This is a genomic window from Streptomyces sp. NPDC027962 (assembly GCF_055566095.1).
Window position 1 is genome coordinate 1 of the sequence record NZ_JBVHTA010000016.1, and the last position, 56,629, is coordinate 56,629.

52 protein-coding genes and 1 pseudogene are annotated in these 56,629 nt (G+C 69.9%); 35 read left to right on the forward strand and 18 right to left on the reverse strand.

The genetic code is table 11. From position 1 onward, the window contains the following. Positions 1–88: 88 nt before the first annotated feature. Complete coding sequence (locus ACZ4SA_RS16910) at positions 89–703, reverse strand: rhomboid family intramembrane serine protease (RefSeq protein WP_468274892.1); 615 nt, start codon at positions 701–703, stop codon at positions 89–91. Between the two features lie 109 nt (positions 704–812). On the opposite strand from ACZ4SA_RS16910, the gene ACZ4SA_RS16915 reads away from it, so the two are divergent. After that, complete coding sequence (locus ACZ4SA_RS16915) at positions 813–1,475, forward strand: UbiX family flavin prenyltransferase (RefSeq protein WP_468275122.1); 663 nt, start codon at positions 813–815, stop codon at positions 1,473–1,475. On the opposite strand, the gene ACZ4SA_RS16920 is transcribed toward ACZ4SA_RS16915, so the two are convergent. Beyond that, positions 1,472–1,606, reverse strand: coding sequence for a hypothetical protein (locus ACZ4SA_RS16920; protein ID WP_403856450.1), 135 nt, complete (start codon positions 1,604–1,606; stop codon positions 1,472–1,474). The two genes, ACZ4SA_RS16915 and ACZ4SA_RS16920, sit on opposite strands and share 4 nt — an antisense overlap. A 142-nt stretch (positions 1,607–1,748) precedes the next feature. On the opposite strand from ACZ4SA_RS16920, the gene ACZ4SA_RS16925 reads away from it, so the two are divergent. The 6 genes from ACZ4SA_RS16925 (at position 1,749) to ACZ4SA_RS16950 (ending at position 7,064) form a co-directional block, all read left to right on the forward strand. Next, a complete protein-coding gene (locus tag ACZ4SA_RS16925; protein ID WP_356638607.1) occupies positions 1,749–2,204 on the forward strand; it encodes an Lrp/AsnC family transcriptional regulator in 456 nt (151 codons plus the stop codon). A gap of 49 nt (positions 2,205–2,253) precedes the next feature. Continuing rightward, positions 2,254–3,417, forward strand: coding sequence for an aminofutalosine synthase MqnE (gene mqnE / locus ACZ4SA_RS16930; protein WP_468274894.1), 1,164 nt, complete (start codon positions 2,254–2,256; stop codon positions 3,415–3,417). 76 nt (positions 3,418–3,493) lie between these two features. After that, positions 3,494–4,018, forward strand: coding sequence for a GNAT family N-acetyltransferase (locus tag ACZ4SA_RS16935; protein WP_468274896.1), 525 nt, complete (start codon positions 3,494–3,496; stop codon positions 4,016–4,018). A 14-nt stretch (positions 4,019–4,032) separates the two neighbouring features. Then, positions 4,033–4,377, forward strand: coding sequence for a DUF4229 domain-containing protein (locus ACZ4SA_RS16940; RefSeq protein ID WP_468274898.1), 345 nt, complete (start codon positions 4,033–4,035; stop codon positions 4,375–4,377). Between the two features lie 362 nt (positions 4,378–4,739). Then, a complete protein-coding gene (locus ACZ4SA_RS16945) occupies positions 4,740–6,122 on the forward strand; it encodes a dicarboxylate/amino acid:cation symporter (RefSeq protein WP_468274901.1) in 1,383 nt (460 codons plus the stop codon). A gap of 264 nt (positions 6,123–6,386) precedes the next feature. After that, complete coding sequence (locus ACZ4SA_RS16950) at positions 6,387–7,064, forward strand: TetR/AcrR family transcriptional regulator (RefSeq protein WP_468274904.1); 678 nt, start codon at positions 6,387–6,389, stop codon at positions 7,062–7,064. A gap of 172 nt (positions 7,065–7,236) precedes the next feature. On the opposite strand, the gene ACZ4SA_RS16955 is transcribed toward ACZ4SA_RS16950, so the two are convergent. After that, a complete protein-coding gene (locus ACZ4SA_RS16955) occupies positions 7,237–7,440 on the reverse strand; it encodes a cold-shock protein (protein ID WP_003967102.1) in 204 nt (67 codons plus the stop codon). Between the two features lie 295 nt (positions 7,441–7,735). Here ACZ4SA_RS16955 and ACZ4SA_RS16960 point away from each other — a divergent pair, with 295 nt between their 5' ends. From ACZ4SA_RS16960 to ACZ4SA_RS16975, 4 genes are all read left to right on the forward strand, one after another. Next, complete coding sequence (locus ACZ4SA_RS16960) at positions 7,736–8,629, forward strand: menaquinone biosynthetic enzyme MqnA/MqnD family protein (RefSeq protein ID WP_468274907.1); 894 nt, start codon at positions 7,736–7,738, stop codon at positions 8,627–8,629. Positions 8,630–8,655: 26 nt separating this feature from the next. Next, positions 8,656–10,353: a serine/threonine-protein kinase gene (locus ACZ4SA_RS16965; RefSeq protein ID WP_468274910.1), complete on the forward strand. Its 1,698-nt coding sequence runs from the start codon at positions 8,656–8,658 to the stop codon at positions 10,351–10,353. Positions 10,354–10,428: 75 nt separating this feature from the next. After that, complete coding sequence (gene mqnC / locus ACZ4SA_RS16970; RefSeq protein ID WP_468274911.1) at positions 10,429–11,628, forward strand: cyclic dehypoxanthinyl futalosine synthase; 1,200 nt, start codon at positions 10,429–10,431, stop codon at positions 11,626–11,628. A 7-nt stretch (positions 11,629–11,635) separates the two neighbouring features. Continuing rightward, positions 11,636–12,235, forward strand: coding sequence for an imidazolonepropionase-like domain-containing protein (locus ACZ4SA_RS16975; RefSeq protein WP_468274915.1), 600 nt, complete (start codon positions 11,636–11,638; stop codon positions 12,233–12,235). Between the two features lie 28 nt (positions 12,236–12,263). Here ACZ4SA_RS16975 and ACZ4SA_RS16980 read toward each other — a convergent pair whose 3' ends face one another. Together ACZ4SA_RS16980 and ACZ4SA_RS16985 are read right to left on the reverse strand one after the other, a co-directional pair. Then, positions 12,264–13,115: a hypothetical protein gene (locus ACZ4SA_RS16980; RefSeq protein WP_468274917.1), complete on the reverse strand. Its 852-nt coding sequence runs from the start codon at positions 13,113–13,115 to the stop codon at positions 12,264–12,266. An 8-nt stretch (positions 13,116–13,123) separates the two neighbouring features. Continuing rightward, on the reverse strand, positions 13,124–13,624 hold the full coding sequence (locus ACZ4SA_RS16985) for a SigE family RNA polymerase sigma factor (RefSeq protein WP_468275125.1): 501 nt from the start codon (positions 13,622–13,624) through the stop codon (positions 13,124–13,126). 238 nt (positions 13,625–13,862) lie between these two features. Here ACZ4SA_RS16985 and ACZ4SA_RS16990 point away from each other — a divergent pair, with 238 nt between their 5' ends. From ACZ4SA_RS16990 to ACZ4SA_RS17005, 4 genes and pseudogenes are all read left to right on the forward strand, one after another. Further along, on the forward strand, positions 13,863–14,558 hold the full coding sequence (locus ACZ4SA_RS16990) for a demethylmenaquinone methyltransferase (RefSeq protein ID WP_468274920.1): 696 nt from the start codon (positions 13,863–13,865) through the stop codon (positions 14,556–14,558). A 7-nt stretch (positions 14,559–14,565) separates the two neighbouring features. Continuing rightward, on the forward strand, positions 14,566–15,498 hold the full coding sequence (locus ACZ4SA_RS16995; RefSeq protein WP_468274922.1) for a glutaminase: 933 nt from the start codon (positions 14,566–14,568) through the stop codon (positions 15,496–15,498). 154 nt (positions 15,499–15,652) lie between these two features. Further along, positions 15,653–15,721: pseudogene (locus tag ACZ4SA_RS17000) on the forward strand (zinc-ribbon domain-containing protein); the annotation flags it as partial. Between the two features lie 90 nt (positions 15,722–15,811). Next, entirely contained in the window at positions 15,812–18,211 is a 2,400-nt protein-coding gene (locus tag ACZ4SA_RS17005; protein ID WP_468275147.1) for a hypothetical protein, read from the forward strand. Here the strand turns inward: ACZ4SA_RS17005 and ACZ4SA_RS17010 are convergent. Beyond that, a complete protein-coding gene (locus ACZ4SA_RS17010; protein ID WP_468274925.1) occupies positions 18,198–18,725 on the reverse strand; it encodes a GNAT family N-acetyltransferase in 528 nt (175 codons plus the stop codon). The genes ACZ4SA_RS17005 and ACZ4SA_RS17010 overlap by 14 nt on opposite strands. 116 nt (positions 18,726–18,841) lie before the next feature. On the opposite strand from ACZ4SA_RS17010, the gene ACZ4SA_RS17015 reads away from it, so the two are divergent. Further along, positions 18,842–20,128: a geranylgeranyl reductase family protein gene (locus ACZ4SA_RS17015; RefSeq protein ID WP_468274928.1), complete on the forward strand. Its 1,287-nt coding sequence runs from the start codon at positions 18,842–18,844 to the stop codon at positions 20,126–20,128. A gap of 35 nt (positions 20,129–20,163) precedes the next feature. Further along, complete coding sequence (locus ACZ4SA_RS17020) at positions 20,164–20,694, forward strand: GNAT family N-acetyltransferase (RefSeq protein ID WP_468274930.1); 531 nt, start codon at positions 20,164–20,166, stop codon at positions 20,692–20,694. A 21-nt stretch (positions 20,695–20,715) separates the two neighbouring features. Here the strand turns inward: ACZ4SA_RS17020 and ACZ4SA_RS17025 are convergent, their stop codons facing one another. Both ACZ4SA_RS17025 and ACZ4SA_RS17030 read right to left on the reverse strand, forming a co-directional pair. Beyond that, positions 20,716–21,507 (reverse strand): class I SAM-dependent methyltransferase, encoded by a 792-nt coding sequence (locus ACZ4SA_RS17025; RefSeq protein WP_468275128.1) that lies wholly within the window; start codon positions 21,505–21,507, stop codon positions 20,716–20,718. A gap of 189 nt (positions 21,508–21,696) precedes the next feature. Then, positions 21,697–22,515, reverse strand: a complete 819-nt coding sequence (locus ACZ4SA_RS17030; RefSeq protein ID WP_468274932.1) for a C40 family peptidase — start codon at positions 22,513–22,515, stop codon at positions 21,697–21,699. Positions 22,516–23,236: 721 nt separating this feature from the next. Here ACZ4SA_RS17030 and ACZ4SA_RS17035 point away from each other — a divergent pair. The 14 genes from ACZ4SA_RS17035 (at position 23,237) to nuoN (ending at position 39,434) form a co-directional block, all read left to right on the forward strand. Further along, positions 23,237–23,596, forward strand: a complete 360-nt coding sequence (locus ACZ4SA_RS17035) for an NADH-quinone oxidoreductase subunit A (protein WP_003974383.1) — start codon at positions 23,237–23,239, stop codon at positions 23,594–23,596. Between the two features lie 18 nt (positions 23,597–23,614). Further along, positions 23,615–24,169, forward strand: a complete 555-nt coding sequence (locus tag ACZ4SA_RS17040) for a NuoB/complex I 20 kDa subunit family protein (RefSeq protein ID WP_468274935.1) — start codon at positions 23,615–23,617, stop codon at positions 24,167–24,169. Then, entirely contained in the window at positions 24,166–24,894 is a 729-nt protein-coding gene (locus tag ACZ4SA_RS17045) for an NADH-quinone oxidoreductase subunit C (RefSeq protein ID WP_468274937.1), read from the forward strand. The genes ACZ4SA_RS17040 and ACZ4SA_RS17045 overlap by 4 nt, the downstream gene beginning before the upstream one ends. A 65-nt stretch (positions 24,895–24,959) precedes the next feature. Next, positions 24,960–26,270: an NADH-quinone oxidoreductase subunit D gene (locus tag ACZ4SA_RS17050; protein ID WP_468275131.1), complete on the forward strand. Its 1,311-nt coding sequence runs from the start codon at positions 24,960–24,962 to the stop codon at positions 26,268–26,270. Positions 26,271–26,287: 17 nt separating this feature from the next. Further along, the gene (gene nuoE / locus ACZ4SA_RS17055) at positions 26,288–27,100 is read left to right on the forward strand and encodes an NADH-quinone oxidoreductase subunit NuoE (protein ID WP_468275133.1); all 813 of its coding nucleotides are present in this window, start codon (positions 26,288–26,290) and stop codon (positions 27,098–27,100) included. Further along, positions 27,100–28,476, forward strand: a complete 1,377-nt coding sequence (nuoF, locus tag ACZ4SA_RS17060) for an NADH-quinone oxidoreductase subunit NuoF (RefSeq protein ID WP_468274940.1) — start codon at positions 27,100–27,102, stop codon at positions 28,474–28,476. The genes nuoE and nuoF overlap by 1 nt, the downstream gene beginning before the upstream one ends. Beyond that, positions 28,473–30,971 carry an NADH-quinone oxidoreductase subunit G gene (locus ACZ4SA_RS17065; protein WP_468274942.1) on the forward strand — a complete coding sequence of 833 codons (2,499 nt, stop codon included), beginning with the start codon at positions 28,473–28,475 and terminating at the stop codon, positions 30,969–30,971. Before nuoF ends, ACZ4SA_RS17065 begins: the two co-directional genes overlap by 4 nt. 124 nt (positions 30,972–31,095) lie before the next feature. Continuing rightward, a complete protein-coding gene (gene nuoH / locus ACZ4SA_RS17070; protein ID WP_468274943.1) occupies positions 31,096–32,493 on the forward strand; it encodes an NADH-quinone oxidoreductase subunit NuoH in 1,398 nt (465 codons plus the stop codon). After that, positions 32,456–33,118, forward strand: a complete 663-nt coding sequence (gene nuoI, locus ACZ4SA_RS17075; RefSeq protein WP_468274945.1) for an NADH-quinone oxidoreductase subunit NuoI — start codon at positions 32,456–32,458, stop codon at positions 33,116–33,118. Before nuoH ends, nuoI begins: the two co-directional genes overlap by 38 nt. Further along, a complete protein-coding gene (locus tag ACZ4SA_RS17080; RefSeq protein ID WP_468274947.1) occupies positions 33,115–33,954 on the forward strand; it encodes an NADH-quinone oxidoreductase subunit J in 840 nt (279 codons plus the stop codon). Before nuoI ends, ACZ4SA_RS17080 begins: the two co-directional genes overlap by 4 nt. Beyond that, positions 33,951–34,250 (forward strand): NADH-quinone oxidoreductase subunit NuoK, encoded by a 300-nt coding sequence (gene nuoK / locus ACZ4SA_RS17085; protein WP_468274949.1) that lies wholly within the window; start codon positions 33,951–33,953, stop codon positions 34,248–34,250. The genes ACZ4SA_RS17080 and nuoK overlap by 4 nt, the downstream gene beginning before the upstream one ends. A gap of 15 nt (positions 34,251–34,265) precedes the next feature. After that, a complete protein-coding gene (gene nuoL, locus ACZ4SA_RS17090; RefSeq protein WP_468274950.1) occupies positions 34,266–36,209 on the forward strand; it encodes an NADH-quinone oxidoreductase subunit L in 1,944 nt (647 codons plus the stop codon). A 1-nt stretch (position 36,210) separates the two neighbouring features. After that, entirely contained in the window at positions 36,211–37,782 is a 1,572-nt protein-coding gene (locus ACZ4SA_RS17095; RefSeq protein ID WP_468274952.1) for an NADH-quinone oxidoreductase subunit M, read from the forward strand. Further along, positions 37,779–39,434, forward strand: a complete 1,656-nt coding sequence (gene nuoN, locus ACZ4SA_RS17100) for an NADH-quinone oxidoreductase subunit NuoN (protein ID WP_468274954.1) — start codon at positions 37,779–37,781, stop codon at positions 39,432–39,434. Before ACZ4SA_RS17095 ends, nuoN begins: the two co-directional genes overlap by 4 nt. Before the next feature lie 65 nt (positions 39,435–39,499). On the opposite strand, the gene ACZ4SA_RS17105 is transcribed toward nuoN, so the two are convergent. The 3 genes from ACZ4SA_RS17105 to ACZ4SA_RS17115 form a co-directional block, all read right to left on the reverse strand. Continuing rightward, positions 39,500–40,276: a DUF4190 domain-containing protein gene (locus tag ACZ4SA_RS17105; protein WP_468274957.1), complete on the reverse strand. Its 777-nt coding sequence runs from the start codon at positions 40,274–40,276 to the stop codon at positions 39,500–39,502. A gap of 367 nt (positions 40,277–40,643) precedes the next feature. After that, complete coding sequence (gene fahA / locus ACZ4SA_RS17110) at positions 40,644–41,870, reverse strand: fumarylacetoacetase (protein ID WP_468274960.1); 1,227 nt, start codon at positions 41,868–41,870, stop codon at positions 40,644–40,646. A 144-nt stretch (positions 41,871–42,014) separates the two neighbouring features. Then, entirely contained in the window at positions 42,015–44,030 is a 2,016-nt protein-coding gene (locus ACZ4SA_RS17115; RefSeq protein ID WP_468274962.1) for a CocE/NonD family hydrolase, read from the reverse strand. Positions 44,031–44,308: 278 nt separating this feature from the next. Between ACZ4SA_RS17115 and ACZ4SA_RS17120 the strand changes: the two genes are divergently transcribed. After that, positions 44,309–45,319 (forward strand): polyprenyl synthetase family protein, encoded by a 1,011-nt coding sequence (locus ACZ4SA_RS17120; RefSeq protein WP_468274965.1) that lies wholly within the window; start codon positions 44,309–44,311, stop codon positions 45,317–45,319. Positions 45,320–45,482: 163 nt separating this feature from the next. Beyond that, a complete protein-coding gene (locus tag ACZ4SA_RS17125) occupies positions 45,483–46,721 on the forward strand; it encodes a LolA family protein (protein ID WP_468274967.1) in 1,239 nt (412 codons plus the stop codon). A gap of 189 nt (positions 46,722–46,910) precedes the next feature. Here ACZ4SA_RS17125 and ACZ4SA_RS17130 read toward each other — a convergent pair whose 3' ends face one another. After that, on the reverse strand, positions 46,911–48,227 hold the full coding sequence (locus ACZ4SA_RS17130) for a M28 family metallopeptidase (protein ID WP_468274969.1): 1,317 nt from the start codon (positions 48,225–48,227) through the stop codon (positions 46,911–46,913). A gap of 361 nt (positions 48,228–48,588) precedes the next feature. Beyond that, positions 48,589–49,038: a VOC family protein gene (locus tag ACZ4SA_RS17135; RefSeq protein ID WP_468274971.1), complete on the reverse strand. Its 450-nt coding sequence runs from the start codon at positions 49,036–49,038 to the stop codon at positions 48,589–48,591. Positions 49,039–49,090: 52 nt separating this feature from the next. On the opposite strand from ACZ4SA_RS17135, the gene ACZ4SA_RS17140 reads away from it, so the two are divergent. After that, positions 49,091–49,687 carry a CGNR zinc finger domain-containing protein gene (locus tag ACZ4SA_RS17140; protein WP_468275136.1) on the forward strand — a complete coding sequence of 199 codons (597 nt, stop codon included), beginning with the start codon at positions 49,091–49,093 and terminating at the stop codon, positions 49,685–49,687. A 112-nt stretch (positions 49,688–49,799) separates the two neighbouring features. Further along, the gene (locus ACZ4SA_RS17145) at positions 49,800–49,973 is read left to right on the forward strand and encodes a DUF6401 family natural product biosynthesis protein (protein ID WP_468275139.1); all 174 of its coding nucleotides are present in this window, start codon (positions 49,800–49,802) and stop codon (positions 49,971–49,973) included. 109 nt (positions 49,974–50,082) lie between these two features. Here the strand turns inward: ACZ4SA_RS17145 and ACZ4SA_RS17150 are convergent, their stop codons facing one another. The 5 genes from ACZ4SA_RS17150 to ACZ4SA_RS17170 all read right to left on the reverse strand — a co-directional run bounded on the left by ACZ4SA_RS17150 (position 50,083) and on the right by ACZ4SA_RS17170 (position 56,529). Next, a complete protein-coding gene (locus tag ACZ4SA_RS17150; protein WP_468274973.1) occupies positions 50,083–50,991 on the reverse strand; it encodes a mechanosensitive ion channel family protein in 909 nt (302 codons plus the stop codon). Positions 50,992–51,185: 194 nt separating this feature from the next. Next, positions 51,186–52,295, reverse strand: coding sequence for an EamA family transporter RarD (rarD, locus tag ACZ4SA_RS17155; RefSeq protein ID WP_468274975.1), 1,110 nt, complete (start codon positions 52,293–52,295; stop codon positions 51,186–51,188). Between the two features lie 178 nt (positions 52,296–52,473). Then, a complete protein-coding gene (locus tag ACZ4SA_RS17160; RefSeq protein WP_468274978.1) occupies positions 52,474–53,553 on the reverse strand; it encodes a 2-oxoacid:ferredoxin oxidoreductase subunit beta in 1,080 nt (359 codons plus the stop codon). Next, entirely contained in the window at positions 53,546–55,492 is a 1,947-nt protein-coding gene (locus ACZ4SA_RS17165; protein WP_468274981.1) for a 2-oxoacid:acceptor oxidoreductase subunit alpha, read from the reverse strand. The genes ACZ4SA_RS17160 and ACZ4SA_RS17165 overlap by 8 nt, the downstream gene beginning before the upstream one ends. 377 nt (positions 55,493–55,869) lie before the next feature. Beyond that, on the reverse strand, positions 55,870–56,529 hold the full coding sequence (locus tag ACZ4SA_RS17170; RefSeq protein ID WP_468275141.1) for a LuxR C-terminal-related transcriptional regulator: 660 nt from the start codon (positions 56,527–56,529) through the stop codon (positions 55,870–55,872). Positions 56,530–56,629: the final 100 nt, after the last annotated feature.

Here is a 56,629-nt window from a genome sequence, read left to right on the forward strand (position 1 = left end):
TCGTACTGGACGTACCTGGATGACTCCGACAACGCAGCGAGTGTGCGTGCCAGGCGTCGTGGGCCAGGCGGGACTTTCGAAACACGCCCTAGCCCGGGGTTCTCCAGCCTGAACCGGCAGGAGTGCGCCGGCGGAAGAGGAATGCCGCCGTGACCCCCGCCAGCAGGCCGAAGAGGTGGCCCTGCCAGCTCACGCCGGTGTCGGTCGGGGCTATGCCGAACCCGATCGAGCTGCCCCAGATCGCGCCGACCGCCAGGCCGACGGCAATCTGCCACGCGTTGCGCTCCACGAATCCGCGCACCACGAGGTAGCCGAAGAGGCCGAAGACGAGACCGGACGCGCCGGCCGTGTTGGCACCGGACGGCGAGAACAGCCACACGCCCAGGCCGGACACCAGGATGATCATCAGTGACACGGCGAGGAAGCGGCGGATGCCGCCGAGGGCGGCGAGGAAGCCGAAGATCAGCAGCGGAACGCTGTTGGCGGCGATGTGGGCGAAGCCGAAGTGAATGAACGCGGCAGGGACCACGTCGGCCAGCTCACCGGGCTCGCGGGCCACGATGCCGTAGGCGTCGAGGGAGTGGCCCAGGGCCACGTCGATCCCTTCCAGCGCCCACAGCAGCGCCACCCAGGCCAGCATGAGCAGGGCCGCGGCCTTTGCCCGGCCGGATCCGGTCCACTGGGTGGATTCCGTGTGCGCCATCGCTGCCCCCTGCGCCGTGTGTACGCCTTGCTCCCAGAACGTGCCGCCCACCTTGCTCAGTTCCGGGTCCGCGGCGCCGGATAGGCTCAACGGTGTGGAGCAGAACCAAGTGAACAGTCGTCGGCCCTGGGTCGTGGGGGTGTCCGGCGCTTCCGGTACGCCGTACGCGGCCGCCGTGCTGCGCGGGCTGCTGGCCGCCGGCGAGAGCGTGGACCTGGTGGTCAGCAGGGCCTCGCGGCTGACACTGCTCGACGAGACCGGTATCGCCTTCAGGGACGCGCACTGGCAGGACGACCTGCGGCAGTGGCTGTCCCGGGGAGCCGACGGGAAGCCGGACAGCTTCGACGTCGATGTGACGGACGTGCGGCACTGGGCGGCCGGCGATCTCGCCGCCGGGCCGTCGTCGGGGTCGTACCCGGTCAAGGGGATGTTGATCGTGCCGGCGTCCACCGCCTGTGTGGCGGGGGTGGCACTCGGGCTCTCGAAGGATCTGCTGCAGCGTGCGGCGAGCGTGACGCTCAAGGAGCGGCGCGCTCTGGTGGTCGCCGTACGGGAGACGCCGTTGAACGGGCAGACACTGAGGCACCTGGTGACGCTGGACGAGGCGGGCGCCGTGGTGCTGCCCGCCTCTCCGGCGTTCTACGCGGGGGCGACGCACATCCAGGATCTGGTGGACTTCGTCGCGGGGCGGGCGCTCGATGCGGCAGGGGTGCCGCATCGGCTGTACCGCCGTTGGGAGGGGGAGCTGGGTGGTGGCTCCGGAGGCGATTAGCGCTTCTTGCCGGTGCGCGGCGCGCGGGTCCGGTCGACCTTGCGGGCGGCAGAAGGCTGGTGGGCACGCGAGCGGTTGGCCAGCTCCTGCAGCTGTCGCATGTGGGCGTAGGCCATCTCGATCGTGTACACGGTGAGTGTCAACTCCTGTATGGATCGTGATCCTGTGGGATCAACTGTGATCGTTTGAATGAATCGCAGGGTGTCGTCCCTGCGTGCCTTAGATTCTACACGTAAACTTGCGGCATCGCTGAATAATGGAAGGCTTGAGTCTATGGACGCCGTGGATAGGCAGCTCATCCAGGCCCTGCGCGAGAACGGCAGGGCTTCGTACGCCGAGCTCGGTCGGCTCGTGGGGCTTTCCGGCCCCTCCGTGACGGACCGCATCAACCGTCTCGAGGCGGCCGGCGTCATCACCGGCTACCGCGCCACCGTCGACGCCGCCTCCCTCGGGCTCGGCGTCACGGCCCTGATCGGCATCTCCCTCTCCGACGCCGCCGACCACGAGGACGTCGCGCGCAGACTCAAGGACCTGGCGGAGATCGAGGACTGCTGGTTCATCGCGGGCGACGACTCGTACATGCTCAAGGTGCGTGCGAGCGACGTGGACGGCCTGGAGAAGACGATCCGCAGGCTCTCGGGGACGCGTGGTGTCTCCCGTACCCGCACCACGATCGTGCTCTCCACCAAGTGGGAGAACCGGGTCGGCGACCTGCCGGAAGAAGCCTAGGGATACCGTTGGCGGAGCCCGATTGGCAGACGTATGGGAGGCGGCCCCAGTGGACGCAGGACTCAAGCGGGAGCTCGAGGAGAAGGTCCGGGCCGGTGAGCGGCTGACCCGTGAGGACGGCATCGCCCTCTACGGGTCGGACGACCTGGCATGGCTCGGCGGCCTCGCGCACGAGGTGCGCACCCGCAAGAACGGCGACGTCGTCCACTTCAACGTCAACCGCCATCTCAACATGACGAACGTGTGCACCGCGTCGTGCGCCTACTGCTCGTTCCAGCGCAAGCCGGGCGAGAAGGACGCGTACACCATGCGCATCGAGGAGGCCGTCCGCCTCGCCAAGGCGATGGAGGGCGAGAACCTCACCGAGCTGCACATCGTCAACGGGCTCCACCCCAACCTCCCCTGGCGCTACTACCCGCGCTCCCTCTCGGAGCTCAAGAAGGCGCTGCCCAACGTCTCGCTGAAGGCCTTCACCGCCACCGAGATCCACCACTTCGAGACGATCTCCGGGATGTCGGCGTCCGACATCCTCGACGAGCTGATCGAAGCCGGCCTGGAGTCGCTGACCGGCGGCGGCGCCGAGATCTTCGACTGGGAGGTCCGGCAGCACATCGTCGACCACCGCACCCACTGGGAGGACTGGTCGCGCATCCACCGCCTCGCGCACGAGAAGGGCCTCAAGACCCCGTCCACGATGCTGTACGGGCACATCGAGGAGCCGAGGCACCGCGTCGACCACGTGCTGAGGCTGCGTGAACTGCAGGACGAGACCGGCGGCTTCCAGGTCTTCATCCCGCTGCGCTACCAGCACGACTTCGTGGACATGCAGGACGGCAAGGTCCGCAACAAGCTCCAGGCCCGCACCACGATGGCGACCGGCGCGGAAGCGCTCAAGACGTTTGCCGTCTCACGGCTGCTCTTCGACAACGTCCCGCACGTCAAGGTCTTCTGGGTGATGCACGGAGTGCAGACCGCCCAGCTCGCCCTCCAGCACGGCGCCGACGACATGGACGGCTCGGTCGTCGAGTACAAGATCACGCACGACGCGGACAACTACGGCACGCCGAACAAGCTGACCCGCGACGATCTGCTCGACCTGATCCGCGACGCTGGCTTCCGCCCCGTGGAGCGCAACACCCGCTACGAGATCATCCGCGAGTACCCGGGCCCCGACGCCGACCGCCGCGAGTCGCCGCAGCCCATGCGCGTCTGAGGAGGCGGGGGTCCGCCCCGTCCCGAACTGCGAAACCCCGGCTCGAGCCCGGGTTCTCGTCTTCTACCCTGCCTCCATGGCCCTCACCTTCGAACTCGACCCGCCCGGCGGAAACAACCTGCGCGACGGCGTCATCGCCCTCTGGACGGACGTCAGCAACGCAGGTGGGGCGGTCGGCTTCGTCCCGCCGGTGACGGCCGAGCAGATCCGGCCGGAGTGGCGCAAGCACCTCACGGCCATCGCGGAAGGCCGGATGCGGTTGCTCGTCGGCCGTGACGAGCGCGGCGACATCGCGGCCACCGCGTTCCTCGCGCACAACACCCACCGGCTGATGACGCACTGGGTCTGGCTCTACACGGTGATGGTCCACCCCAGGCACCAGGGCAAGGGCTACGGGCGCGACCTGATGGCCGCCGTGGCAGAGGCCGCCGGCGGCCTCGACGGCATCGAGGCGATACGGCTCACCTGCCGCGGCGGCACGGGCGCCGACCGCTTCTACGCCGCCTGCGGCTACAAGGAAGTCGGACGGGTGCCCGGCGCGATCAGGGTCGCGGACGGCGACGACCGCGACGACATCATCATGCTGCTGCCCCTCGGCTGACCGGTTTGCGCGGCATGCTTCACTGGACGGGCATCCAAGCCGCAGAAGGAAGAAGGCCCGCCGTGCCCGCTGCAAGGACGAGTGCCGTGATCCGGTACACCGCACTGCGACTGACGATCTTCGTCGGCTGCTTCGTCGCCGTCCTCGGACTCGTGCAGGTCGGCATCCTGCCCAAGGGTCTCGGCGACTCCAACTTCGTGTGGGTCGTCCTGCTCGCCCTCGTGATGTCCGCGCCGCTCAGCTTCGTCCTGCTGCGCAAGCAGCGCGACGCGATGTCCGAGCAGATCGCGCCCAAGGTGGACCGGGTCAAGGCCCGCCTGGACGCGAACCGCACCCAGGAGGACGGCGCGACCCGGTAGGTCCGCGCGCCGGCATCAAGCCGGCTCGGGCCGGGGCAGACGCCACGGTGGCGCCGCCCGCCGGCGCCGTTCCGGATCGCGTCCGGACAGGGGAAGGCTGGAGCCCAAAGGGCAGCTTTGAGGTTCCATAAGTTGAAGTGTTAACGTGTTCCGCATGACGACAGCAGTGCGCCCCTCCGACGCCGCGAGCACCCCGCTCGTGGCGCGCCTGCATGTCGACCTGTGCCGCTGTATGTCCGCGGTCTGTTGCCGGTAGTCCTCCGCGCAACCCGGCATCACACTGCGGCACCGCGCCTTCGCGCGCCCGGGCGCCGCACCCCCGTCCCCTGTTCTTCCCCACACGCCATCACTGGAGTGCGTCCGTGTCCGCGACCACCGCGTCCGCCCCTGCCGCCGGCCAGCAGCCCGGTTCCGGTTCCCGAATACCCAAGGTTCCCTTCTGGGCCCAGATCGTCGCCGGTCTGGCCCTCGGTGTCCTGCTCGGCTGGCTAGCCCGCAGCCAGGACATCGGCTGGCTGAAGACCACCCTGGACCAGATCGGCTCGATCTTCGTCCAGCTGCTCAAGCTGGCCGTCGCGCCGCTCGTCTTCTTCGCGATCCTGGTGTCGATCACCAATCTGCGGAAGGTCAACAACGCCGCCCGGCTGGCCACGCGGACACTGCTGTGGTTCATGATCACCTCGCTGATCGCGGTCGCGATCGGCCTGGCGCTGGGCCTGCTCACCAACCCCGGCGCGGGCACCGGACTGACGCCCCAGGACGGTCAGAAGCCGGAGAACTCCGGCAGCTGGATCGACTTCCTCACCGGCATCGTCCCGACGGACATCATCACGCCGTTCACCGAACTGGAAGTGCTCCAGATCGTCTTCATGGCCGCCGTCGCCGGTGTCGCGGCCCTGGGACTCGGTGACCGCGCCAAGCCGATCCTCGCCCTCAGCGAGTCGGTGCTCCAACTGCTCCAGAAGGCCCTGTGGTGGGTCATCCGCCTTGCGCCCATGGGCACCGTCGGCCTCATCGGCTTCGCCATCGCCGACTACGGCTGGGAACTGATCGGCAAGTACGCCACGTTCACCGCAGACGTCTACATCGGCTGCGCCCTGGTGCTGTTCGGCGTCTACCCGCTGCTGCTGGCGACCGTCGCCAAGGTCAACCCGATCCAGTTCTTCAGGGGCGCCTGGCCCGCCATCCAGCTGGCGTTCGTCTCCCGCTCCTCGGTCGGCACCATGCCGGTCACCCAGAGGGTCACCGAGCGCCTCGGCGTGCCGAAGGACTACACGAGCTTCGCGGTCCCGTTCGGGGCCACCACCAAGATGGACGGCTGCGCCGCCGTCTACCCGGCACTCGCCGCGATCTTCATCGCGCAGATCTTCGACGTCCAGCTCGGCATCCAGGACTACCTGCTCATCGCGTTCGTGTCCGTCGTCGGCTCCGCCGCTACGGCCGGCCTGACCGGCGCGACCGTCATGCTGACCCTGACCCTCTCCACGCTGGGCCTGCCGCTGGAGGGCGTGGGTCTGCTGATGGCGATCGACCCGATCCTGGACATGATGCGCACCGCCACGAACGTCGCGGGCCAGGCGCTGGTTCCGGTCATCGTCGCGGCCCGCGAACAGATCCTCGACCGCGACGCGTACAACGCCGCCACGTCGTCGCCGATCGACAGCGCCGAGGTCGACGCCGACCCGGCCGCCGACTCCGCCGCCGTGGGCGCGGAGCCGAAGGTCGCGGTGCCTGTCTCCGCGTAGCCGGTCCGCCGCGACAGCGGCCGGCGCACAGGACCGTGGGCCCCTCCCCTTTCGCGGGGAGGGGCCCACGGCATGCGGGCAGGACACCTGTCCGCAGCCGTGCTCGCCGCCCCGAGCCGATCCGGCCGAGACCCGTCGTTGCCGGTTGACCCCGCCCCGCGGGCTGCACCTTAATGCGGGCCATGAACGCCGCCATGACGCAGTCATCTGCCAGGGTCGTACGCTTACTGCCGAGTAAGGGCGTGGGGCGGGAGGAACACTGACATGAGTGCTGTGAAGGGCGTGAGGGCCAAGCGCATGCCGCGCGCCGTGCGCGAGCAGCAGATGATGGACGCCGCCGTGCACACCTTCGGGCAACGCGGCTACCGCGCGGCCTCGATGGACGAGATCGCGGAGCTCGCCGGCGTCTCCAAGCCCCTGGTGTACCTGTACCTGAACTCCAAGGAGGAGCTGTTCACCGCGTGCATCAGGCGTGAGGCGCAGCGGCTCACCGAGGCCGTGCAGGCAGCGATCCAGCCGGGGCTGACGGCGGACCAGCAGCTGTGGGCGGGGCTGGAGGCGTTCTTCCGGCACACCCAGGAGAATCCCGACGGCTGGTCCGTGCTGCACCGCCAGGCGCGTACGCACGGGGAGCCGTTCGCCGCGGAGGTCTCGAAGATGCGGGAGGAGATCGCCGCGTTCGTGACCGTCCTGATCGGCGCGGCGGCCCGTCAGGGGGCGCTCCCCGCGCCGAGGGCGGCGGGTTCGCACCGCAGCGGCGAGCTGGCCGACCGTGACATCGAGGGGCTGGCGCAGGCTCTCGTGGGGGCTGCCGAGTCGCTCGCCGGGTGGTCGAACGACTCGGGTGGGATGTCGGCGAAGGAGGCTGCGGGCCTGCTGATGAACTTCGCGTGGACCGGCCTCGGCGGCCTCATGGACGGGGAGCGCTGGTCCTCCCGCTGAGGCGGCCCGGCTGCCGGCCACCGAGGCGGAGATCGAGTCCCTCTGCGACGGCCGTCGCAGAGGGACTCGCCGTCGAGCCGGAAAAGGCAGGAGCCCCGCCCCGTACGAGACCGTACGGGGCGGGGCTCCTTGGGTACTGCTGAGTCGTGCGCGATCGCCGACCCGCGGCTGACTAGGCCGGGGTGACGTTCTCCGCCTGCGGGCCCTTCGGACCCTGGGTGACGTCGAAGTTCACGACCTGGTTCTCCTCGAGGGAGCGGAACCCGGACGCGTTGATCGCGGAGTAGTGGACGAAGACATCCGGGCCGCCGCCGTCCTGGGCGATGAAGCCGAAGCCCTTTTCAGCGTTGAACCACTTGACGGTTCCGGTAGCCATAAGCCCTCCTATGGGCCAAAGGGTTGCCCTGCTCCAGAACCTGCAAGAAGTCTGAAAACTACAAAAGCCTGCGGGTTACATGCTCCGCAGGCTCTGTACTGCAAGGGAAACCAAACTGCAACTTGCGGCGAGCCTAGCACGCACCGTCTGCGCAGCGGTAGAGGGAAAGATCACGTCACCCGGACGTTTGACAGCACCCGTTCAGCTGATCGAAGGCCCAGCTCGGGCGGGGGGCGCCGAGGTTGCCGGAGCCCCCGGCGGGGGAGAGCCCGGCGGGCAGGTCTAGCCTCACGATGTGGACAGCCTTGGAGAAAGCACAGCAACCGACCTCCGTCCCAGCCGGCCGCGCGTCGGTCACATCCAGTTCCTCAACTGTCTCCCCCTTTACTGGGGCCTTGCGAGGACCGGCACTCTCCTCGATCTCGAACTGACAAAGGACACCCCGGAAAAGCTCAGCGAGCGGCTGGTGCGGGGCGAACTCGACATCGCGCCCGTCACGCTCGTGGAATTCCTGCGCAACGCCGACGATCTCGTCGCCTTCCCAGACCTGGCCGTCGGCTGCGACGGCCCGGTGATGTCCTGCGTGATCGTGTCGAAGCTGCCGCTGGACCAGCTCGACAGGGCCCGGGTGGCGCTCGGCTCGACCTCCCGCACCTCGGTGCGCCTCGCCGAGCTGTTGCTGGCCGAGCAGTACAAGGTCGCTCCCGTCTACTACACGTGCCCGCCCGACCTCGGCGTGATGATGCAGGAGGCCGAAGCGGCCGTCCTCATCGGCGACGCCGCGCTGCGGGCGTCGCTGCACGACGCTCCCCGCCTCGGGCTGCAGGTCCACGACCTCGGCCGGATGTGGAAGGAGTGGACCGGGCTGCCGTTCGTCTTCGCCGTGTGGGCGGCGCGCAAGGACTACCTGGCCCGCGAGCCCGTCGTGGTGCGCAAGGTGCACGAGGCCTTCCTCGCCTCGCGGGACGTGTCCCTGGAAGAGGTCGGCAAGGTCGCGGAGCAGGCGGCCCGCTGGGAGGCCTTCGACGCGGAACTGCTGGAGCGGTACTTCACGACGCTCGACTTCCGCTTCGGGCCGGACCAGCTCGCCGGTGTGCGGGAGTTCGCCCGCCGGACCGGACCGACGACCGGCTTCCCCGCGGACGTGACAGTCGAGCTTCTTGGTCACAACGCCCCTTCGTGGTCCTAGTCTTGGGGCCGAACGGGGGAGGGTGGATGCAGCCGCTGGATCCGGGAGAGCCGCGCAGCATCGGCGCGTACCGGTTGCTGGGCAGGCTCGGCGCGGGCGGGATGGGACGTGTCTACCTGGGCCGCAGCGCCGGTGGGCGCACCGTGGCCGTCAAGGTCGTCCATCCGCATTTCGCGCTCGACAGCGAGTTCCGGGCCAGGTTCCGGCGCGAGGTGGAGGCGGCGCGGCGGGTCGGTGTGGAATGGACCGCACCCGTCCTGGACGCCGAACCGGACGCGCCCGTGCCGTGGGTCGCGACCGGCTACGTCGCGGGCCCCGCCCTCTCCCAGGCGGTTGTCGAACACGGGCCGCTGCCCGCCGCGTCGGTCCGCGTGCTCGGCTTCGGCCTGGCGAGGGCGCTCACCGCGGTGCACGCGCTGGGGCTCGTGCACCGGGACGTGAAGCCGTCCAACGTGCTGCTGACCCTCGAGGGCCCACGGCTGATCGACTTCGGGATCGCCCGCGCCACGGACGGCGCCGCATCCCTCACCTCCACCGGTGTGTCCGTCGGATCGCCGGGCTACATGTCTCCCGAGCAGATCCTCGGCAAGGGCGTCACCGGCGCCGCCGATGTCTTCTCGCTCGGCGCGGTCCTCGCGTACGCGGCGACCGGCACCGCTCCCTTCGCCGGTGACTCCTCCGCCGCGCTGCTCTACAAGGTGGTGCACGAGGAACCCGAACTCGGATCGATCGAGGGCAAGCTGCGCGAGTTGGCCGCCGCGTGTCTGGCCAAGGACCCGGCCGCCCGGCCCGCCCCGGACGAGGTGGCGGACCGGCTGGCGGCCGGACCGGCGGGGTCGGCCGGGTGGCTGCCGGGGCCACTGGTCGAGGAGATCAGCCGCGCGGCCGTGGAACTGCTGCACCTGGACTCCTCGCCGTCGCCACTGCCGACCGGGCCCGAGCCGGATCCCGCTGCGGCCGCCGAGCCGGACGCGTCGGGGCCCGTGGCGTTCAGCAGCCCCGCCGTCGGCGTCTTCGGACCGCCGGTCGACCCGGGTACGCCGGCGGAGGCCCCTGCAGCATGGGGGCCGCAGCCCGGCGGCGCGGCGGGCACCCCGCCGCAGCCGGGTCCGGCACAGCCGTCCGGAGGCGGCCTCTCGTTCTCCGCGGGTGGTGGCCGGAGGATCAGCTGCACCCTCGCGCTCACCGTCGCGGGCGCCCTCGCCGCCGTCACCGTCGGCGCCGGGGTCCTCCTCGACACCTGGCGGAACGGCGGCGCCGACGCGGACAAGGGCGACGTCGGGGCCCAGCCCCCGCCCTCCGCGACGGCCTCCAAGTCACCGCCGGCCGCCGGCGGTGCCGAGCCGGTCGACGAGGTGCCCAAGGGGTTCGTCGGCACCTGGAGCGGCCCGGCGTTCGAGCGGACCGGCCTGCCGCACGGCACGCTCACGGTCACGGTCACCGAGGGGAAGAAGGGCGAGGACGTCGTCCGTACGACCAACTCGCTCTCCGTGCCGAGGGTGACCGTGGAGTGCCACGGCGTCGGCAGGCTTGCCGCCGGCAGTACCGCCCGCAAGCTGCGGATCGAGGAACGCACGGACACCGAACGGGCCTCGCGGGGCCCGTGCACCGGCGGCGACGCGCTCCTGGACCTCACGCTCGCCGGTGACGGGACGCTGCGCTACCAGTCGCACGAGGACGCCGCGGGCCGCCCGACCGCGACGCTCACGAAGAAGACCGGCTGACGGCCCGGCCCGGGCGGTGGCGTAGCCTGGCTCGGTCCGTGGAACCAGCAGAAAACCGCCGAAGGGTGACGCCCGGTGACCGAGAAGGCCGATCTTCAGCCCGTCCTGGACCGTGCCGCCGAAGGCGGCCGGATCACCCCGGAGGAGGCGCTCGAGCTCTACCGCTCCGCCCCTCTGCACGCCTTGGGCGCGGCGGCCGACGCCGTCCGCAAGCGCCGTTACGCCGGTACGGAGCACATCGCGACGTACATCATCGAGCGCAACATCAACTACACCAACGTGTGTGTCACGGCGTGCAAGTTCTGTGCCTTCTACGCCCCGCCGAAGGACACGGCGAAGGGCTGGACCCGCGACCTCGACGACATCCTGCGCCGCTGCGCGGAGACCGTCGAGCTCGGCGGCACGCAGATCATGTTCCAGGGCGGCCACCACCCGGACTACGGCGTCGAGTACTACGAGGAGCACTTCGCCGCCATCAAGAAGGCGTTCCCGCAGCTGGTGATCCACTCGCTCGGCGCGTCCGAGGTCGAGCACATGGCCCGGATCTCCAAGGTGTCCGTCGAGGAGGCGATCTCGCGCATCCACGCCGCCGGGCTCGACTCCTTCGCGGGCGCCGGCGCCGAGCTGCTGCCCGAGCGGCCGCGGAAGGCGATCGCACCGCTCAAGGAATCCGGCGAGCGGTGGCTGGAGATCATGGAGATCGCGCACGGCCTGGGCGTGGAGTCCACCTCCACCATGCTGATGGGCACGGGCGAGACCAACGCCGAGCGCATCGAGCACATGCGGATGATCCGCGACGTACAGGACCGGACCGGCGGATTCCGGGCGTTCATCCCGTACACGTACCAGCCGGAGAACAACCACCTCAAGGGCCGCACCCAGGCCACGATCTTCGAGTACCTGCGGATGATCGCGATCGCCCGGCTCTTCTTCGACAACGTCGCCCACATCCAGGGCTCGTGGCTGACCACGGGCAAGGAGATCGGCCAGCTGTCGCTGCACTACGGCGCGGACGACCTCGGCTCGATCATGCTGGAGGAGAACGTCGTCTCCTCGGCGGGCGCCAAGCACCGCTCCAACCGCCAGGAGATCATCGACCTGATCCGCACGTCGGGCCGCGTCCCGGCGCAGCGGACGACGACGTACGAGCACATCGTCGTGCACGACGACCCGGCCGACGACCCGGTCGACGAGCGCGTCGTCTCCCATCTCTCGTCCACCGCGATCGAGGGCGGAACGGCCCACCCCGAGCTGAAGCTGCTCCCCGCGAACTGACGCGACCGTGCTGACGATCCACGTCGCCGAGGCCTCGCCCGAACTCGCCGTTCTGGTCGACGGCGCGCACATCGCCGCCGTCGGCCCGTACCGCGAACTGTCCGCCGCGCACCCGCAGGCGCGGGTGCGCCGGTGGCCCGGCATCCTCACCCCCGGGCTGCTCAACCCGTACGGGCCCGAGCTGCTCGAAGGCACCTACCACCCGGACCCGCGCGAGGCCGACGCGTTCGGCACCGGGCCGATCACCGGGGAGCGTGCGCAGGCCATCTTCCGCGCCGACAGTGCACGGCGGGGCGCCAGCGCGCGCCGCGGTGTCCAGCAGCTGCTGGCGCACGGAACGGTCGCCATCGCGGGTGAGCTGCGCGGACGGCCCGCCCTGGACGCCGTGCGCCGGGCCGGGCTCGCCGTCGGCCGGCGCCCGGCGGTCCTGCCGGGGCCGCCGTCCTTCTCGCCGGTGCCGCTCGTCCTGCTGCCGGGCCTGGTCGCGGGCGGTCCCGCCCGCTTCGCCGTCTTCGACGTGCCGGACCGGGCCGAGCTGGTGCGGCGCGGGGCCTCGACCTGTGTGGCCACCGTCCTCGGCGGCCGTCTGGTCCACCGACGCAGGTAGCCGCGCCGAGCGTCCTCGCTCCGGGACGTCAGCCGCCCGGGATCGACGTCTGCTTCTCCTCCATCGGCCGTTCGTCCGCGACCCGGATGAGGTCGAGGAAGGCGGGGTCGGCGGCGACGGCCAGCAACTGGTCGTTGGTGACCGGGGCAGAGGTGTTCGACGCGTCGTGCGGGTTCAGCCACAGTGACACGTCGCTGCTGCCGTAGTGGAAGCTCACCCAGGTCCCGGTGACCTCGCCGGAGTTCATGGGCGCGGTGGTCGCCTCGGCCTCGATCCCGCCCGGCAGCGTCGCCTTCTTGCACACCATGTCCTTGACGGCGTCGAGGCACGGCTTCTGCGAGCGGCTCGGATCACCGGGGCGGACCGAGAAGATCAGAACGAACTCCTTCTCGCCCTTCGTCACCTGGTACCGCGTCACGTCGAGGTCCGTCCGCTGCACGGTGCCGATGCCCTCGGGCAGGAGCTCCTGCAGGACGCCGACGGCCTGCTGCTGGAAACCCTCCTGACGTGCCCGCTCCGCCTCCGGCAGATCCGCCATCGACTTCTCCCCCGGGGAGGGCTCGATGTGGATCGGCGGGAACGACGGGGCGGGCGAGACGGTCGAGGGGTGCGGCGGGGACGGCGAGACCGTGGCGGCCGGCGCCGCCGGTGCCGTATGCCCGCCTCCGGGCAGGCCCGCCACGGCCCCGGCCGTGCCGATCGCCGCGACGGTGAGCAAACCGGAGGCGATCGCCAGCCGCGTGCGGAACCTGCGGCGACGCCCCTCGGTGAGGGCGGGGCCGACGAGGTCGGGCAGCGGGGGGAGGTCGTCGGACGCACGGTCCATGGCGTCCCGGACCAGCAGGACGGTCCGGTCCTCTGTGTGTTCCTGGTCGTGCATGGCGTTCCTCACCTCTCCGATGTGTAGATCTCTGCCTCGCCCAGCTCACTGCGGAGCCGCGAGAGCGCGCGTGAACACTGGCTCTTGACCGTGCCTTCGCTGCACCGCATCAAGGTGGCGACCGCCTCCACGCTCAGGTCCTCCCAGTAGCGCAGGACGACCATGGCCCGGCTGCGCGGCGGCAGCGTGGACAGCGCGGTCAGCAGCGTCACCCGCAGCTCGGTGCGGCGGGGCGGGGGCGGTGTGTCGACGTGTCTGTGGGCCATCAGGTCCCGCAGGCTGCGGCGCCGCTCGGAGAGGAAGGTCCGTGTCAGTACGGTCTTCGCGTACGCGTGGGGGTGATCGGCGGCGGCCACCCGCCGCCAGTGCTGGAACAGCTTGGCGAGGGTCGTCTGGGTGAGATCGCGTGCCGCTTCGGCGTTGCCGCTCAGCAGATACGCGGTCCGGTAGAGCCTGTGCTGGCTCGCCCGGGCGAATGCCTCGAAGTCGTGCTCGCTGTCGGGTGGCATCGGCGCCCGCCCCTCCGTGGTGATGATCATCCGTTCCCCGCTGTCAACCGTTCCTTGAGCGTCGCCGGGCGGAAAAGGTTGCGTGCGCGTTCATGGCAACAGGCACAGCGACCGGCGTGACGATCTGCCTGGCGACCGGCATGGCGACCGGTCTGGCACACGGCATGGAACGCGGTTCCAGCGCGGCGGGGCCGCACCCTGGTCCGTCCGGGAGCGGGCCGGGTTGCACAATGGGTCCGTGACCCGAGCCTCCCTGGAAAAGCAGCCGCACGAAGTCGCCTCCATGTTCGACGACGTGGCGGCGAAGTACGACCTCACCAACGATGTGATCTCGCTCGGCCAGGCCCGGCTGTGGCGCAAGGAGGTCGCGAAGGCGGTGGACGCCCGCCCGGCGGAGAAGGTCCTCGACCTCGCCGCGGGCACCGGCACCTCCTCGCTGCCCTTCACGGCCACCGGCGCGTACGTCGTGCCCTGCGACTTCTCGCTCGGGATGCTGCGCGAGGGCAAGAAGCGCAACCCCTGGCTGCCGCTCACCGCGGGCGACGCGACGAAGCTGCCCTTCGCCGACGACGTCTTCGACGCCGTGACCATCTCCTTCGGCCTGCGCAACGTGCAGGACACGGACGCGGCGCTGCGCGAGCTGTACCGGGTGACCAAGCCCGGCGGCCGCGTGGTGATCTGCGAGTTCTCGCACCCCACCTGGGGGCCGTTCCGGACCGTGTACGAGGAGTACCTGATGCGCGCGCTGCCGCCGGTGGCCCGCGCCGTCTCGTCCAACCCCGACGCGTACGTCTACCTCGCCGAGTCGATCCAGGGCTGGCCCGACCAGTCGGCGCTGGCGGGCCGGCTCCAGCAGGCCGGCTGGTCCAAGGTCGCCTGGCGCAACCTGACAGGCGGCATCGTGGCACTGCACCGCGGTACCAAGCCGCGGTAGGAGCCCCGTGGAACACGCAGGAATCGCCGTCGACTACCAGGCGGTCCTCGAGCAGATCGCCGACGACGTCGCCCCGCTGGTCGGCAGCGGCACCCCCGCCGAGTACATCCCGGCCCTCGCCGGTGTCGACCCGGGGTGCTTCGGCATGGCCGTCGCCGACGTCAGCGGCAAGGTGTATGGAGTGGGGGACTGGCAACACCCCTTCTCCGTGCAGTCGATCACCAAGGTCTTCACCCTCGCGCTCGTGCTGGCCGCCGACGACGCCAGCGTGTGGGAACGCGTCGGCCGCGAACCCTCCGGCAACCCGTTCAACTCGCTGGTGCAGCTGGAGTACGAGAACGGGATCCCGCGCAACCCGTTCATCAACGCGGGCGCGCTCGTCGTCACCGACCGGCTCCAGACCCTCACCGGCGACGCGAGCAGCGAGCTGCTGGAATTCCTGCGGCAGGAGAGTGGCAACCCGGGGCTGGCCTTCGACCCGGAGGTCGCCGAATCGGAGTCCGCGCACGGCGACCGCAATGCCGCCCTCGCCCACTTCATGGCCTCATACGGCAACATCGGCAATCCCGTGCCGATGCTGCTCGACCACTATTTCTGGCAGTGCTCGATCGAGATGAGCTGCGCCGATCTCACGCTGGCGGCCCGCTTCCTGGCTCGGCACGGGCTGCGCGCCGACGGCTCCCGGCTGCTGACCCGCAGCGAGGCCAAGCAGATCAACGCCGTGATGCTCACCTGCGGCACCTACGACGCGGCCGGCGACTTCGCCTACCGAGTCGGTCTGCCCGGCAAGAGCGGAGTCGGCGGCGGGATCGTGGCGGTCGTGCCGGGGCGCTGCACGCTGTGCGTATGGAGCCCCGGGCTGGACGCGCGCGGCAACTCGGTGGCGGGCGTGGCGGCGCTGGACCGCTTCACGACGCTGACGGGTCTTTCCGTGTTCTGAGGTCCGCGCCACTGCCCGGGCGGGGAGGGCGAGTTGACGGGAACCGGCCGGTGGTGAAGATGTGTCAGTTGTCTACGACATCTTCCCGTGTCCACGAGCATCTTCCTTGTTCACGACCAGCTCCCCGTCCTGCCTGCCGTTTCGGAGTCACCCCATGGCGTCGTACTGCCAGCACTGCGGCACCCCATCCCCGGATGAGGCGCGCTTCTGCATGAGATGCGGGAAGGAGCGGCTGCCGGAAGGGCCGGTGGTGCCGGAAGAGCCTCCTCCTCCTCCTCCTTTGGTGGCGCCGGAAGAGCCTCCTGCTCCTGCGATGCCGCCCCCTCCGGCCTACGGGCCCGGCCTCGTGCAGCCCTCGCCCGTCGGGGCCTTCCTCGGCCGCGTCTTCCGGGGCGACTGGCTGTCGTCCGCCAAGGCCGCGCTCTGGCCCACCGGACTGCTGCTCGTGCTCGCGACGGCGCTGGCCGTCCCCTCGTACGGGCAGGGTGACGAGGTCGTCGTCGGCTGGAGCGACCGGCTGCGCATAGCGCTCGCCATGCTGTTGCAGGGCTTCGGCGGCGGCTTCGAACTGTCGGCGGCAGGGCCTTCGCAAATCGGCCCCGGCGACCCGGACTTCGGGTCCGGCTACGGCTCCGGTTCCGGCTACTGGTCCGGCTACGGCTTCGGCTCCGGTTACGGTTCCGGTGCGGAGGACTTCGCACAGGGAGCGGCATCGCTCTCGCTCGTACCGCTGACGGTGACCGTGCTGTGGATCGCGGCGCTCTGGCTGGGCGCGCGGACGCTGCGCGCCCGGGGCGAGGGCCTGGAGGCCGCCGTGCGCCTCTCCGTACTGGTGACGGGCGTGGTGCTGGTTCTCGGCCTGTTCGCGCAGCCCGAGATCGTGGGTGTGGAGGTCTCCTCCTCGCCCGTGCTCGCCGCGCTCGGAGCCCTCGCCCTTTCGCTGGCCGTCAGCGCAGGGGTGCTCCAGCGCGACGCCCTTGCGGGACGCCTCGCGCAGCACCCCGCCGCCCTGTCGACGGTCCGCGCCCTGGGCACGGCGGTCCGCGCACTGTGCCTGGTGGTCGCCCTGTGCTCCCTCGTCGGCTTCGCCGTGTACGCCAACACCGACGACGTCGACGGCACGGCGCTGCTGATCGCCCTGCCGGTCCTGCCCAACATCGGATTCGCGGTGCTCGGGCTGAGTTGGGGCGCACCCGTCGAGTACAACTTCAGGGGCAGTGTCGGTTCGCTCGGCTCCGGCACCGAGAGCGGCAGCGTCGGGCTCGGGGAGATCTCCGACGAGTGGGGCGGCAGCGCGGTGGCCGGTGTCCTGGTGCTGGGTGTCGTGTGCGCGCTGATCTTCGGCCTGGCAGCGGCGCGCCGCTCCGCCGAGCGCCGCGAGCAGGCGCTGACGGGTACCTTCGCGCTGGGACTCGTCCTGCTGTTCACCGGGTTGAGCGGGGTCTCCTTCGAACTGGCGGGCGGCCTGGGCGACTTCGGAGGCAGGGGCACGACAGCGGCTGCCCCGAGCATCCCGGACATGCTGCTGTTCGGTCTGCTGTGGCTGGGCGCCGCGGTGCTGCTCGGGCCGCTGCTGCTGCGCCTGGTGGGCGCCGGGTCCGCGCCCGGCGTCGCGCCCCCGCCGGGGTGGTCCGCCCCTGGACTGCCGCCGACCGGCAGCGCCGGCCCCCACCCGTACGCGCCCGCAGCCCCGGGCACGCCTGTCGAGGCCGGTTCACCCGCCGGCCCGGCCTTCGGTCCGGGTGCCGCCGCAGGTTCCGGTGCGCCTGCCGGTCCGGGTTCGCACGCCGTGCCCGGCCCGGGTTCGGCCGGGTCTGTCCCCGCGCCGGAGGGCACCCCTGCGGAACCCGTGCCCGTCGCCACGCCCACCGCCGTCGACGGGGCCGCCGCCCCCTACGCTCCCGGACCGTACGTGCCACAGCCCCAGCCGCACCCGCCGCTGGCCGTCGGCGCCTACAACGAGTCACCCGCCCCCGACGGTGGCCGGCGCCGCGCCGTCGTATGGGCCGTCACCCTCACCGCCGCGTTTGTCGTCGGCGGCGGTGCGACGGCCGGTGTGCTGGTGCTCCAGGACAAGAACGACGAGCAGGCATCCCCGTCGCTCGAGATCGTCGAGACGCCCGGCGGGTCCCCTGCAGCCGACCCGGAGGTGTCCTTCTCGCCCTCCCCCACCCAGCCGCCGGCCTCCACGGCCTCCGCCAGCTCGGCCCCCTCCGAGGGCGCGGCGGGCCCGTCGGCCGGCCCCGGAGGCGGCACCGGGCTCCCGGCCGGCTTCGCGCTGCGGCAGGACCCGGCCGGTTTCACGGTCGCGGTGATGGAGGGATGGTCACGCCGGCAGGCCGGCAGCCAGGTCTTCTACGAGGCCCCGACCGGAGGCGAGTACCTCCAGATCGGGATCGTCGAGAACACCCCGATGAGCTCGTACGAGAACTTCGCCGGCCTGGAGAAGAAGCACCTCGCGAACACCGGGAGCGATTACAGGCGGGTGCGGATGGAGGAGAACACCTACCAGGGACGGCCCGGGGCTGTCTGGGAGTTCACCCACATTCCCGAGCCCGACGAGAGCGACAGCAGGCGCCACATCATCGACCAGGCCTTCGTCGCCGCCGACGGCACCGAGTACGCGATTCTCGCCGCCGGCCGCGCCGACAACTGGGACGCGGCGAAGGACCAGGTGTTCTCCACCGCCCTCAGCACGTTCAGGGCAGGCTGATCGCGCCCAGCTCGAGACGGAAGCAGTACGCCTCCTGCCGGGAGGCGGTGACGAAGGTCTCGGCGTGGTCCATGCCGAGCCGCCGAGTCACGGCGATGGAGCGCTCGTTGCGCGAGTTCACCATCGCCACCACCCGTGCCACACCGGCCGCCCGTACCCGCTCCAGCGTGGTGCGGGCGGCGGCGGTCGCGTAGCCCCTGCCCCACGCGGGCCGGGCCAGCCGCCAGCCGATCTCGATCTCGCCGACGGGACCGAAGTCGTCGTGCGGCCAGGGCTGGGCACCGGTGAAGCCGATGACCTCGCCGTCCTCGTCGAGCATCGTCCAGAGGCAGAAGCCGTGCTCGGCGTCGTGCTTGCGCTGCCGCGCGGTGAGCTCTTCGTACACCGACAGTTCGGCCGACCTGCCGCCGTGGAACTCCATGACCTCCGGGTCGTCGAAGACCCGGTGCCAGGCCAGGGCGTCCTCGTCGGTGGGGACGCGCAGCTGTATGACGGGAAGCGGCCTGCTGGTCATAGACGGAGCCCTTCGGTCGGTTGATCGGTACGTCACCATAGACTGCACACGTCCTGTGCCGTTCGGTACGCAATATCGCAGCGCAACATCGAATCGAATCCTCGGGAGAAGCCGCCGTGACCGAAGCCCTCACCGAGCACACTGCCGATGTGATCGTCGTCGGGGCAGGCCCGGCCGGCTCCACCACCGCGTACTACCTGGCCAAGGCCGGCTTGGACGTACTGCTGCTGGAGAAGACCGCCTTTCCGCGAGAGAAGGTCTGTGGCGACGGACTCACCCCGCGCGCCACCAAGCAGCTGGTCTCCATGGGGATCGACATCTCGGAAGAGGCCGGCTGGCTGCGCAACAAGGGCCTGCGGATCATCGGGGGCGGTGTGCGGCTCCAGCTCGACTGGCCGGATCTCGCCTCGTACCCGGACTACGGCCTGGTACGCAAGCGCGACGACTTCGACGAGCAGTTGGCGCGGCAGGCGCAGAAGGCGGGTGCCCGGCTGCACGAGAGGTGCAACGTGGGCGCGCCCGTCATCGACGACCGCACCGGCCGGATCACCGGCGTGCACGCCAAGCTCGGCGAGGAGAAGACCCCGGTCACCTTCCACGCCCCGCTCGTCGTCGCGGCGGACGGCAACTCCTCCCGTATCTCCCTCGCCATGGGCCTGCACCGGCGCGAGGACCGTCCCATGGGCGTCGCGGTCCGTACGTACTTCACCTCCCCGCGCCACGACGACGACTACCTGGAGTCGTGGCTGGAGCTGTGGGACCGGCGTGGTCCGGGCGAGGACCGGTTGCTGCCCGGCTACGGCTGGATCTTCGGCATGGGCGACGGCACGTCCAACGTCGGCCTCGGCGTGCTCAACACCTCCGCCTCCTTCAAGGAGCTGGACTGGCGCGAGGTCCTCAAGGCATGGTGCGCGTCGATGCCGGAGGACTGGGGCTACACCGACGAGAACATGACCGGCCCGATCCGCGGGGCAGCCCTGCCCATGGCGTTCAACCGCCAGCCCCACTACACCAAGGGCCTGCTACTCGTCGGCGACGCGGGCGGACTGGTCAACCCGTTCAACGGCGAGGGCATCGCCTACGCCATGGAGTCCGGCCAGATCGCCGCCGACGTCATCGTGCAGGCGCACGCCCGCCGGACCCCCGCCCAGCGCGAACTGGCCCTGCACCACTACCCGAAGGTCCTCAAGGACACCTACGGCGGCTACTACACACTCGGCCGCGCCTTCGTGAAGCTGATCGGCAACCCGAAGGTCATGAAGATCGCCACGCAGCGCGGTCTGACCCACCCGATGCTGATGAAGTTCACGCTGAAGATGCTGGCGAACCTGACCGACCCGTCGGGCGGTGACGCGATGGACCGCATCATCAACGGGCTCTCGAAGGCGGCCCCGAAGGCGTGAAGCCCGATCGGCTCACCTCCGGGCTCCCTGGCGGTGTGGTGCTTCGCATCGCGTCACCCGGCGACGCAGAGGCGCTGTGCGCGGCATACGCGGCGAACCGGGAACACCTGGCACCCTGGGAGCCCCGCCGCGACGGCGACTTCTTCACCGTCGAGGGCCAGGCCCACCGCCTCGGCGAACGGCTGCGCGAGTACGAGGACGGCCGTCTGGTCCCCTGGCTGCTCGAGGCCGACGACGGGCGCGTCGTGGGGACGATCACGCTCAGCGGCATCGTCCTGGGCCCGTTCTGCGGTGCCCACCTCGGCTACTGGACGGCCGCCGGACACCAGGGCCGCGGTCTGGCGACCGCGGCCGTGCGGCAGGTGTGCGGCATGGCAACGGAGGCGCTGGGCCTGCACCGCGTCGAAGCCGGCACACTGCCGGAGAACGTCCGCTCGCAGCGGGTGCTCGAACGGTGCGGCTTCGAGCTCATCGGCACGGCACCGCGCTACCTGCACATCGACGGCGAGTGGCGCGATCACCGCCTGTTCCAGCGGATCCTGCACGACGGCCCCCCGCGCCCCTGACCATGCCGATGCCCCCGCGGATCAGACGGCGTGGGTGACGCGGAGTTTCGACTGTCCGTGCGGCAGAAGCTCCCAGTCGTCCATGAAGCGGGCCACGAGACCATGCCGCGCGGCCAGCCGGGTTAGGGTCTCGGTGCGGTAGTAGAAGTCCTCGCCCAGTACCTGGTGCTCGCGCGTCTCCGTGCGGTCGTAGGTGAAATCGAAGAAGCCGCCGGGCGCCAGCACGCGTCCGACGTGTCCGAGGCATTCGTCGATGACCTCCAGTGGCGAGTGCGAGAAGACGCTGTGCGCGTGCACGACCGTGAACGACGCGTCGGGCAGGAAGTCCAGCGTCAGGTTCTCCACGGGTGTCAGATACGGCAGCTTGTGCTGGAGGCCGTAGCGGACGAGGGTCTTCTTGGCCTCGATGAGGATGTCCGGCGAGATGTCGACCCCGTAGTAGTGGCCGGGCTCCAGGTGGTCGATGAACCGCCATCCGGCCCGGAGGTTGCCGCAGCCGATCTCCAGCATCCGGTCCTGCGGCCGCAGCCCGTGCTCCCTCAGGTAGTCGAACTGCATCCGGCCGATGGCGAGCCAGCGGTCGTGCGACGGCCCGCCACCCACCGCGGCCTCCGGGCTTTTCGCGGTGTCCGACGCCATCACCGCCCGGTAGTAGGCGACGTGCCCGCCGCGGTGGCGCAGCCGCAGCCAGCAGTCCCGCCCCGCGCGCCGCAGATAGGGCAGTACGCGACGGGGGTGCCGCAGCGCGTACCCCACCTTGTGGCCCAGCCGTGAGCGGTTCGTCGACAGGCGGGATGCGGGTGTGTGCTGCATGACGGCCTCCGTGTCGTCCGTGGGCTGCCCCTCTCGGATGCTAACCACGGACGGCACGGTCCGCCTGGGCTCCGCACCTCGGCGGCCGGCCCGGCAGGGCCCGGAGCCGTCGGCGCATCGCGCCGGAAACGGCGAAGGGCCGTCGCTTCCCCCGAGGGAGCGACGGCCCTTCCAGGCACTGAGGGGACGTCAGAGGACGCGCACGGCGCCGCTCGCCGGGTAACCGGAGAGATCCTGGATGACGACGCCCTTGCTGGGGTTGGCGGCGTCCAGGTACTGACCGTTACCGATGTAGACACCCGTGTGGTACGCGGAGCCGGCGCCGCCCCAGTACAGGATGTCGCCGACCTGAAGGTTGGACGTGCCGACCTGGGTACCGGCCAGGGACTGGTCCTGCGAGACCCGCGGGAGGTCGATGCCGACGGTGCGGTAGGCGGCCTGGACCAGGCTGGAGCAGTCCCAGGCGTTGGGGCCGGTGGCGCCCATGATGTACGCGTCGCCGAGCTGGGCCTTGAGGAAGGCGACGACGGCCCCGGCAGAGCCGCTCGCGGAGGTGCTGGTGGAGGTGCTGGTGGAGCTGTAGGCGGAGAGCGAGGTGCGCTCGGAGTCGCGGGAGGCGCGCTCCTTGGCGGCAGCCTCGGCGCGCTTCTTCGCCTCTTCCTTCTCCTTGGCCTCCGCCTCGCGGTCCGCCTCGGCCTTGGCCTTCTTGGCGGCCTTCGCGGCCTTGGCCGCGGCGGCGTCCTGCTGGGCCCGGAGCTGCGCCTGGGCCTCGAGGTCGAGGGCGACCTGCTGGGTGGCCTCGGCGGACTGCGCGACCGCGCCCCCGGCGTCGGCGGTGAGAAGGGGCATCTCGATGGTCTCGGTCACCGGCTCGGCGTTCGCCGGCCCGGCGGCACCGGCCACCGCGATGGTGCTGAGGAAGCCACCGGCAACTCCGGCGCGTATCGCCATTTTCGAGGCGCTGCGGCGGGGCTTCCGGTGGCTGGGTATGTGAGCGGTGTGGGACATGAGTACAACCGCTATCAGGGCTTCACGGTTCCCTTCAAGAAACGTGTGTTGCGCCACAGTTGCGGCCGGAAGCTGTGAATCCGCTCTGGATGGACCCTTATTGACGCCGTAACGGGCAAAGCGGACAGTCATGATCAGGGCTGTGATCATAGGCTTTCCGTAAAAGGTCCGAATTGCCGGAGGCTTACCACCCCCTTACGTCGTTGGCCAAGCCCGCTTTTGTTGAACTCTTGAGTGAGTGGTGCAGGTCACAGAATGGTCAACGTCCCGCCGCCCGGGAGCTCGTGAATACGCGCACGCGTCCATCGTGATCCGCCCGATCCCCCTGTCGAGTGACCCGCCGTCCAATATCACCCGATGCGGTCCATCTCCAATTTGCCTGCATGCGTCACGGCTTGGTAGAGCGCAGTGGCTCCGACCAGCGGTAACGGCTCCGGATGTCACGTCTGGTGACCACTCGGGAGCTTCGCGTATGAAGATCACCGCTCATCCGGCTTCATGATCCTTCGTCGGGTGGTGGAGATCACAAACTCGATCATCGACCCCGTGTCGCAGATCACAGACCGACAGGCATAGGATGCGCAGCAGTCGGGCTTGTGAACTGCCTCACATGTGCACGATCTTCGAGCGTGATCTTCGGGGTCGGGCACCGCCTTCGAGGCGGCGAGACGGTTGCCCGGTGCGGTCCAACGGTCAAGGACGACTGGAAGGAGCGAGGAGGGTGAATGCTTACGCGCCCATCCTTGTGCTCGGCGCCCTCGGGGCAGGGTTTGCGATCTTCTCCGTGGTCATGGCCACGCTTATCGGCCCCAAGCGGTACAACCGGGCAAAGCTCGAAGCGTACGAGTGCGGCATCGAGCCCACTCCGACGCCCGCCGGAGGCGGTCGCTTCCCGATCAAGTACTACCTGACGGCGATGCTCTTCATCATTTTCGACATCGAGATCGTCTTCCTCTATCCCTGGGCCGTCACCTTCGACGCCCTGGGGATCTTCGGGCTCGTGGAGATGCTGCTCTTCGTGCTCACCGTCTTCGTCGCCTACGCGTATGTATGGCGGCGCGGCGGCCTGGAATGGGACTGAGGGGCTGAGGGGCACACCATGGGACTCGAAGAGAAGCTGCCGAGCGGTTTCCTGCTGACCACCGTCGAACAGGCCTCGGGGTGGGTGCGCAAGTCATCCGTCTTCCCTGCGACCTTCGGCCTGGCCTGCTGCGCCATCGAGATGATGACGACCGGCGCCGGCCGGTACGACCTGGCCCGCTTCGGCATGGAGGTCTTCCGCGGCTCACCGCGCCAGGCCGATCTGATGATCGTGGCCGGGCGGGTGAGCCAGAAGATGGCGCCCGTCCTGCGCCAGGTCTACGACCAGATGCCCAACCCCAAGTGGGTCATTTCCATGGGGGTTTGCGCGTCATCGGGTGGAATGTTCAACAATTACGCAATTGTGCAGGGCGTTGATCACGTCGTCCCCGTCGACATCTATCTGCCGGGCTGCCCGCCGCGCCCCGAGATGCTGTTGGACGCGATTCTCAAGCTCCATCAGAAGATCCAGAGCTCCAAGCTCGGCGTGAACGCGGAGGAAGCGGCCCGCGAGGCGGAGGAGGCGGCCCTCAAGGCGCTCCCGACGATCGAGATGAAGGGGCTGCTGCGATGACGGACCAGCCGAACCCGGAGAAGGAACTCTCCGAGCAGAATCTCCCCGGACAGCGCGGTGAGCACGGCGAGGAGATCCGCGTCCAGCGCGGCATGTTCGGCGCCAACAACGGAGGGGATACGTCCGGTTACGGTGGGCTCGTACGCTCCGTACGCCTGCCGGGCCCCTCGTCCCGCCCCTACGGCGGATACTTCGACGAGGTCGCCGACGAGCTCGAGGGCGCACTGGAGGAGCAGGGACTCCTCCCGGAGAACGCCATCGAGAAGACGGTCGTCGACCGCGGGGAGCTGACCTTCCACATCGCGCGCGAGCACCTGCTGCAGGTCGCCAGGACCCTCCGCGACGACCCGGCGCTGCGCTTCGAGCTGTGCACCGGGGTCAGCGGAGTGCACTACCCCGAGGACAAAGGCCGCGAGCTGCACGCCGTCTACCACCTGCGCTCGCTCACCCACGGCCGGCTGATCCGGCTCGAGGTCTCCGCCCCGGACCGCGATCCGCACATCCCGTCCCTGGTCGCGGTCTATCCGACCAACGACTGGCACGAGCGCGAGACCTACGACTTCTTCGGGCTCGTCTTCGACGGCCACCCCGCCCTCACCCGGATCATGATGCCGGACGACTGGCAGGGCTTCCCGCAGCGCAAGGACGTTTCCCTCGGCGGTATCGCCGTCGAGTACAAGGGCGCCCAGATCCCGGCTCCGGACCAGCGGAGGTCGTACTCGTGACCACCCCACCTGCAAGCTCCCGCCCGTCTCCCGATGACCGCCCCTCATCGGGTCCCTCCGGGACGCTGAGTTCCCCGCGAGAGACCACCGAGGGGACCGTCTACACGGTCACCGGCGGCGACTGGGACGAGGTCGTCCAGTCCGCGGCCAAGGCCGACGACCAGCGCATCGTCGTCAACATGGGTCCGCAGCACCCCTCCACGCACGGCGTGCTCCGCCTGATCCTCGAGATCGACGGCGAGACCGTCACCGAGGCCCGCTGCGGCATCGGCTACCTCCACACGGGCATCGAGAAGAACCTCGAATACCGGACCTGGACGCAGGGCACCACCTTCGTCACGCGCATGGATTACCTGACGCCGTTCTTCAACGAGACGGCGTACTGCCTGGGCGTGGAGCGGCTGCTCGGCATCGAGGACCAGATCCCGGACCGGGCGACGATCATCCGTGTCCTGCTGATGGAGCTCAACCGGCTCTCGTCGCACCTCGTGTGCATCGCCACCGGCGGCATGGAGCTCGGCGCCACGACGATCATGATCTACGGGTTCCGTGATCGTGAACTGATTCTCGACATCTACGAGCTGATCACCGGCCTGCGCATGAACCACGCGTACATCAGGCCCGGCGGCCTCGCCCAGGACCTGCCGCCCGGCACGATGGACCAGCTCCGCGAGTTCGTGAAGACCATGAGGAAGAACCTGCCGGAGTACGACAAGCTCGCCACCGGCAACCCGATCTTCAAGGCCCGTATGCAGGACGTCGGGTACCTGGACCTGAGCGGCTGCATGGCGCTCGGCGCGACCGGACCGATCCTGCGCTCCACGGGCCTCGCCCACGACCTGCGCAAGACCGACCCGTACTGCGGCTACGAGACGTACGACTTCGACGTCCCGACCACCGACACCTGCGACTCCTACGGCAGGTTCCTCGTCCGCCTCGAGGAGATGCGCCAGTCGCTGCGGATCGTCGAGCAGTGCCTGGACCGGCTCGAGCCGGGACCGGTGATGGTCGCCGACAAGAAGATCGCCTGGCCCGCTCAGCTCGCCCTCGGTGCCGACGGTCTCGGCAACTCCCTGGACCACATCAAGAAGATCATGGGCACCTCCATGGAGGCTCTGATCCACCACTTCAAGCTGGTCACCGAGGGCTTCCGGGTGCCGGCCGGGCAGACCTACGCCGCGGTCGAGTCACCCAAGGGCGAACTCGGCGTCCACGTCGTCTCCGACGGCGGCACCCGCCCCTTCCGGGTCCACTTCCGCGACCCGTCGTTCACCAACCTGCAGTCCATGGCGGCGATGTGCGAGGGCGGCCAGGTCGCCGACGTCATCGTCGCCGTCGCGTCCATCGACCCCGTGATGGGAGGCGTCGACCGATGACCGACGTCAGCTTGGGGATGCCTCAGCTTCCCGCACCCGACTATCCGGCCGAGGTGCGCGCCGGGCTCGAGGCGGACGCCAAGGAGATCATCGCCCGCTACCCCGACAGCCGGTCCGCCCTGCTGCCGCTGCTGCACCTCGTGCAGTCGCAGGAGGGCTACGTCTCCCGTACGGGCATGCGGTTCTGCGCGGACATGCTCGGCCTCACCACGGCCGAGGTCACCGCCGTCACCACCTTCTACACGATGTACCGGCGCAAGCCGTCCGGTGAGTACCAGGTCGGTGTCTGCACCAACACGCTGTGCGCGGTCATGGGCGGCGACGCGATCTTCGAGGAGCTCAAGGAGCACCTCGGCGTCGGCAACAACGAGACCACCGAGGACGGCAAGGTCACGCTCGAGCACATCGAGTGCAACGCGGCCTGCGACTTCGCGCCCGTGGTGATGGTCAACTGGGAGTTCTTCGACAACCAGACGCCCGAGTCGGCGAAGCAGCTCGTCGACGACCTGCGGGCCGGGCAACAGGTTGCTCCCACCCGCGGCGCACCGCTGTGCTCGTACAAGGAGACGGCCCGCATCCTGGCCGGCTTCCCCGACGAGCGTGCCGGTGCCGTCGAGGCCACCGGCGGCGCCGGCCCCGCCTCGCTGATCGGACTCAGGCTCGCCAAGGGCGAGGCCGCCCCCGCGCGCGTGGTCCATCCGCGCGGCGAGGCTCCCGAGGACCGTCCCCAGCCCGGCGCCGAGCACCTCAGCTCGCACGACGCACCGCAGAAGACTTCGGCGTCCGACCCGGAGAACCCGGCCGGACCTGTGGCCGAGGAGGGGGAGTGATGACCTTGTCCACCGAGTACGGCGGCGGCTCCCGGCCGGAGGCCGGGGGAGGGACGGGCCCGGAGAAGCTGCTCGCTCCCGTACTCTCCGCCTTCTGGGACGAACCGGAGTCGTGGACGCTCGCGACCTACCGCAGGCACGACGGCTACGAGGGTCTGCGCAAGGCGCTCGCCATGTCGCCCGACGATCTGATCGCCTATGTGAAGGACTCGGGCCTGCGCGGCCGCGGCGGCGCGGGCTTCCCCACCGGGATGAAGTGGCAGTTCATCCCGCAGGGCGACGGCAAGCCCCACTACCTCGTGGTCAACGCCGACGAGTCGGAGCCCGGGACCTGCAAGGACATCCCGCTCCTCTTCGCGAACCCGCACTCCCTCATCGAGGGCATCGTGATCGCCTGCTACGCGATCCGCTCCAACCACGCCTTCATCTACCTGCGCGGTGAAGTCGTCCCCGTGCTGCGGCGCCTGCACGAGGCCGTGCGCGAAGCCTACGAAGCGGGCTTCCTCGGCAAGGACATCCTCGGCAGCGGACTCGACCTCGACGTCACCGTGCACGCGGGCGCGGGCGCGTACATCTGCGGTGAGGAGACCGCACTGCTGGACTCCTTGGAGGGACGCCGCGGTCAGCCCCGGCTCAGGCCCCCCTTCCCCGCGGTCGCCGGTCTGTACGCGTGCCCCACTGTGGTGAACAACGTCGAGTCCATCGCCTCCGTTCCCGCGATCCTGAACAAGGGCAAGGGCTGGTTCAAGTCGATGGGTAGCGAGAAGTCCCCGGGCTTCACGCTCTACTCGCTCTCCGGCCATGTCGCGAGCCCCGGCCAGTACGAGGCGCCGCTCGGCATCACGCTGCGCCAGCTGCTCGACATGAGCGGCGGCATGCGGCCGGGCCACCGGCTCAAGTTCTGGACACCGGGCGGCTCCTCGACCCCGATGTTCACCGACGAGCACCTCGACGTCCCGCTGGACTACGAAGGCGTGGGCGCGGCCGGGTCGATGCTCGGCACCAAGGCGCTGCAGTGCTTCGACGAGACCACCTGCGTGGTGCGGGCCGTCACCCGCTGGACCGAGTTCTACGCGCACGAGTCCTGCGGCAAGTGCACACCGTGCCGCGAAGGCACGTACTGGCTCGTCCAGTTGCTCCGCGACATCGAGGAGGGCAAGGGGCTCATGTCCGACCTCGACAAGCTGAACGACATCGCCGACAACATCAACGGCAAGTCCTTCTGCGCCCTCGGCGACGGTGCCGCATCGCCGATCTTCTCCTCGCTCACATACTTCCGCGACGAGTACGAACAGCACATCACCGGCGGCGGCTGCCCCTTCGACCCGGCCAGGTCGACGGCCTGGGCGGACAAGCACATGGAGGTGAACGCATGACGGTCACCACTGGCGCTCCCTCCGGGAGCGGGGCGGCCGCCCAGCCGCCCGAGGACCTCGTCTCGCTGACGATCGACGGCGTCGGGATCTCCGTCCCCAAGGGGACGCTGGTCATCCGGGCCGCCGAGCAGCTCGGCATCGAGATCCCGCGCTTCTGCGACCATCCGCTCCTCGACCCCGCCGGCGCCTGCCGCCAGTGCATCGTCGAGGTCGAGGGGCAGCGCAAGCCGATGGCGTCCTGCACCATCACCTGCACCGACGGCATGGTCGTCAGGTCGCAACTCACCTCGCCCGTCGCCGAGAAGGCGCAGAAGGGCGTGATGGAGCTGCTGCTGATCAACCATCCGCTGGACTGCCCCGTCTGCGACAAGGGCGGCGAGTGCCCGCTGCAGAACCAGGCCGTCTCGCACGGTCAGGCCGACTCACGCTTCGAGGGGAAGAAGCGCACCTTCGAGAAGCCGGTGCCGATCTCGACGCAGGTGCTGCTCGACCGTGAACGCTGCGTGCTGTGCGCACGCTGCACCCGGTTCTCCAACCAGGTCGCGGGCGACCCGATGATCGAGCTGCTGGAGCGCGGTGCGCTGCAGCAGGTCGGCACCGGCGAGGGCGACCCCTTCGAGTCGTACTTCTCCGGCAACACCATCCAGATCTGCCCGGTCGGCGCGCTCACCTCGGCCGCGTACCGCTTCCGTTCCCGCCCGTTCGACCTGGTCTCCTCGCCGAGCGTGTGCGAGCACTGCGCGGGCGGCTGCGCCACCCGCACAGACCACCGCCGCGGCAAGGTCATGCGGCGGCTGGCCGCCGAGGACCCCGAGGTCAACGAGGAGTGGATCTGCGACAAGGGACGCTTCGGCTTCCGCTACGCCCAGCAGCGCGACCGCCTCACGACACCGCTGGTCCGCAGTGAGCAGGGTGTGCTCGAGCCGGCGAGCTGGCCGGAGGCGCTGGAGGCCGCGGCCCGCGGTCTGGTCAGGAGCCGCACCGGTGTCCTGACCGGCGGCCGGCTGACCGTCGAGGACGCCTACGCGTACGCCAAGTTCGCCCGGGTCGCCCTCGACACCAACGACATCGACTTCCGTGCCCGCGTGCACTCCGCGGAGGAAGCCGACTTCCTGGCCGCCCGGGTCGCAGGCCGGGGCAAGGACCTGTCCGGCACCGGAGTCACGTACACCGCGCTGGAGAAGGCTCCCGCGGTGCTGCTCGCCGGCTTCGAGTCGGAGGAGGAGGCCCCCGGCGTCTTCCTGCGGCTGCGCAAGGCCCACCGCAAGCACGGGCAGCGCACCTTCTCCCTCGCCACACACGCCACCCGCGGCCTCGAGAAGGCGGGCGGCACCCTGCTGCCCGCCGCGCCCGGCACCGAGACCGAGTGGCTGGACGCACTCGCCTCCCGCACCGGCCTCGACGGCGACGGCGCGGCCGCGGCCGAGGGGCTGCGCGCGGAGGGCGCGGTGATCGTGATCGGCGAGCGGCTCGCGGCCGTGCCCGGCGGTCTCACCGCCGCCGTACGCACCGCGACCGCGACCGGTGCGCAGCTGGTGTGGATTCCGCGCCGTGCCGGTGAGCGCGGCGCCGTGGAGGCGGGCGCGCTGCCCTCGCTGCTGCCCGGTGGCCGGCCGGCCACCGACCCGCGGGCACGTGAGGAGACCGCGGAGGTCTGGCGGGTACGCGAACTCCCGCACCGCTACGGCCGCGACACCGGCCAGATCGTCGAGGCCGCGGCCACCGGTGAACTGGGTGCGCTGCTCGTCGCGGGCGTCGAGGTCGCCGACCTGCCGGACCCGGCGCGAGCACGTGAGGCGCTCGACGCCGTCGGCTTCCTGGTCTCGCTCGAACTGCGGCCCAGCGAGGTCACCGAACGCGCGGACGTCGTCTTCCCGGTCGCGGCCGTCGCGGAGAAGCCCGGCACCTTCCTCAACTGGGAGGGCCGGGTCCGGATGTTCGGGGCGGCGCTGAAGCCCGAGCACATGACCCGCCGCCTCGCACCGGCGGACGCGCGGGTGCTGCACATGCTCGCCGACACGCTCGACGTGCCGTTCGGCCTGCCGGACCTCAAGTCCGTACGCGCCGAGATGGACCGGCTCGGCAGCTGGGACGGCCCCCGGGCCACCGAGCCGCTGGAGAGCGCGAAGCCGCTGCCCCGGCCCGGCGCGGGCGAGGCGGTCCTTGCAGGCCACCGGCTGCTGCTCGACCAGGGCCTGCTGCAGCAGGGCGACGAGGCACTGGCCGGCACGCGGCACGCCGCCGTGGCGCGGCTCTCCGCGGCCACCGCGGCGGAGACGGGCGTCAAGGACGGCGACGAGCTGGAGATCGCCGGACCGTCCGGAACCGTCCGGTTGCCGCTCCAGGTGAGCGAGATGGCCGACCGGGTGGTCTGGCTGCCGATGAACTCCGTGGGCGGCGGCGTGACCTCCGACACGGGCGCCCGCCCGGGCGAGCTCGTCCGTATCGCGGCCGTGACCGAGGCCGCTCCGGCGGCACCGGAGGTGCGGTCATGACCGCCCGCGACACCCGCCGGCCGGCAGCCGCCCGCACGCGCGGCGCCGCGCGGCCGAGCGGGTCCCCGACCCTTGCCGGCCTGCCGGGCGCAGCCCCGGCCACCCCCGCATCGGAGGTGCGCGCATGACCACCCTGGCTCATGTCGCCGAAGCACAGCGCAGCGTCCTCGCGCTGGAGGACCTGTCGATGTTCGGACGCGACCCGTGGTGGCTCGTCGTCATCAAGGCCGTGTTCTGCTTCGCGTTCCTGATGGTGACCGTGCTGTTCTCCATCGTGTGGGAGCGCAAGGTCGTCGCCTGGATGCAGCTGCGCATCGGCCCCAACCGGCACGGCCCGTGGGGTCTGCTGCAGTCGCTCGCCGACGGCATCAAGCTGATGCTGAAGGAAGACGTGATCGTCAAGCGGGCGGACAAGGTCGTCTACGTCCTCGCGCCGATCGTCGCGGCGATCCCGGCCTTCATGGCGATCGCCGTCATCCCGTTCGGCCCGGCCGGGAACGAGATCTCGATCTTCGGTCAGCGCACCACGATGCAGCTGACCGACCTGCCGATCGCGATGCTCTACATCCTCGCGGTCGCCTCGGTCGGCATCTACGGCATCGTGCTCGCGGGCTGGTCGTCCGGGTCCACGTATCCGCTGCTCGGCGGATTGCGCGCCTGCGCGCAGATGATCTCCTACGAGATCGCGATGGGCGCCGCGTTCGCCTCCGTCTTCCTCTACGCCGGATCGATGTCGACATCGGCGATCGTGGACGCGCAGGCGGACCGCTGGTTCGTCGTCCTGCTGCCGGTCTCCTTCATCATCTACGTCGTCACGATGGTCGGTGAGACCAACCGGGCGCCGCTCGACATGCCGGAGTCCGAGGGCGACCTCGTCGGCGGGTTCAACACCGAGTACAGCTCCATCAAGTTCGCGATGTTCATGCTGGCCGAGTACGTCAACATGGTCACCGTCGCCGCCGTCTCGGTCACCCTCTTCCTGGGCGGCTGGCGGGTGCCGTACCCGGTCTCCACCTTGTGGGAGGGCGCGAACCACGGCTGGTGGCCGATGCTCTGGTTCGTCCTCAAGGTCCAGTTGCTGCTGTTCTTCTTCATCTGGCTGCGCGGCACGCTGCCCCGCGTGCGCTACGACCAGCTGATGAAGCTCGGCTGGAAGGTCCTGATCCCGGTCTCCGTCGTCTGGCTGATGCTGGTGGCGACCGTGCGCGCGCTGCGGAACGAGAACTACGACTTCCAGCAGATCGTGCTGTACGTGGGCGGCGCGGTGATCGCGGTGCTGCTGCTCTCCTTCGTGGCGGACACCTTCCGGGGCAGGAAGGAGAAGGCCGAGCGGGCCGCCCAACCGCCGCCCACCGCCTTCGATCCGATGGCGGGCGGCTTCCCCGTACCGCCGCTGCCCGGACAGGAGTTGCCGCCGGTGCCGCGCAGGCCCTCTCGCCAGGAGCGCGAACTGATTGTCAGTGGTGGGCCCAATACTGACAGTGATGGTCCTCGGGACGGAAAGGAGGCTGACGGTGTCTGAGGAATCCGAGAGCAAGTTCCTGAATCCGGTTGCCGGCTTCGGCGTGACCTTCAAGGCCATGTTCAAGAAGCGGCTGACCGAGCAGTATCCGGAGCAGCAGAAGGTCACGGCGCCGCGCTTCCACGGCCGGCACCAGCTCAACCGCCATCCGGACGGGCTCGAGAAGTGCGTCGGGTGCGAGCTGTGCGCCTGGGCCTGCCCGGCGGACGCGATCTATGTGGAGGGCGCGGACAACACCGACGAGGAGCGCTACTCCCCGGGCGAGCGCTACGGCCGCGTCTACCAGATCAACTACGCCCGCTGCATCTTCTGCGGACTGTGCATCGAGGCGTGCCCGACCCGCGCGCTCACCATGACCAACGAGTTCGAGCTCGCCGACACCAGCCGGGCCAACCTCATCTTCACCAAGGAGCAGCTGCTCGCCGGTCTGGAAGAGGGCATGGTCGACTCGCCGCACGCGATCTACCCCGGAATGGACGAGCAGGACTACTACCGGGGCCTGGTCACGGAGGCCGCGCCCGGCACCGTCCAGCAGGCGGCCGCCTCCAAGGACCAGGAGGCCCAGGAGGGGGAGTCGACCTTCGGTGAGGACGAGCCCGCGTCGAAGAAGGTGATCGGCGCATGAGCACGCTCGCAGCCACCGTCACCTCCACCGGCGAGGCCGTCCAGTTCTGGGTACTCGGCACCGTCGCGGTCATCGGGGCGCTGGGCACGATCCTGATGAAGCGGGCCGTGCACAGCGCGCTGTGCCTGGCCGGGACCATGATCACCCTCGCGGTGTTCTACCTGGCCAACGGCGCGTACTTCCTCGGTGTGGTCCAGATCGTCGTCTACACCGGCGCGATCATGATGCTGTTCCTCTTCGTCGTGATGCTGGTCGGTGTCACGGCCGCCGACTCCCTCAAGGAGACATTGAAGGGCCAGCGCTGGCTGGCGGCGGCATGCGGACTCGGCTTCGGCATCCTGATGATCGCCGGCATCGGCAACGCCTCGTTGAAGAACTTCAACGGACTGGGCGCCGCCAACTCCGCCCATGGCGGGAACGTCGAAGGCCTCGCCGCACTCATCTTCACCAAGTACGTCTTCGCCTTCGAGATCACCGGCGCGCTGCTGATCACCGCTGCCGTCGGTGCGATGGTGCTCACCCACCGGGAGCGCACCGAGCGCGCCAGGACCCAGCGCGAACTATCGGAGCAGCGCGTACGGGAGGGGAAGCACCTGCCGCCGCTGCCCGCGCCCGGTGTCTACGCCCGGCACAACGCCGTGGACATCGCCGGTCTGCTGCCCGACGGCACCCCGTCCCAGCTGACCGTCAGCAAGACACTGCGGGACCGCGGTCAGATCCGCGATGTGTCGACCGATGCGCTGAACGACCTCAAGGCGCTGGAGCAGCGCTCCGAGGAGCGCCTCGGCCGTGACAAGGACGAGCACGACCGGGACGGACAGGAGGCCAAGCGGTGAATCCGGTCAACTACCTGTATCTCGCCGCCCTGTTGTTCTCCATCGGCGCGGTGGGCGTGCTGATCCGGCGGAACGCGATCGTGGTCTTCATGTGCGTCGAGCTGATGCTCAACGCCTGCAACCTCGTGCTTGTCGCCTTCTCCCGGATGCACGGCAATCTCGATGGCCAGATCATCGCGTTCTTCACGATGGTCGTCGCCGCCGCCGAGGTCGTGGTCGGGCTCGCGATCATCGTGTCGCTGTTCCGTTCCCGCCACTCGGCCTCGGTCGACGACGCCAGCCTGATGAAGCTGTAAGGGGTCGGAAGAATCGTGGAGAACCTGATTGCGCTGCTCGTCGCGGCGCCTCTGCTCGGAGCGGCGGTCCTGCTGTGCGGCGGACGCCGCCTCGACCGGACCGGTCACTGGCTGGGCACCCTGCTCGCGGCCGCTTCCTTCGTCGTCGGCGTCGTGCTGTTCACGAACATGCTCGGCAAGGGTGCAGAGGACCGCGCCCTGGACCAGAAGCTGTTCAGCTGGATCCCCGTCGAAGGGTTCCAGGCGGACGTAGCCTTCCAGCTCGACCAGCTGTCGATGACCTTCGTCCTGCTGATCACCGGTGTGGGCACGCTGATCCACATCTACTCGATCGGCTACATGGAGCACGACGAGCGGCGCCGCCGCTTCTTCGGCTACCTCAACCTCTTCCTCGCGGCGATGCTCCTGCTGGTCCTCGCCGACAACTACCTGCTGCTGTACGTCGGGTGGGAAGGCGTCGGTCTCGCCTCGTACCTGCTCATCGGCTTCTGGCAGCACAAGCCCAGCGCGGCGACGGCGGCGAAGAAGGCGTTCCTCGTCAACCGCGTCGGCGACATGGGTCTGTCGATCGCGATCATGCTGATGTTCACCACGTTCGGGACCTTCGCCTTCGGGCCGGTGCTGGAGTCGACCGGCGAGACGTCCGAGGGCATGCTGACGGCGATCGGCCTGATGCTGCTGCTCGCCGCGTGCGGCAAGTCGGCCCAGGTGCCGCTGCAGTCCTGGCTCGGTGACGCGATGGAGGGTCCGACCCCGGTCTCCGCCCTCATCCACGCGGCCACCATGGTGACCGCGGGCGTCTATCTGATCGTCCGTTCCGGCGCGATCTTCAACGCCGCTCCGGACGCACAGCTCGCGGTGGTCATCGTCGGCGCGGTCACGCTCCTCTTCGGTGCGATCGTCGGTTGCGCGAAGGACGACATCAAGAAGGCACTGGCCGGTTCGACGATGTCGCAGATCGGCTACATGATCCTCGCGGCCGGTCTCGGCCCGATCGGATACGCCTTCGCGATCATGCACCTGGTGACGCACGGCTTCTTCAAGGCCGGGCTCTTCCTCGGCGCCGGTTCGGTCATGCACGGCATGAACGACGAGGTCGACATGAGGAAGTACGGGGGTCTGCGGAAGTACATGCCGATCACCTTCGTCACCTTCGGCCTCGGCTATCTGGCGATCATCGGCTTCCCGGGCCTGTCCGGCTTCTGGTCCAAGGACAAGATCATCGAGGCGGCGTTCGCCTACGACGACGGCATCCGCGGCTGGATCTTCGGCGGCGTTGCGCTGCTCGGTGCGGGCATCACCGCCTTCTACATGACGCGCGTGATGATCCTGACCTTCTTCGGCGACAAGCGCTGGCAGCCGGCGCCCGACCCGGACAAGGACGGGGATGTCGAACCGGGCGTCGAGGTGACCCCCGGCGCGATGCCGCACCCGCACGAGTCGCCCAAGTCGATGACGATTCCCATGATCGTGCTCGCCTTCGGGTCGGTCTTCGCGGGAGCCTTCTTCTCGATCGGCGACCGGTTCGCCAACTGGCTGGCCCCGGTCACCGAGTTCGAGCACCCGCACCCGGTGATCAGCGTGCCCGCCATCACGACCGCGACCATGGTCGTGCTGCTGATCGGCGCCGCGATCGCCTATGTGATGTACGGACGCCGGCCGGTTCCGGTCACCGCGCCGCGCGGCTCGCTGCTCACCCGGGCCGCCCGCCGCGATCTCCTCCAGGACGACTTCAACCATGTGGTCCTGGTCCGCGGTGGCGAGCACCTCACCCGGTCCCTGGTCTACGTCGACCACTCCCTGGTCGACGGAGTGGTCAACGGTACGGCCGCCTCGTTCGGCGGGCTCTCCGGCCGGCTGCGCAAGCTGCAGAACGGCTACGCCCGCAGTTACGCGGTCTCGATGTTCGGCGGTACGGCGATCCTGGTCGCCGCGACCCTGCTGATGAGGGCGGTCTGACATGTCCTTCCCGATTCTGACGGCAACGGCGGTGCTGCCCGCGGTCGGCGCCATCGCGACCGCCGCGGTGCCCGCCGCGCGCCGCACGGCCGCCAAGTGGCTGGCGCTGCTCTTCTCGCTGGCCACCCTCGTGCTCGCCGCGACCGTGTTCGTACGGTTCGAACCTGGCGGCGACCGCTACCAGCTCACCGAATCGCACGCCTGGATCGCCGACTTCGGCGTCCGGTACGAACTGGGCGTGGACGGCATCGGGGTCGCGCTGATCGCGCTGACCGCGCTGCTGATCCCGTTCGTGATCCTGGCCGGCTGGCACGACGCCGACCCCCTCGAGACGAAGTCGTCGAGGTGGCGGCCGACCCAGGGCTTCTTCGCCCTGATCCTGATGGTCGAGGCGATGGTGATCCTCTCCTTCGAGGCCACCGACGTCTTCCTCTTCTACATCCTGTTCGAAGCCATGCTCATCCCGATGTACTTCCTCATCGGCGGCTTCGGCGACCGGGCGCACGCCGGTACGGACGAGAACGCCGCGGCCCAGCGCTCCTACGCTGCCGTGAAGTTCCTGCTCTACAACCTCGTCGGTGGCCTGATCATGCTGGCCGCGGTCATCGGGCTGTATGTGGTCGCGGGCAGCTTCTCGCTCTCCGAGATCACGGAGGCGCGGGCGTCCGGCTCCCTGGAGATGGCGACCACCACCGAGCGGCTGCTGTTCCTCGGCTTCTTCTTCGCCTTCGCTGTGAAGGCGCCGCTGTGGCCGCTGCACACCTGGCTGCCCAATGCGATGGGCGAGGCCACCGCCCCGGTCGCCGTGCTGATCACGGCGGTCGTCGACAAGGTCGGCACCTTCGCGATGCTGCGCTTCTGCCTCCAGCTCTTCCCGGAGGCGTCCAAGTGGGCCACGCCGGTCATCCTGGTGCTGGCACTGATCAGCATCGTCTACGGTGCGCTGCTGGCGGTCGGCCAGCGGGACATCAAGCGCCTGATCGCGTACGCGTCGATCTCGCACTTCGGCTTCATCATCCTGGGCATCTTCGCGATGACGAGCCAGAGCCAGTCCGGTGCGACGCTCTACATGGTCAACCACGGGCTGTCCACGGCGGCGCTGATGCTGGTGGCAGGCTTCCTGATCTCGCGGCGTGGCTCGCGGCTCATCGCCGACTACGGCGGTGTGCAGAAGGTCGCCCCGGTGCTGGCGGGCACATTCCTGATCGGCTCGCTCGCCACCCTCTCACTGCCGGGACTCGCGCCCTTCGTCAGTGAATTCCTGGTCCTCGTCGGCACGTTCGCCGCGTATCCGGTTGCGGGCATTGTCGCGACCCTCGGCATCGTGCTCGCCGCTCTTTACACCCTCGTGCTCTACCAGCGGACCATGACCGGTCCGGTGAAGCTCGAGGTGCGGGCGATGCCGGACCTCAAGGCGCGTGAACTGGCGGTCGTCGCACCGCTGATCGCCCTGCTGATCTTCCTCGGCGTGTTCCCGAAGCCGCTGACCGAGATCGTCAACCCGGCCGTGGAGCACACGATGTCCGACGTACAGAAGAAGGACCCCCGGCCCGAGGTGGAGGCAGCCAAGTGAGCCCTACAGCTGTCCACAGCCTGTGGACAACGGCCGCGGAGGCCCAGCCGCTCGGCAGGATCCCCGCGCCCCACATCGAGTACGCCCAGCTGGCGCCGACGTTGATCGTCGTCGGCGCGGCCGTCCTGGGCATCCTCGTGGAGGCCTTCGTCCCCCGCAGGGCCCGCTACTACACCCAGGTGTTCCTCACCGTCGTCGCGCTCGCTGCCGCCTTCGCGGCGGTCGTCGGGCTCGCCGCGGGTGGATACGCCGCCGCCAAGGCGCACATCGCCGCGATGGGTGCCATCGCCGTCGACGGACCCGCGCTGTTCCTGCAGGGCACCATCCTGCTGGCCTCGCTGGTGGCGATCTTCACCTTCGCCGAGCGCCGGCTCGACCCTGCGGCCCACGGCAACCGCATCGACTCGTTCGCCGCGGAGGCCGCCGCCGTCCCCGGCAGCGAGCACGAAAAGGCCGCGGTCAAGGCCGGGTTCACCACCACGGAGGTGTTCCCGCTCGCGCTCTTCGCCATCGCCGGGATGCTGGTCTTCCCGGCCGCCAACGACCTGCTGACGCTGTTCATCGCCCTTGAAGTCTTCTCGCTCCCGCTGTACCTCCTGTGCGCCGTGGCCCGTCGCAAGCGGCTGATGTCGCAGGAGGCCGCGGTGAAGTACTTCCTGCTCGGCGCGTTCTCCTCGGCCTTCCTGCTGTTCGGCATCGCCCTCGTCTACGGCTACGCGGGCTCGGTGTCGTACGCGCGGATCGCCGAGGTCGTCGAGGGCAGCGTGCGCACCATCGACCCGGCGCTGGCCGACACCATGGGCAACGACGCGCTGCTGCTGATCGGCGGCGCGATGATCCTCATGGGTCTGCTGTTCAAGGTCGGCGCGGTGCCGTTCCACATGTGGACGCCGGACGTCTACCAGGGCGCGCCGACCCCGGTGACCGGCTTCATGGCCGCGGCCACCAAGGTCGCCGCGTTCGGCGCGCTGCTGCGGCTGCTGTACGTGGTGCTGCCAGGCCTCGCGTGGGACTGGCGGCCGGTCATGTGGGCGGTCGCCATCGTCACCATGCTGGGCGGTGCGATCGTCGCCATCACACAGACCGACATCAAGCGCCTGCTGGCCTACTCCTCCATCGCGCACGCCGGCTTCATCCTCGCCGGTGTGATCGCGATGACGCCCGACGGCATCTCGTCCGTCCTCTTCTACCTGTTGGCGTACTCGTTCGTGACGATCGGCGCGTTCGCAGTCGTCACGCTGGTGCGCGACGCGGGCGGCGAGGCGACGCACCTGTCCAAGTGGGCGGGCCTCGGGCGGCGTTCGCCGCTGGTGGCGGCGGTGTTCGCGGTGTTCCTGCTGGCCTTCGCCGGTATCCCGCTCACCTCGGGATTCGCCGGAAAGTTCGCGGTCTTCACGGCGGCGGCCGAGGGAGGCGCGGGCGCCCTGGTCGTGGTCGGTGTGATCTCCTCGGCGATCGCCGCGTTCTTCTACATCCGGGTCATCGTGCTGATGTTCTTCAGCGAGCCGAAACCGGAGGGCCCGACGGTCGCCGTGCCGTCGCCGCTGACGGTGACGACGATCGGCGTCGGCGTTGCCGTCACGCTGGTCCTGGGCCTCGCACCGCAGTACTTCCTGGATCTGGCGGGCCAGGCGAGCGTGTTCGTGCGCTGAGCGGCCCGCAGGCACAGCAGAAGGTCCGGCGCCTCCTCGGGGGAGGGGCCGGACCTTCGTGGTGTTCAGGATCCGGAGCCCGCGGCGCGCACCGACCCGGTGCTCGGCCCGGAGGCGTCGCCCAGGAAACAGGTGACCTCGCGGTCGCCGAGGACCCACCCGGGGGACTGGGGGTGGTAGTAGTACACCTCCAGCGTCTCGGCGAGCTTCGGGTCGTCGCCCACGTAGTCGGTGAGCAGCATGCCGGCGCACTTCTCCTGGGCGATGGAGACGACCTCGTCCGTGCCGGGGTACGGCCCGTCCTCCAGGTCGAAGACGGCGTACGCCTCGGCCTCGTGGGGCTCGCTGCAAGGCACGATGCTCACCGAGAAGGCGGCTTTGCTGCCCCCGCTCTCGTACTCCTCCAGCTCGTCGTTGGTGTTGAAGCAGTCACCCTTGCGGATGTCCTGCACCTGCTCCGACCCGGGGCTGGTCACCTGCCCACCGCTGTCGCGCTGCGCCGGGGGACCGTCGTCGAAGGCACCGGACACCCCCAACCCGATGATCAGGGCCCACAGGGCGAGGGTCGCGCCGTGGATGGAGATCGCGGCGACGGCGAAGCCCTTGCCCCTCTCGCCGTTCCGGCGGATCTGGGAGAGGGCGACGATGCCGAGGATCAGCGGCAGCAGAGGAAACGGAAAGACGAGCGAAAGGACGAACGCGACGATGGCCAACGCGCTCATCTTCTGGGGCGGTTGCGGGTACCAGCCCTGCGGGGCGCCGTACGGCCCCGGCTGAGCCGGCCCGTACGGGCCCGGCTGCGAGTACGGTCCCGCGGAGGGCGGTGGCGGGGGTATGGACATGCTGCGCGGCGCTCCTGATACAGAGGGTTGAGATCCGCAACCTATAGCCATGCGGTGACAGCACGAACACCGGTCTCACGCTGTCCCGGCCACCGGGGCCCCTTTGTGTGCATCCAGCGTATCGGGCACGAACGGATCAGTACCGCCCGCACGTGTGTACGTCTCATGCCGTGTTGACCCGCCCCGCGTACGCCCCCACATCCGTGTCCGCTCCGGCCAGGTCGTCCGGGGGCCGGCACGGCCGTCCGGCATCTCGTCGCGGCCGCAGCCGTAGCCGTCCTGATGCTGCTCCGCCGGGCCCTGTGCGGCCGGGCGGCCGACGAGCAGCGGAGGGACACGGCAGCCACGAGATCCCGGACGCCGCGCGTCATGCCGAGGGGACGATCCGTCCGGTGACCTCGCCGAGGCCGACGCGTACACCGTCCGGGCCCGGAGCCCACGCGGTCATGGTCACCTCGTCGCCGTCCTCCAGGAACGTCCGCTTGCCGTCAGGCAGTTCGATGGCGTCGCGGCCGTTCCAGGTCAGCTCGAGCAGCGAGCCGCGCTGGTTCACCTCGGGGCCGCTGACGGTCCCGGAGCCGTACAGGTCGCCCGTGCGGAGCGAGGCGCCGTTGACCGTCATGTGGGCCAGCTGCTGCGCGGCCGTCCAGTACATCGTGGCGAACGGCGGCTCCGCGACCACCTGGCCGTTGATCGCCACCGAGATCCGTACGTCGAAGCCGCCCGGCTCCTCCTCCGCGGAGTCGTCGAGGTAGGGCAGCAGGTCGAAGTCCCGCGCGGGCGGCGCGGTCCTGGCCGCATCCAGCGCCTCCAGCGGGGTCACCCAGGCGGCCACGGACGTGGCGAAGGACTTGCCGAGGAAGGGGCCGAGCGGTACGTACTCCCAGGCCTGGATGTCGCGCGCCGACCAGTCGTTGAGCAGGAACAGCCCGAAAACGTGGTCACGGAAGTCCGAGAGGGCGACGGTGCTGCCCGGCTCGGAGGGCGTGCCGACGAGGAAGCCGACCTCGGCCTCGATGTCGAGCTTGACCGAAGGGCCGAAGACGGGGTTGGCGTCGGCGGGTGTCTTCCGCTGCCCCGAGGGCCGCACGACCTCGGTGCCGGAGACGACGACGGTGCCCGCCCGGCCGTGGTAACCGATCGGCAGATGCTTCCAGTTGGGGGTGAGCGCGTCGCCGTCCGGGCGGAAGATCCGGCCGACGTTCGTGGCGTGGTGTTCGCTCGCGTAGAAGTCGACGTAGTCCGCGACCTCGTACGGAAGGTGCATCGTCACGGCGTCCAGCGGGTGCAGCAGCGGCTCTATGTCGGGCCGGTGCGCGGGCACCGTCACCCATGCCGTGAGCGCGCGGCGCACATCGCGCCATGCCGTCCGTCCGGCCGCCAGCAGCGGGTTGAGACTCGGCTGCGCCAGCAGGCCGGCGTAAGGGGAGCCGAGTGCGTGCGCGGCGGCGCCGGCGTCGAGCACATGGTTCCCGATACGGACGCCGAGCCGCCGACGGTCCGGTTCGCCGGCCGTGGTGAAGACGCCGTACGGAAGGTTGTGCGGGCCGAAGGGATCGCCTTCGGCCAGATCGAGCGGGCTCTGCTCGGGCATCGGTGCTTGCCTCGCTTTCCACGGGTGTGGACGACACGTTACGTGGCAGCCCCGGGATCGCGGCAGGGCCTAAAGGATCACACGTGCCGGTCGGTTCGGGTCATGCGCTCGCCCCTCGGCCTGGTCAGGGGCGCGCCGCCCGGGTCACACGCTCGCCGGTCGGCCCGACAGCCGGGGAATGCGCTTCTCCCAGGTGCGGTGGAAGACGATCTCGTCGCCGTCCCTGCACACCACCTCGTTCGACGCGATGAAGTCCGCCGCGTCGCAGGCGAGCTCCGAACGAGTCTCGATCCGCACGTCCCAGGCCAGTTCGGGCCGGTGCAGCCGGATCGTCCAGTCGGAGCGGGTACGCGCCGACAGCGGGTCGCGCTCCTGGATGGTGAAGGTCTCCCGGCCTTCCTCGGTGTACTCCAGGCCGTCCGGATGGACGAGGGTCCCCTCGTGCCGCGGGTCGATCTCCAGCCGCCACTCGCCCTTGGCCACATCCCTGACGATCAGTCGCTCCGGTCGCTCCTCGTCCAGGGTTGCCGGGGAGCTGACGCCGAGCGGCTCGGACTGTTCGGGCGGCTCGAAGCGGATGCCGGTGTCCTCCGGGTGCTCGCCCGGTTCGCGTACAGGGAGCTCGAGGCCGGAACCGGCGGGGTCCAGCGAGAAGCCGGCCGAGTGGGCCTGCGGCCAGATCCAGGGCCAGTACGCAGAGGAGACCGCGAGCCTGATGCGGTGCCCGGGAGGAAAGGTGTGTCCGACGGCGTTCAGCCCGAAGACGATGTCCTCAGTGGCGCCCGGCGGCCATGCGTCCGCCCGGTCCGGGCCGTGGCGTGCCGACAGGTTCAGGGCCCCGCGGGTGACCAGGGTCGACGAGCCGTCCGGCGCCACATCGCAGAGCCTGGCGACCACCTGGCCCAAGGGCACGTCCATGCGCAGCCGCAGCGTCACCCGGGGCCGCCCCAGGATCTCGACGGCGGGCCCGGCCACGGGGACCTCGAAGCACGCCGAGCGGGCGTCCTCGTCCCGCTGGTCAGGGGGAAGGTCGGCGTCGTTGCCGGAGGGGAGGAAGCGTCCGGCGTCCATGCCGGTGTGCTGCGGGGAGCGGACGGTGACCGGCTCGCCCTGGAACGCCCAGGCCGTCGGCGTGACGTACGGCGACGGCCAGGCGGAGTCGCCGACCCAGCGTCCCGGCAGCTCCTGGAGGACGGTCGCGGGGCGGTACGAAGCGGTGATCCACGACCTCAGCAGCGGCTCGTCCATCACCCCGGTGTCCCGGTCCTTCAGGTGCTGGTCCCACCACCGCAGGGTCTCCTGCAGAAAGCCGATCGCCGGCCCCGGCGGCCGGCCGCGGTCGGGGTACTGGTGCGACCACGGACCGATCAGTCCTCGCACCCGATCGGACGGCAGATGTTCGACCAGACGGAGCACCGCGTCCCGGTGGGGGTCGTGCCGGCCGCCCACGGCGAGAACCGCCGCGTCGATCGCCGCGAGGTCCTCGCCCACGCTGCCGTGCTTCCAGTAGTCGTCGCGCAGCTGGTGGGCGAGCCAGGTGTGGAGAAGGGGCTCGACCGACTCGAGCCGTCGCAGCCACATCGCCCGCCACTCCTCGCCCGCGTACCGCGGGTCCGGGGGCCGGGCGACGAAGGCGAGCAGGGTGGCGGCCCAGGCGGGCATGGCTTCGGCGAGGACCGAGCCGCCCATGTAGTGCATGCCGTCCGACCGGTCGACGGGCGCGCAGACGGTGACGACCGCCTTCAGCGGCTCGGGCGCGAGGGCCGCGATCCGCAGTGAGTTGAATCCGCCCCAGGCGATGCCGAACATGCCGACCCGGCCGGTGCACCACGGCTGTCGTGCCAGCCACCGGACGACCTCCACCCCGTCCGCCAGCTCGGTGTCGTCGCACTCGTCGCCCGGCAGGCCCTCGCTGTTGCCGTGGCCGCGCACGTCGACCCGCACGGAGACGTATCCGTGGCCCGCGTACCAGGGGTGGCGCTGCCGGTCGCGGGCGGCGGTCCGGTCGCTGAGCCGGAACGGGAGGTACTCGAGCAGTGCGGGGACGGGCTCCTCGGTCAGCGGCCGCCAGATCCGGGCGTACAGCCGGGTGCCATCCGGGAGCGGAATGCGGATGTCCTCGTGGGTGGTCTCGTACGGGAGATCGGTACGGATGCGCATCGCGGCAACCTTCCGGCGGACCTGCGGCCTCTCGTTCGGGTCATGCCCTTGGGCGGCCTCGGCGGACGGGGTCCTGGGCGCTTCGTCGGAGTCGGTGAAGGGGCCGCTGTCGGTCCCGACAAAGCGCTCACCTTTGTGCAACAGGTGTGGAAGAGAACATACCGGCGGCGGTAGGAAGGCGCTCATGGTGATCGAAAGAGGACCGGATACGCTGACTCGAGTGAATCCAGCGACACATCGACAATCCGCGTGATCGTCAGCAGACAGGAGACTCCCTCGTGACCGTCGTCGAGCCGTTCGGGCTGAGCGTGCGGGACCAGGCTCTTGAGGCCGATGTCCAGACCGGGTTGTCGGCTGTGGAAGCGGGCCTGCTCGACGCCACCAAGAGCGAGGTCCCGTTCATCACCGATGCCGCGCAGCATCTGGTGCGCGCGGGCGGCAAGCGCTTCCGGCCGCTGCTCGTGATGCTGGCGGCCCAGTTCGGCGACCCCTACGCGCCGGGCATCGTCCCTTCCGCCGTCGTCGTCGAGCTCACGCACCTGGCGACGCTGTACCACGACGACGTCATGGACGAGGCCGACGTGCGCCGCGGCGTCGACAGCGCGAACGTCCACTGGGGCAACTCAGTGGCGGTGCTGACCGGCGACTTCCTGTTCGCCCGCGCCTCGCACATCCTGGCCGACCTCGGCCCGGAGGCCGTACGCATCCAGGCGGAGGCCTTCGAGCGGCTGGTGACCGGCCAGATCCTGGAGACCGCGGGACCGCGCGACGGCCGCGACCCGGTGGACCACTACCTCGACGTCCTCGCCGGCAAGACCGGCTCGCTGGTCGCCGTCTCCGTCCGCTTCGGCGCGATGATGTCCGGCGCCGACGACCGGATCGTGGAGACCCTCACCCAGTACGGCGAGCGGCTCGGCGTGGCCTTCCAGCTCGCCGACGACGTGCTCGACATCGCGTCCGATGCGCAGGAGTCAGGCAAGACGCCCGGCACCGACCTGAGGGAAGGCATTCCGACCCTGCCGGTGCTGCGGCTGCGCGCCCAGGCACAGGAGCACCGGCGCCCGGAGGACCTGGAGCTCGTCGCGCTCCTCGACGGCGACTTGACGGACGACGGCCGGCACGCGGAGGCGCTGCGCAGGCTGCGCGAACACCCTGCGCTGGAGCAGGCCCGCAGGGACACCGTGCGGTACGCCCAGGAGGCGCGGGCGATGCTCGACCCGCTGCCGGACTGCTCGGCCAAGGCCGCGCTGGCGGAGCTGTGCGACGCGGTGGTCCACCGCGCCGGCTGACCCGTCGCGCGCCCTGGACCCCTACGGGGCGGGTGAGTTGCCGGCCCCCGATGTCATCCCAGAGGGGTACGCCAAGTTGCGCCCGCGGGCTGACGCTTCCTGGCGGCCCGTTTGGTCATATGGAGAGCACCACCCCTGACCAACCACGGAGGTAGGGCACACCATGGCACCGAACGACAGCGCACAGACCACCGAAGAGGCCAAGGACCTCGCAGCGGGACAGCGCAAGGCCGCCCGCTACATAGTCCCGGTCGCGGTGGCCGGGGTGGCGGCGGCGACCATCGGGCTCGTCCCGGCGCTCGCCGCCTCCGGTGACCCGGATCTGCCGAAGATCAGCGCGCAGCAACTCATCGAGAAGATGGCCGCGTCGGACACCCAGCAGCTCTCCGGCACGGTGAAGATCAGCACCGACCTCGGTCTTCCGGCCCTCGACGGTCTCGCCGGTTCGCTCGGAGGCGGCGAGGGCGCGGACGGCGAGGGCTCCTCCGCCGATCCCGACTTCAAGCTGAGCGGACTCGCGACGGGTACCCACACCCTGCGGGTCGCGGCCGACGGCCCCGACCGGCAGAAGGTGTCCATCCTCGAGGACTCCTCCGAGTACAGCCTCATCCACAACGGCGACGAGGTGTGGGGCTACGACAGTGCCTCGAACGAGGTCTACCACGCCAAGGACGGCGGCCGGCACGACGGCAAGGACCGCAAGGCTCCCGAGGACCTGCCGAAGGACCTGCCCACCACGCCCAAGGGCCTCGCGGACGAGGTGCTGAAGGCCGCGGACGACACCACCTCCATCACCGTCGGCGGCACCTCCCAGGTGGCCGGCCGTGACGCGTACAAGCTGGTCGTCAAGCCCAAGCAGGGCGGCTCGACGGTCGGCGCGATCACCGTCGCGGTGGACGCGGAGAACGGCGTACCGCTGAAGTTCACGCTCACCCCGAGCAGCGGCGGCAAGGCCGTGATCGACGCGGGCTTCACCAAGGTCGACTTCTCGAAGCCGACGGCCTCGACGTTCGACTTCGCCCCGCCCAAGGGCGCGAAGGTGACGGAGGCCGACGAGGAGGCGCACCGGAAGGCACCCGAGAAGTCCGAGAAGTCCGAGGGCTTCAAGGGCCTCGAGGACTTCGACGGTCTGAACGTGATCGGCGAGGGTTGGACCTCCATCGCCAAGATCGAGGGCCCGGGCGGCGAGGGCCTCGGCGGCGGTAAGGGCGGCGAGGGGGACGCGCCGCCCGAGGCGCAGCAGTTCCTCGACGCCTTGGGCGACAAGGTCGAGGGGAAGTTCGGCTCCGGCACGGTGTTCAAGACGCGCCTGGTCAACGCCCTGATGACGGACGACGGCACGGTCTACGTCGGAGCCGTGACCAAGGACGCCCTGGTGAAGGCCGCGAACGCCGACAAGTAATGACGCCGCGCGACAGCCGGCCGGCGGTCCGCTCGGCCCGTCTCCGCCCCGTCGTACGCTCCACGGCACCGGATCCCGCTCACGGATCCGGCCTGATCCAGTCGAAAGGCCCTGGCCGCGGACGACGCACCTGCGTGCGTGTGCGGTATGCACACGCACGCAGGTGCGGGTGGATGGAGCGACGAGCCGCTAGAAGGTCAGCTTCCAGCTGTCGATGTAGCCCGTGTCGTAGCGCGCCACGTCCTGGACGCGCAACTTCCAGTCACCGTTGGCCGTCTCCGCGGACGCGTCCACGGTGTAGGTGGTGATGACGTTGTCGGCCGAGTCGCTGCCGCTCGAGTTCTTCAGCCTGTACGCGGTGCCGTCCGGCGCCAGCAGATCGACGACCAGGTCGCCGCGCCAGGTGTGCTTGATGTCCACGCCGACCTTGAGCGCGGAGGGAGCGTTCCCGCTGCGGCCGGAGACGGTGACGGTGGAGGTGACGGCGGCGCCGTTGTCCGGGACGGTGACATCGGCGGCGTTCTCGTAGAAGTCGCCGGGCGGCTCGGTCGTGCCCGCGGACAGCGTCCAGATCGTGTGGGCGATCGCGTCGCTGTTGCGGTCCAGGGCGGTGTCGTTGATGTTCGACGTCGTGTCGCACGAGGAGTGGTAGCAGCGGTCGAAGGACTGGCCGGCCGTGCCGCCCCACTTCTGCGCCTGGGCGCTGGTCTTCGTGCGGCTCGCCCCGGTGAACAGACCGCCGACCGGTATGCCCACGTTCTTGAACGACGCGTGGTCGGAGCGGCCGTCGCCCTCGGTCTCGATCTCGGTGGGGACGCCGATCCCGGCGAAGTAGTCCTTGAAGGTCTGCTCGATCTCCGGATCGTCGTCGTAGACGAAGTAACCCGGGTTCGACGAGCCGATCATGTCGAAGTTCAGATAGCCCGCGATCTTCGAACGCTCCGAGGACGGCAGGCTGTTCACGTAGTACCTCGAGCCGACCAGGCCCAGCTCCTCCGCGCCCCACCAGCCGAAGCGCAGATGCTTCGCGGGCTGGAGCTGTGCGCGCGAGACGGCGAGCGCGGCCTCGAGCACGGCGGCGGAACCGGAGCCGTTGTCGTTGATTCCGGGACCGGAGCTGACGGAGTCGAGGTGGGCGCCGGCCATCACCGTTCGGTTGACGTCGCCGCCGGGCCAGTCGGCTATCAGGTTGTAGCCGGTGGCGCCGCTGGAGGTGAACTGCTGGACGGACGTGGTGAATCCGGCCGCGTCGAGCTTGGCCTTCACATAGTCGAGGGAGGCCTTGTAACCGGCCCTGCCGTGGGCGCGGTTGCCGCCGTTGTCGGTGGCGATCGTCTGGAGCTGACTGAGGTGTGCCTTGACGTTCGCGAGTGGTATGTCGGGTGCGGCGAGCGCGGACACCGGCGCCGCCGGTGCTGCGGATGCCATGGGTGCGCCGGACGCGAGCAACCCTGCCAGGGCGAGCGCGGCGGCCGCAGCGGCACGTCTGGGAACGGAGAGCTTCATGTGGGGGCTCCGGATTCCGTATGGGGAAGGGACGGAACGTGCATGACGCCCCGGTTCGGCGGTGCCCGGGGCGCTGGAGCTTGCTGTGCGCGGTGCGGATGCGTGTGCGTAGTGCGTGCTGATGTTCGTGAGAGTTTGACTTACCGTCAAGGGCGGAAATCGGTCACGGCCGTTCGTATTGCGGACGACCCGGACCATCCGCATGTCAGTGCCCCCGGACTGTGCAGCCCCAAAGGCCCAAGCAGCTTGGCTGCTTGGGCCTTTGGCCGTCTTGCGATCGCACGCACCGGACGCCGCGGACCCGTTCTCCGGGCGGACGGCGATGCTCGGCGGGCACGGGGCGGGCACTCTGTGGGCACTGCTAGTGCACGCAGAACTCGTTCCCCTCGGGGTCCGCCATCACGACCCATGTGCCGCCCGGCTCTTTCACCCGGCGCAGCACCGCCGCCCCCAGCGCCTCCAGCCTCGTGGTCTCGGCCTCCATGTCGCCGGGGGGCGTGTGCAGGTCGATATGGAGCCGGTTCTTTCCCGTCTTCGTCTCCGGCACCCGCTGGAAAAGCAGTCGGCGTCCGAGCCCCGTGCCGCTCCGCTCGTCGTGGGCGTCGTCCGGATGCCGGACCGCGGCGAGATCGCGCCAGGCCCGTCGGCCGTGTGATTCCACGGTCGCCTCGGGCGGCGCCGCGCCGTTCGCGAGGAGTTGCTCGATCAAGGGGCTGTTGTCCTCGACCAGGTATCCGAGTGCTTCGGCCCAGAAGTCCGCCTGGGCGTGCGGGTCGGTGGCGTCGATCACGAGCTTCCAGTGCAGAGTCATAGAAACTGGTTATAGTGGTTACGTGACGAAAGTTGCAATGGACACGCCGGGAATGCTGCTGCACCCGCCATCGGGCGGATCCTTCCGCTTCGACCCGGGCGCGCTGTGCCTGGAACTGCTCCCCACCGGCGGCCCCGGAAGGCTCGCCGCGTACGAGGTGCTGAACGACCGGGCAGCGCTGCTGCGCTGGGTGACGGACAGCCGGCTGCCCGCCGCTCTTCGGCTGACGGTCGACCCGGCGGACGTGGCCGCCGCCCGGGCGCTGCGGGACGCCCTGTGGGGGATGGCCTCCGCCCGGGCGCACGGCGGAGACGCGGACCCGGCCGATGTGTCCGTGGTCAACGCGGCGGCTGCGGCTCCGCCCCTGGTGGCCCGCATCGCCGCCGACGGATCGCGGGAGTGGGCGCCCGGCGCGACCGCGCAGCAGATGCTCTCGACCGTGGCTCGGGACGCCGTGGACCTCTTCACCGGTCCCTACGCCGACCGCGTCCGCGAATGCGGCTCCCACGACTGCCAGTTGCTCTTCGCCGACACTTCGCGCCCGGGCCGCCGCCGCTGGTGCGCGATGGAGCGGTGCGGCAACCGCAACAAGGTGCGGGCGCACCGCGCCCGCCACGCAGAGGGGGACGGAGCACGACCACCGGACTGACGAAGGGCGCGGGCCGGGAGATGGGTGTCTCCAGGACCTGCCGCCCGCGACGGTATGCGACTTCCTCGCGAGCGCCGAAGGCGTCGCACTCTGGCTGGGGAGCGGTGTCCGACTGCCCACCGCGAAGGGGAGGCGTACCGGACCGCACCTCGCCGACTACGACCTTGGGTTCACTGATCGGCTCTCGGAGATCGACTGGTCCGAGCCGGTCGGCTACGGCTTCGCGACGCTGCGGCTCACAGCGGTCCGCCGGCTGATCCGCGAGTACGACCTGCTCGCCGTCTGAAGCAGCACCGAACCGGCCGGTGGGAGTCATCGGCCGGTTCGTCGTTCCTGCGCCGGCCGGTGGGAGTCATCGGCCGGTTCGTCGTTCCTGCGCCGGGTCCGCCGCTGCGTCACATGGGGTCCCGGCCGTTTCCCAGGGGAGGGCCCTCGCCGGTGTCGCGTCCGCGGTCCATGTCGCGCCCCCGGCCCATGTCCCCACCCCGGCGCATGTCCCCGCCGCGCCCCGTGTCTTGGCCGCCGCCCATGTCGCCGGTGCGTCCGGGCCGGCGCTCGGTGGCGGGCCGGCCCGCTGCCGCGTCCGCGCGTCCGCGCTGGTAGGCGGAAAGGGTGTCCTTGGCGCGGCCCGATTCCGCCTCGGCCGTCGCGAGCCAGCGCTCCCAGCGCTCCCGCATCGGATTGATGAGACCGCCGCCCACGCCGACGATCAGGATGCCCGCCATGGCGGCGAGCACGGCGGTGAGCACCGGGCCGGTGACCGAGGTCGCGATCTGTGCCTGGCCGAGGGCGGCGATCACGCCGAGCGCCACGATGAAGCCCCAGGCCACGGTGGCGAGGACACGGCCGTACGACGTCTGGCCCAGGGCTCCTTGGATGATGTCGCGGACCGCACGCGCGACGGCCATGGCCACGACGACGATGACACAGGCGACGATCCCCTTCGGGATCCAGGAGACGATCCCGTTGATCATCGTACTGATCGGGTTGGGGCCGAAAACCCCGAAGCCCAGCTGCAGTGTGATCAGTGCGATCGCATAAAAGAGGAGCTTCGAGATGATCCCGGTGGCGTCGTAATTCGACCCTCTGAGGGTGTTGGACACACCGCTGCGCTCGGCCATCCGCTCGAAGCCTGCCTTGCGCAGCAGACGGTCGGCGGCCTTGGCGATCAGCTTGGCTATGAACCAGCCGATGACCAGGATCGCCAGGAAGGCGATGAACCTGGGGATGAACCTGGCCACGGCGGTCCACGCGGCGCTGAAGCCCTGACCGAAGTCGATCGTCAGTGCGAGGTGTTGAGGCATGACGCACTTGCTCCACTCTATGGACCGGCGCGGTCCCTGTGACCGGGGCCTGGGCTTCCGGGGTAACACCGGTGGCCCAATGGCGGCCTGTGCCCAGAGGTGGTACTGAGCCGTTCGAGTGGGAATTGAGTCCTGGTGGGGGTGGCGGGTTCAGGATGCGGCGCTTGCTGTGCATGCCCGCGCCCGCCCGTGCGTCAGCCGGCCGCCTCCGCATGCGGCTCGTCGCGCGACGTGCCGTCGGCGGCGGTGCTCGCGGCGGTCGTGGTGGCGGCCGTATTGGTTGGGGCAACGCCCGGGGCGGTCTGGGCCACGACCGCGCCGGTGGGCCCTGCCGTGGCCGTCGGTCCTGCCGGTGCCGTTGTCAGCGGTCCCGCGCCCGAGGCCGCGGCCTGGGCGGCGAGCCGCAGCGCCTCCGCCTTGTTCCGGCGGGCGGTGCGCAGCGCGTCCCACGTCAGACAGGACAGCGCCAGCCATACCAGTGCGAACCCGGCCCACCGCTCGGCAGGCATCGCCTCATGGAAGTACAGGATGCCCAGTGCGAACTGGAACACCGGTGCCAGATACTGCAGCAGCCCCAGCGTGGACAGCGGCACACGGATCGCCGCCGCCCCGAAGCAGACCAGTGGCGCGGCCGTCACGATGCCCGTCGCGGCGAGCAGCGCCGCATGCCCGGCCCCGTGCGCTCCGAAGGTGGCGGAGCCGTCGGCGCCGAGCCAGAGCAGGAAGGCGAGGGCCGGCAGGAACTGGATCGCGGTCTCGGCCGCCAGCGACTCCAGGCCGCCGATGTTGACCTTCTTCTTCACCAGACCGTAGGTCGCGAACGAGAACGCGAGCGTCAGCGAGATCCACGGCGGCCTGCCGTAGCCGATCGCCAGGACCAGCACGGCTGCGAAGCCGATGCCGACGGCCGCCCACTGGGCCGTGCGCAGCCGTTCCTTCAGCAGCAGGACACCCATGGCGATGGTGACCAGGGGGTTGATGAAGTAGCCCAGCGAGGCCTCGACGACATGGCCCGCGTTCACGGCCCAGATGTAGACGCCCCAGTTGACGGTGATCACGGTGGCCGCGACGGCTATCAGGCCCAGCTTCCTGGGGCTGCGGAGCAGTTCACGTATCCAACCCCACTGCTTGAGCGCAAGCAGCGCGACCGCCACGACAGCCAGTGACCACACCATCCGGTGGGCGAGGATCTCGCCGGCTCCGGAGGGTTTGAGCAGCGGCCAGAAAAGCGGGACCAGTCCCCACATTCCGTAGGCGCCGATCCCGTACAGCAGTCCTGCCCGCTGTTCGTTCTGCGACTTCACCGGCCCTCCTGTCCCGCGCACGTTCTTGAAGACGGTACGCCGTGCCGGGCCAGGATGTCATGCCCGTATCGCCATACGGTCATGACCGATCCTGGCGGGCGGAGAGACCGGGAACAGGGCGGGACACACAAACGGGAGGCGGCACCCTTCGCCGCCTCCCGCCAGGACCCGCCGTCTGTCAGCCGACGACCGTCCAGGTGTCGTTGCCGGCGAGAAGCGCGGCGAGGTCCCCCTTGCCGTCCCTCTCGATCGCCGTGTCGAGCTGGTCGGACATGAGCACGTCGTAGACCGGGCGCTCGACGCTGCGCAGCACACCGATCGGAGTGTGGTGCAGCGTGTCGGCGTCGGCCAGGCGGGAGAGCGCGAAGGCGGTGGTCGGTGAGGTGGAGTGCGCGTCGTGGACCAGGATCCGCGACTCGTTCTCTGCCGTGACGGCGACGACCTCGAGGTCGCCCGTGGACGGGTCGCGCACGACGCCCTTGCTCCCTCCCCCAGAGCCTGCGGCCTGGGAGGTGCCCCCAGCCCCGAAGCGGATGGGCTGCCCGTGCTCGAGACGGATGACGGCTTCCTGCGCCTGGTCCTTGTCCTTGAGGATCTCGAAGGCACCGTCGTTGAAGATGTTGCAGTTCTGGTAGATCTCCACGAGCGCCGTGCCCTGGTGCTCCGAGGCCTGGCGCAGCACCTCGGTGAGGTGCTTCCGGTCGGAGTCGACGGTGCGGGCGACGAACGACGCCTCCGCGCCGATCGCCAGCGAGACCGGGTTGAAGGGCGCGTCGAGGGAGCCCATCGGCGTGGACTTGGTGATCTTGCCGACCTCGGAGGTCGGGCTGTACTGGCCCTTGGTGAGCCCGTAGATCCGGTTGTTGAACAGCAGGATCTTCAGGTTGACGTTGCGGCGCAGGGCGTGGATCAGGTGGTTGCCGCCGATGGACAGCGCGTCGCCGTCCCCTGTGACGACCCAGACGGACAGGTCGCGCCGGGAGGAGGCCAGACCCGTCGCGATGGCGGGCGCGCGGCCGTGGATGGAGTGCATCCCGTAGGTGTTCATGTAGTAGGGGAAGCGGGAGCTGCAGCCGATGCCGGAGACGAAGACGATGTTCTCCTTCGCCAGCCCCAGCTCGGGCATGAAGCCCTGTACCGCGGCGAGGACCGCGTAGTCGCCGCAGCCGGGGCACCAGCGCACTTCCTGGTCGGACTTGAAGTCCTTCATCGACTGCTTGGCCTCGGCCTTGGGCACGAGCTTGAGCGCCTCAGTCATCGATGGCCTCCTTGAGCGCCGTGGCGAGCTGCTCCGCCTTGAACGGCATGCCGTTGACCTGGTTGAAGGAGCGTGCGTCGACCAGGTACTTCGCCCGGATCAGGGTGGCGAGCTGGCCGAGGTTCATCTCGGGCACGACAACCTTGTCGTACTGCTTCAGCACGGAGCCGAGGTTCTTCGGGAACGGGTTGAGATGGCGCAGATGGGCCTGCGCGATGGGGATGCCCGCCGCACGCAGACGACGTACGGCGGCGGTGATCGGCCCGTACGTGGAGCCCCAGCCGAGCACCAGCGTGCCGGCACCGTCCGGGTCGTCGACCTCGACGTCCGGCACCTCGATGCCGTCGATCTTGGCCTGGCGGGTGCGGACCATGAAGTCGTGGTTGGCCGGGTCGTAGGAGATGTTGCCCGTGCCGTCCTGCTTCTCGATGCCGCCGATGCGGTGCTCGAGCCCTGGCGTGCCCGGCACGGCCCAGGGGCGGGCCATGGTCTGCGGGTCACGCTTGTAGGGCCAGAAAACCTCGGTGCCGTCGGACAGTTCGTGGTTGGGGCCGGTCGCGAACTGGACCCGCAGGTCGGGCAGCTCGTCGAGGTCCGGGATCCGCCACGGTTCCGAGCCGTTCGCCAGGTAGCCGTCGGAGAGCAGGAACACGGGTGTGCGGTAGGTGAGCGCGATCCGTGCCGCGTCCAGGGCCGCGTCGAAGCAGTCCGCCGGCGTGCGCGGCGCCACGACCGGCACCGGTGCCTCGCCGTTGCGGCCGTACATCGCCTGAAGCAGGTCAGCCTGCTCCGTCTTCGTCGGCAGGCCCGTCGACGGGCCGCCGCGCTGGATGTCGACGACCAGCAGGGGAAGCTCGAGGGAGACCGCGAGACCGATGGTCTCCGACTTCAGCGCCACGCCCGGTCCGGAGGTCGTGGTGACCGCGAGGGAGCCGCCGAACGCGGCGCCCAGCGCCGCTCCGATGCCCGCGATCTCGTCCTCCGCCTGGAAGGTCCGCACGCCGAAGTTCTTGTGGCGGCTGAGTTCGTGCAGGATGTCGGAGGCCGGGGTGATCGGATAGGAGCCCAGGTAGAGCGGCAGATCCGCCTGCCGGCTCGCGGTGATCAGCCCGTACGACAGGGCCAGGTTCCCGGAGATGTTGCGGTAGGTGCCCGTCGGGAACGCCGTGCTCGCCGGCGCCACCTCGTAGGAGACCGCGAAGTCCTCCGTGGTCTCGCCGAAGTTCCAGCCGGCCCGGAAGGCGGCGATGTTCGCCTCCGCGATGGTCGGCTTCTTGGCGAACTTCTGCCGCAGGAAGCTCTCCGTGGCGTCCGTGGGCCGGTGGTACATCCAGCTCAGCAGGCCGAGCGCGAACATGTTCTTGCTGCGCTCCGCCTCCTTGCGGGACAGCCCGAAATCCTTCAGCGCCTCGATCGTCAGCGTCGTCAGCGGCACCGGATGCACCTGGTAGGCGTCCAGCGACCCGTCCTCGAGCGGGGAGGCGTCGTATCCGACCTTCGCCATGGCGCGCTTCGCGAACTCGTCCGTGTTGACGATGATCTCGCCGCCGCGCGGCACATCGCCGATGTTCGCCTTCAGCGCGGCGGGGTTCATCGCCACCAGCACGTTCGGTGCGTCGCCCGGGGTGAGGATGTCGTGGTCGGCGAAGTGCAGCTGGAAACTCGAGACACCCGGCAGTGTCCCGGCAGGCGCCCGGATCTCGGCCGGGAAGTTCGGAAGGGTGGAGAGGTCGTTGCCGAAGGATGCCGTCTCCGCGGTGAATCTGTCACCGGTGAGCTGCATGCCGTCCCCGGAGTCACCCGCGAATCGGATGATCACCCGGTCCAGGCGGCGGATCTCCTTGTCGCCGGCGCGCCTGCGCTGCTCTCCGACGAGGGCCTCATCGGACCCGTTGACCTCATCGGCCTGCTCGGCCGGGCTACTGACCTGGCTGGTCACTGAACTGGACCTCCCTCGAGGCGGTTCCTCGGGCCCGACCGGCCCGCCGGCCGACCCATTGGCAACCCTACGACGGTAAGGGTGGCCTTCCCCGGACCGCTCACATGTCGGACGTCCTGCCGAGACGCCGCGACGCCTTGTCTTGCCCTGTCTTCTGTGTAACCCGGCCTCCCGGGAAGACGTTCCCGTTCATTCTTCGGTCCTGCGGCTAATGCGCCACTCGACGACCACTCGACGACCCTCGGTGTGTCGGTGGAGGCCCGTCGTCCGTTCGGTTACCGAGCGGATCCGGTGGGTCATTGCGTGGCATTCGGGTGACTCGGGGAACGGGCGGCGTCAGCAGGCGGGCGCGTCGGGGCGGCGGGTACGCGAATGGCTCAGGAATTCAGATAGGTCAGTACCGCGAGCACGCGGCGATGGTCGCCCTCACTGGGGGAGAGCCCCAGCTTCAGGAAGATGTTGCTCACATGCTTCTCCACTGCCCCGTCGCTCACCACGAGCTGCTTGGCGATCGCCGAGTTCGTACGGCCCTCGGCCATCAGCCCGAGCACCTCCCGCTCGCGGGGCGTGAGGCCGGCGAGCACATCCTGCTTGCGGCTCCGGCCCAGCAGCTGTGCCACGACCTCGGGGTCGAGCGCGGTACCGCCCCGGGCGACCCGCACCACGGCGTCCACGAACTCACGCACCTCGGCCACCCGGTCCTTGAGCAGATAGCCCACTCCGCGGGTGCTGCCGGCGAGCAACTCCGTGGCGTACTGCTCCTCCACGTACTGCGACAGGACCAGCACGCCGACTCCGGGATGCTCCCGCCGCAGCTGTACCGCGGCCCGCACGCCCTCGTCGGTGTGCGTGGGCGGCATCCGTACGTCCGCGACCACGACGTCCGGCAGCGCGTCCTGTGCCCCGAGGTCGTCGACCGTCTTGATCAGGGCCTGCGCGTCACCCACACCGGCGACCACATCGTGTCCCCGGTCGGTCAGCAGCCGGGTCAGGCCTTCCCGCAGCAGTACGGAATCCTCGGCGATGACCACCCGCACTCTGTCCTCCACAACCCTGTAGCCCCCCTGTAGATGTGCTTCCCGAGCCTGCGCCCACCAGCATTCCAGGATCAGGACACGCTCGGGGCCGGGCCGCGGT

Excerpts from the sequence above, each read along its gene's own strand:
- ACZ4SA_RS16910 (WP_468274892.1), bottom strand. The coding sequence starts at position 703 with ATGGCGCACACGGAATCCACCCAGTGGACCGGATCCGGCCGGGCAAAG.
- ACZ4SA_RS16925 (WP_356638607.1), top strand. The coding sequence starts at position 1,749 with ATGGACGCCGTGGATAGGCAGCTCATCCAGGCCCTGCGCGAGAACGGC.
- ACZ4SA_RS16935 (WP_468274896.1), top strand. The coding sequence starts at position 3,494 with ATGGCCCTCACCTTCGAACTCGACCCGCCCGGCGGAAACAACCTGCGC.
- ACZ4SA_RS16940 (WP_468274898.1), top strand. The coding sequence starts at position 4,033 with ATGCTTCACTGGACGGGCATCCAAGCCGCAGAAGGAAGAAGGCCCGCC.
- ACZ4SA_RS16950 (WP_468274904.1), top strand. The coding sequence starts at position 6,387 with ATGAGTGCTGTGAAGGGCGTGAGGGCCAAGCGCATGCCGCGCGCCGTG.
- ACZ4SA_RS16955 (WP_003967102.1), bottom strand. The coding sequence starts at position 7,440 with ATGGCTACCGGAACCGTCAAGTGGTTCAACGCTGAAAAGGGCTTCGGC.
- ACZ4SA_RS16965 (WP_468274910.1), top strand. The coding sequence starts at position 8,656 with ATGCAGCCGCTGGATCCGGGAGAGCCGCGCAGCATCGGCGCGTACCGG.
- ACZ4SA_RS16980 (WP_468274917.1), bottom strand. The coding sequence starts at position 13,115 with ATGCACGACCAGGAACACACAGAGGACCGGACCGTCCTGCTGGTCCGG.
- ACZ4SA_RS16985 (WP_468275125.1), bottom strand. The coding sequence starts at position 13,624 with ATGCCACCCGACAGCGAGCACGACTTCGAGGCATTCGCCCGGGCGAGC.
- ACZ4SA_RS17005 (WP_468275147.1), top strand. The coding sequence starts at position 15,812 with ATGCCGCCCCCTCCGGCCTACGGGCCCGGCCTCGTGCAGCCCTCGCCC.
- ACZ4SA_RS17010 (WP_468274925.1), bottom strand. The coding sequence starts at position 18,725 with ATGACCAGCAGGCCGCTTCCCGTCATACAGCTGCGCGTCCCCACCGAC.
- ACZ4SA_RS17025 (WP_468275128.1), bottom strand. The coding sequence starts at position 21,507 with ATGCAGCACACACCCGCATCCCGCCTGTCGACGAACCGCTCACGGCTG.
- ACZ4SA_RS17030 (WP_468274932.1), bottom strand. The coding sequence starts at position 22,515 with ATGTCCCACACCGCTCACATACCCAGCCACCGGAAGCCCCGCCGCAGC.
- ACZ4SA_RS17040 (WP_468274935.1), top strand. The coding sequence starts at position 23,615 with ATGGGACTCGAAGAGAAGCTGCCGAGCGGTTTCCTGCTGACCACCGTC.
- ACZ4SA_RS17045 (WP_468274937.1), top strand. The coding sequence starts at position 24,166 with ATGACGGACCAGCCGAACCCGGAGAAGGAACTCTCCGAGCAGAATCTC.
- nuoE (WP_468275133.1), top strand. The coding sequence starts at position 26,288 with ATGCCTCAGCTTCCCGCACCCGACTATCCGGCCGAGGTGCGCGCCGGG.
- nuoF (WP_468274940.1), top strand. The coding sequence starts at position 27,100 with ATGACCTTGTCCACCGAGTACGGCGGCGGCTCCCGGCCGGAGGCCGGG.
- ACZ4SA_RS17065 (WP_468274942.1), top strand. The coding sequence starts at position 28,473 with ATGACGGTCACCACTGGCGCTCCCTCCGGGAGCGGGGCGGCCGCCCAG.
- nuoH (WP_468274943.1), top strand. The coding sequence starts at position 31,096 with ATGACCACCCTGGCTCATGTCGCCGAAGCACAGCGCAGCGTCCTCGCG.
- nuoI (WP_468274945.1), top strand. The coding sequence starts at position 32,456 with ATGGTCCTCGGGACGGAAAGGAGGCTGACGGTGTCTGAGGAATCCGAG.
- ACZ4SA_RS17080 (WP_468274947.1), top strand. The coding sequence starts at position 33,115 with ATGAGCACGCTCGCAGCCACCGTCACCTCCACCGGCGAGGCCGTCCAG.
- ACZ4SA_RS17095 (WP_468274952.1), top strand. The coding sequence starts at position 36,211 with ATGTCCTTCCCGATTCTGACGGCAACGGCGGTGCTGCCCGCGGTCGGC.
- ACZ4SA_RS17105 (WP_468274957.1), bottom strand. The coding sequence starts at position 40,276 with ATGTCCATACCCCCGCCACCGCCCTCCGCGGGACCGTACTCGCAGCCG.
- fahA (WP_468274960.1), bottom strand. The coding sequence starts at position 41,870 with ATGCCCGAGCAGAGCCCGCTCGATCTGGCCGAAGGCGATCCCTTCGGC.
- ACZ4SA_RS17115 (WP_468274962.1), bottom strand. The coding sequence starts at position 44,030 with ATGCGCATCCGTACCGATCTCCCGTACGAGACCACCCACGAGGACATC.
- ACZ4SA_RS17125 (WP_468274967.1), top strand. The coding sequence starts at position 45,483 with ATGGCACCGAACGACAGCGCACAGACCACCGAAGAGGCCAAGGACCTC.
- ACZ4SA_RS17130 (WP_468274969.1), bottom strand. The coding sequence starts at position 48,227 with ATGAAGCTCTCCGTTCCCAGACGTGCCGCTGCGGCCGCCGCGCTCGCC.
- ACZ4SA_RS17135 (WP_468274971.1), bottom strand. The coding sequence starts at position 49,038 with ATGACTCTGCACTGGAAGCTCGTGATCGACGCCACCGACCCGCACGCC.
- ACZ4SA_RS17140 (WP_468275136.1), top strand. The coding sequence starts at position 49,091 with ATGCTGCTGCACCCGCCATCGGGCGGATCCTTCCGCTTCGACCCGGGC.
- ACZ4SA_RS17150 (WP_468274973.1), bottom strand. The coding sequence starts at position 50,991 with ATGCCTCAACACCTCGCACTGACGATCGACTTCGGTCAGGGCTTCAGC.
- ACZ4SA_RS17160 (WP_468274978.1), bottom strand. The coding sequence starts at position 53,553 with ATGACTGAGGCGCTCAAGCTCGTGCCCAAGGCCGAGGCCAAGCAGTCG.